A 57,430-nucleotide genomic window follows, 5' to 3' on the forward strand; every position below is an offset into this window, starting at 1 on the left:
TTGTGTCCACAACGCACAGACGATCACGCGGTGGCCGTGCTCTGTCCAGCCCCGTCAACCAGCAACATCCCGAACGGCGGCTGCCGTACTAGCCGAGCTGCAACAGTTGGGGCCGTGTCAGCCCTTGCGAGCACTGCAGTGCGGGGGCCTTGGCCGTACAGCCAGCCGTACAGCCAAGGCCACCGGTTGCCGCCTACGTCAGCCGACGTTCTCCGACACGCTGACCTGCGGCCGAGGCATCCGACCCGGCATCGGCGAGCTTCTTCTAATCCCAAGGTCGTAGGTTCGATCCCTACCGGGCGCACCACAGTTCATAGGCTTTGCGGGGGGCCGCAGGCGAATGCTCGAAGGCCGGTTTGTGCAGGTCAGAGGGCCGTCGCGGGTTTATCAGAAGCGGCCCAGGCGGGGGCGGACGAATGAGCCGCTCCGCTCGACGAAGGTCTGGATCGAGGCCTTGTGGTGCTCGTATCGCAGTTCGAGCTCGGCGGCGTCCGTGGTGCCGCGGCGCCAGTAGGCGCCCAGGCGCTTGCCGGCTTCGGTCATCTCGTGGAGGGCGGACAGGAGCGGCTGGTGGCGGCAGAGGATGGTCAGCCGGGCGGCGGCCAGGCGGTATGCGGCCAGGTCCCAGCCGTCGACCCGGCCGGTCTGGCCGAGTTCGCGCTCCTCCCAGAGGCGGTTGCGGAAGTCCTCGGACAGCGAGACCAGCTGCGAGCACTGCTCGAGGACCAGTTCGGAGCGGCGCACGCTGGTTTCGTTCCGGCTGGTCAGGTACTGCCCCATCAGGGCGATCGCGGCGCCGGCGGTTGCGGCGGTCAGGGTCATCCATGCGGCCACGGGAACAGTGTGCGGGTGTCGGGTCGGTGACGTCTGCACGGAATGCGACGTGGGGTGCGCGGGGGGCAACACGAGGGTGGGGCGGGTCGGGCACGGTGCGAGGTATGCGACTCAGGACCAGGTTCACGGAGGCGTTCGGCCTCACCACCCCGATCGCGCAGGCCGGCATGGCGTTCGTGGGGATGACGCCGGAGTTGCCGGTGGCTGTCAGCAACGCGGGGGCGCTCGGATCGCTCGGGGCGGCGCTCATGCCGGCGGCGGCGCTGACGGAGACGGTGAAGGCGATCCAGCACGGGACGGATCGGCCGTTCAACGTCAACTTCATCACGGTGTTCACGGAGCAGGCGCAGATCGACGCGGTGTGCGAGGCCGGCGTGGCGGTCGTGTCGTTTCACTGGGGGCATCCGAAGCGGGCCTGGATCGATCAGCTGCACGCCGCGGGGGTGCGGGTGTTCGAGCAGCTCAGTGACGTCGACGCGGCGAAGCGGGCGGTTGACGACGGGGTCGACGTGGTGGTTGCGCAGGGGCAGGAGGCGGGTGGGCACAACGCGGCGACGCTGCCGGTGTTCGCGCTGGTGCCGCTGGTGGTGGACGCGGTGGCGCCGGCGCTGGTGCTGGCCTCGGGCGGGATCGCGGACGGGCGTGGGGTGGCGGCGGCGCTGATGCTGGGCGCCGACGGGGCGTGGGTCGGCACGCGGTTCGTGGCCACCGGGGAGTCGGAGGCGCACGACGGGTACAAGAGCCGGCTGGTGAGCTTCGAGGCCACCGAGACCGTCAGCACGTCGATGTTCGGGCCCGGGACGCCGGACTTCAACCCGATGCGGGTGCTGCGCAACCGGGTGGTGCGCGAGTGGCTGGACGCGCCGGGGACGCCGGAGGAACTGCCGGTGATCGGGGAGACGGTGCTGGGCGGGGAGACGGTGACGATGCACCGGTTCTCCAACCTCGTGCCGATGCGCGGGGTGACCACCGGTGACCTGGAGGAGATGCCGCTGCTCGCGGGGCAGGGGGTCGGGCTCGTCACGTCGCTGCTGCCGGCGGCCGAGATCATCGAGACGATGACGGCGGACGCGTTGGCGATGCTCGGCCGGTACGGGGGCTAGCCGCAGCACGGATCCGGTGGTCAAGGGGAGTGCCGGGCGGGCGGGGACGGCGAACAGTGAAGGGTATGACTCTTCAGACCACCGGCCGGCCGCCCGTCGCGGTGCGGGCCTCGGCGGGGCTGTGGCTCGCCGCCGTCGCGCTCGGCGCGATCGAAACCGTCATCGTCGTCGGGTCCGGCCAGGCCGGCGACAACCCGCTGCCGGGGGTGCTGTTCCGGTGCGCCGTGTACGCCGCGGCGATCCTCACGACCGTCAGGATGCGGGCGGGGCGCAACTGGGCCCGCGTCGCGCTCGCCCTGGTGCTCGGCGTCGCCGGGACGCTGTCGCTGGTCATCGAGCCGGTCTCGTGGCTGGCGGACGGCAACTCGCTGACCGCCCTCGCCGACGACGCGGACCTGACCTGGTGGGCGACCGCCGTGTCCAGAGGGCTGCACATCGCCGCCGTCTGGGCCGCGGTACCGCTGATGTTCACCGGATCGGCGAACGGCTACTTCCGTACCCGCGGATGAACGTACCCGCGGATGAACGTACCCGCGGATGAACGTACCCGCGGATGAACGTACCCGCGGATGAAACGGTGTCGGAAGGACGTCGCAACCATGTCGGGCGGGCCCGGACCGGGCGTTGCATGACGGCGGGGAGCGGCATAGGAGACGCACGGTGGACAACCGCAGCTACTGGACGACGTCGGCGCTGGCACCGGGGCAGCAGTTCACGCACTGGCGCGAGCTGATCTGCGAGGCGTTCCTGGCGCTGACGCCGGAGTCGGACCTGCGCAACGGGTTCGCCGGGTCGGTGACGCAGTGGCGGCTGGGGGCGCTGAGCCTGGCGCGGATCGAGTCGCAGCGGCAGACCGTGCACCGCACCGAGGCCGGTGTCGCCCGCGACCCGATCGGCGGGTACTACGCGAACCTGCAGGTCAGCGGCACCAGCCTGATGGCGCAGCACGGCAGGGTGGCCACGTTGCGCCCCGGCGACCTGGCCGTCGTCGACGCGGACGAGCCGTTCCGCTTCGAGTTCGGCGGCGACTTCCGTCAGCTGTCGCTGTTCGTTCCGGCGGCGAGCATGACCATGAGTGAGCCCGTGCGCACGGCGACGGCGATCGACACCGTCGCCGGCGTGGGCGCGGCCGTGCGGCACTCGATGGAGAGCCTGGCGCGGGACCCCCTGCGGGAGGCGACCGCGGCACGGCTGGCCCTGCACGCGGCCGGCATGCTGTCGATCGCGCTCGAGCCGTCGATCCTGGCACCGGTGCGCTCGCCCAGGTCGTACCACACCTGCATCCAGGACATCGAGGAACATCTCACCGACGAGGACCTGTCGCCCGCTGCGACCGCGCGGCGGCTCGGCATCTCGGTCCGGACGGTGCACGGGCTCTTCGCGGGGCACGAGGCGTCCTACGCGGCCACGGTGCGGCGGCTGCGGCTGGAGCGCGCGGCGCGGCACCTGGCGGACCCGGCGATGCGGCACCTGCGCGTCATCGACGTGGCCACGGAGGCGGGGTTCGGGAACGTGGCGAGCTTCCACCGCGCGTTCCGCAAGCAGTTCGGCCGTACACCGAATGCAGCCCGCGGCTAGCTTACGGACACCATCCGTTCATCGACTCTGATAAAAGTGTCGAGCATGAATAGGCTCAGCCGCCGCACGTTCGTCCTCAGTGGACTGGCCACCGCCGGGGCCGTCGCACTGCCGCTCGCCAGCGCTCAGGCCGCCGTACCGTTCCCGTTCAAGCTCGGCGTCGCCTCCGGCGAACCGGCCGCGGACAGCGTCGTGCTGTGGACCCGGCTCGCCCCGTCGCCGCTGAACGCCGACGGGCAGGGCGGCATGGCGAACGCCGACGTCACCGTCGACTGGCAGGTGTCCACGACCGACACGTTCAGCTCGCTCGTCGCGTCCGGGTCGGTCACCGCCCGCTACGCCGACGCGCACTCCGTCCACGTGGTCGCGGGCGGGCTCGCACCGGACGCCGAGTACTACTACCGCTTCCGCGCGCAGGGCCACCTCTCCCCCGTCGGGCGGACCCGCACCGCCCCGGCGCTCGGCACCGCCGGCCGCGACCTGGTGATGGCGTTCGCGTCCTGCTCGCACTACGAGTCGGGCTACTACACGGCCTACCGCCGCATGGCCGAGGACCGCCCGGACCTGATCCTGCACCTGGGCGACTACATCTACGAGGGCGGCGCCGGCACCGGCGGCGTCCGCCAGCACGCCGGTGCCGAGATCGTCTCGCTCGCCGACTACCGCCGCCGGTACGCGCAGTACAAGTCGGACCCGGACCTGCAGGCGGCGCACGCGATCGCGCCGTGGCTGGTCGTGCCGGACGACCACGAGGTCGAGAACAACTACGCCAACATGGTGCGCAACGACAGCAGCCCGGTGCTCACCGCGGCGCAGTGGACGGCCCGCCGTACCGCCGCCTACCGCGCCTACTACGAGAACATGCCGCTGCGGCCGAGCCAGGCGCCGACGGGCAACAGCATCCCGCTGTACCGGCGGGTCCGCTGGGGCACGCTCGCCACCTTCCACATGCTCGACACCCGGCAGTTCCGCGACGACCAGGCCTGCGGCGACGGCTGGAAGGTGTGCGCCGCCGCGGACACGGCGAGCCGCTCGCTGACCGGCGCGGCGCAGGAGGCGTGGCTGCTCGACGGGCTCGCCCAGCACTACGGCACCTGGGACATCCTCGGCCAGCAGGTGTTCTTCGCGCGGCAGTTCGACAGCAGCGGCGCGGCGAGCATGGACGCCTGGGACGGCTACCGCGCGTCCCGGTCCCGCATCCAGCAGGGCTGGCTCGACCGGTCCGTGCGCAACCCGCTGGTGCTGACGGGTGACGTACACGCGGCGTGGGCCAACGACCTGAAGGCCGACTACGCCAACAGCAGCTCCGCGACCATCGGCACCGAGCTCGTCTGCACGTCGATCACGTCCGGCGGCAACGGCTCCGCGGCGACCGCGATCCCCAACGTCGGCACGAACCCGCACCTCAAGTTCCACTCCGGGCTGCGCGGCTACGTGCGGACCACGATCAGCCGCGCGCAGGTCCGGGCGGACTTCCGCGCGGTCAGCTCGGTCACCGAGCACGGCGCCGCGGCCACCACCCTCAAGTCGTTCGCGATCCTCGACGGCCAGCCCGGCCTTCGGGCCCTCTAGGAGACCTCAGCAAAATGGCAGCCATCACCTCGGTCGCGCTCGCCGCGACTCTCGCCGCCGCGTCGATGACGTGGACGACGGCCAACAGCGTCGCCACCGGCGACCAGGACACCCCCGCCATCGCCGCCAACCGCAACGGGCAGGTCGCGGTGGTCTGGGAGGACGACCGGGACAGCACCACGCCGGAGAACAACAGCCACTCCGACATCTGGCTGCGGCTGTTCACCGACGGCGTCGCGAAGTATGAGCTCAAGCTGTCGGCGGGCGGCACGTCCGGCACCAACTGGAAGCACATCAGCCCCGACGTGGGCCTCGACGACAAGGGCAACGCCGTCGTGGTCTGGGCCGAGGACCCGGACGGCAACGGCGCGTTCAACATCGTCTACCGGGTCGTCTCCCCCACCGGCAGCGTCACCGCCTCCGGCCGCGCCAACGCCGACGCCGCCGGCGACCAGATCGTGCCGAAGGTGGCCGTCGACCCGGACGGCGCCCCCGGTACGGCGGCGGTCGCGTTCAGCGTCGTGTGGGAGGACGTGCAGGGCAGTACGTACCGGGTGAAGGCCGCCGGGTACACGGGGCCGACGACGAAGGCCTACGAGGTGTTCGCCTCGCAGACCACGGGCGCGCACCACCGGCCCGACGTCGCGGTCTCGGCGTCCGGCGACGCCCTGGTCGTCTGGGACGAGGACGGCGACGGCAACGGTTTCGACAACATCGGCCTGGTGCGGCTGGCGAAGTCCAACGGTGCCGTGAACCTCTCCCGCCGCACCGCCAACAGCCTCGGCGACGGGCAGCAGCGACGGGCGTCGATCGCGGCGACGTACTCGGGGGCGTTCACGGTCGCGTGGGAGTCGGACCACACCGGCACCGCCGGCGTGTGGACCCGGTCGTTCCTCGCCGACGGCACGCCTCGGCACGTGGAGGTGCTCGCCGCCAACGGTGGCGCGGCGCCGTCGGCCGGCGTCGACGACCAGGCGAACTCGGTCGTCGCCTGGACCGTGGGCGGTCTCGACGTGTCGGTCCGCGGGTTCAACCCCGACGGCACCTCGACGGGCCGGCTGGCCCCGCAGGTCCTGAGCCAGACGGCGACGGGCCGGCAGGAGCAGCTGGTGGTCGCGGTGTCACCGTGGGGTGAGGTCAGCGTCGCCTACACCGACGACAACGACGGCAACACGTTCGACCAGGTCATCCTCGGTACCGGAGGCTCGAACTCCGACTGGTGACCGCTGTCGTGCGCGCTATTGTTGAACCGTCAACGAGTAGGGAGCGCGCATGATCCAGGTCGACGTCTGGTCCGACATCGTCTGTCCGTGGTGCTACATCGGGAAGCGCCGCTTGGAGACCGCCCTGGCGGAGTTCGACGGGGCGGTCTCTGTGACGTGGCGCAGCTTCCAGCTCGACCCGACGACGCCGACCGGCGACTCCCGCCCGGTCGGCGAGTCGCTGGCGGCGAAGCTCGGCCTGTCCAAGGACCGGGTGCAGGGCATGTTCGAGCACGTCACGGCGCTCGCGGCCGCCGAGGGTCTGGCGTACGACTTCGATCGCGCCCGCACGGCGAACACCCTGGACGCGCACCGGCTGCTGCACTTCGCCAAGGCGTACGACCTGCAGGGCGCGCTGAAGGAGCGGCTGATGCAGGCGTACTTCACCGAGGGCGCCGACGTGGGCGACCGGGAGGTGCTCGCCGGGCTCGCCGCTTCCGTGGGGCTGGACGAGGTGGCGGCCAAGTCGGCCCTCGCCGACGGCTCCTACGAGGCCGAGGTCCGGGCCGACATCGCGACCGCCCGTGCGTACGGCATCAGCGGCGTGCCCTTCTTCGTGTTCAACGAGCAGATCGGCGTCTCCGGCGCCCAGGCCGCCTCGGTGTTCGCGCAGGCGCTGAAGCAGGCGCTGCCGGCCGCTCCGGCGGCCGCGGATGCCTGCGCCGACGACTCGTGCGCGATCTAGGTGCACGTGCACTTGCGGATGCGGATGGTAGAGGCCTCACGCGGAGAGTCAAGTGGCGGTTTTCCGATGCACGTGCATCGCGGACGTGAATGACTGCGTTCAGACCGACACAAACGGCGCCGCCGGTTCTACGCTGCATTCATGAGCGCTGACGTGCTGCACGCCTACCGGATGCAGGTCGCCCGCGGTGTCCGCCGGTTGTCCACCGACGATACCGAGCAGGTGACGACGCTGCTGGAGCAGCTTGGCTATCCCCAGGAGGGGACCGACACCGCCGGGCGCATGCGCTCCTGGGTCGACCATCCGGACGGGGGCGCGTTCGTCTGGGACGAGCGCGGGCGGCTGCTCGGGGTGATCGCGGCGCACATCATCCCGTCGTTCGAGAAGGACGGGTCGTGGCTGCGGATCGTGGCGCTCGCCGTGGCCGACTCCGCCCGCGGGCGCGGGATCGGCACCAGCCTGGTCGCGGCGGCCGAGACGTTCGGCCTGATGCGCGGCTGCCACAGCGTCGAGGTGACCAGCCTGCGGACCCGCGAGGGCGCGCACGCGTTCTACAAGGCCCTCGGCTACCAGGACCGCTCGGACGCGGCGGGTCGCTTCCAGCGTCAACTGCCCTGATGTCCCATTCGCACCTTTTGTGATTTTGTGCAGGGCGGGCGAGTTTAGCCCCTGCCGTCCGCCTGCTCGTGTCCGTCGTTCCGTCCCGGCCGGGCCGCCTTGACCCGGTCGGGCCGCTCTTACGAGCGTTCCCGCTCGGCGCTTTTCCCGGCCGGGCCGGTCAGCGGTTGAGGTTGGTGGCCAGGGACTTGGCGACGCCGACCAGGCCCGCGTCCGCCGCGGCGGGGAGCTCGCCGCCGCTCAGGTTGGCCACCGACAGCACGATGATCAGGTTGCTGACCCGCATCGTGATGATCTGCGGCTGGCCGATCGCCCGGACCCGCTGACGGATCGCCTGGTCGCCGACGCCGTCGAGGCGTTCGGTGTCGGTGCCGCCGACCACGTCGAGGTAGCGGGACGCGAGCTCCGGGCCGCCGACGGTGCCCTTCTTCTGCACGACCGTGAAGCCGACGTTGAGCTGTGTCTGCCCGTCGCCGGCCGTGCAGTTGGCGCCGTCGGATTCGACCTTCGCCGCCGGCACCACAGCGGCGACCGACGACGCGTCGAGCACCGCGCAGTCAGGGGCGGCCTGGAAGCGGCCCGCTTCGGTGAAGACGCCGAGCGAGTAGGCCACACCGAGCCCTGTCGCGCCGATCGCGGCCACCACCGCGAGGACGATCAGGACGATTCGCCAGAACCGCTGCATCGCGCCATTCTAGGTGCGCGCATTCCAGGCGCACGGCCGCCACATGCACGTGCGAGCATCTTGTGCGCAGGTTGAAGTCCGGCTTAAGCCCATGGCCGTCGGCCGGCGGCCTCTGATACGACCAATGACAGTGGAACCACATGAGACAAGATCAACCATGACCGCCCCCCGGCAACAACGTCAGACAGGCAGTCTGGCGGCCCCCGCGGCACGCCCCGTCGAGCACAACAGTGCCGGACGGTTCCTGCTGCGCACCCTGTTCTGGGGCGGTCTCGTCCTCGCGCTGCTGCCGTGGTGGCTCGGGACGAAGCCGGGCTCGATCGACACCACCGCCGAGGTCTTCCAGTCGGCGGGCCGGGTCACCGGCCTGATCGCCGGCTACCTGCTGCTGGTGCAGGTGATCCTGATGAGCCGGCTGGTGACGCTCGAGCGCTGGATCGGCGCCCGGCACCTCGGCCTGTGGCACCGCGAGCTCGGCGGCTCGGTGCTGGTCATGATCCTCGCGCACGCGTCGCTGATCACCGTCGGCTATGCCTACGCGGACCGGGTCGGCTTCGTCAGCGAGCTCGGCACGATCCTGACCGAATACGAGGACATGGTCACCGCCTTCCTCGCGGCCGGCATGCTGGTGTGCATCGGCCTGCTGAGCATCCGCGGGCTGCGGCGGGCCCTGCCCTACGAGCTGTGGTACTTCCTGCACCTGACCGCCTACCTGGCGCTGCTGCTCGGCTTCGCCCACCAGTTCTCCAACGGGCAGGAGCTCTTCAAGCCGGGTCTCGGGCGGACGCTGTGGATGGTCTTCTACGGGGTCATGATCGTCGCGGTGGTCTGGGGCCGGATCGTGGCGCCGCTGACGCTGAACCTGCGGCACCGGCTCGAGGTGGCGGACGTCGTCGCCGAAGGCCCCGACATGGTGTCGATCTACATCACCGGCAACCGGCTGCACGACCTGGACGCGCAGGCCGGGCAGTTCTTCAGGTGGCGCTTCCTGGCGCGGGGGCTGTGGTGGCAGGCGCACCCCTTCTCGCTGTCCGCCGCGCCGAACGGGCGCTGGCTGCGGCTCACCGTGAAGACCGTCGGCAGCCACACGATGGCGATGCGCGACCTGCGCCCGGGTGTGCGGATCTTCGTCGAGGGCCCATGGGGCGACTTCACGGCGAGCCGGCGGGTCAAGTCGCGGACGGTGCTCATCGCGGCCGGCAGCGGCATCGGTCCGATCCGCGCACTGCTGGAGGAGCTGCCGCCGGGCGCCATCGTGATCTACCGGGCGTCGGCCGTGCACGACCTGCACCTGCGCGACGAGCTGGAGCACCTCGCCGACCTGCGGCACGCCACGCTGTGGTTCGTCGTCGGCGACCGGCGCGACCCCGGCCCGCGGCGCCTCTTCACCCCGCCGGGGATGCGCGAGCTGGTGCCCGACATCACCGAACGCGACATCTACCTGTGCGGCCCGGACGGTCTCGTCACGCAGTCGCTGCAGGTGCTGCGGCGGCTCAGGGTGCCGCGGCGGCAGATCCACCTCGACCCCTTCGAGTTCTGACAGCCGTGCTCCCCCCGTTCATGAGAGTTGGTCCTTCGTGAGACGCGCGATGATCGCCCTGATGGGCACCGCGGCGGGCACCGTCCTGCTGGTGGGTGCCAAGGCCGGCTTCAGCAGCCCCACCGACCGCCCCCTGAACCCGCAGGCAGCCGGCGCGACCGGGCCCGTGCCGAGCGGCTCGGTGCCGCCGCCGTCAGGCGGTGCCGCTCCCCCGGCGTCGATGCCGCCCGGCAACGGCGGGGCGACCACCATGACCACCACCGCGGCCGCGCCACCCGCCGGTGGCGGCACGAAGACGACGACCGCGCCGAAGCCGACCACGGCGGCGCCGAAGCCGCCGCGCACGACCATGAAGGACGGCACCTTCAACGGCAACGCCATCTACGTCGAATACGGCTCGGTCGAGCTGTCGATCGTCGTCTCCGGCGGCAAGATCACCGACATCAAGGTGCTGGACTCGCCGACCGACCACTCCCGGTCGGTGCAGATCAACAACAACGCCCTGCCGAAGCTCAGGTCGCAGGCGCTGTCGTCGCAGAGCGCGAACATCGACACGGTCTCCGGCGCCACCTACACCAGCTCGGGCTACAAGCTGTCGCTGCAGTCGGCGATCGACCGCGCGTTTCAGGCCTGACCCGTGCTGGTGCGGGTCGAGCACGTGATGGGCATGGCCGTGAGCCTCGACCTCGCCGACCCGCTGCCGGTGCCGGAGCTCGAACGCCTCGCCGACGAGGTCTTCGCCTGGCTGCGGCAGGTCGACACGATCTTCAGCACCTACAGGACCGACAGTGAGATCAGCCGGCTCGGCCGTGGCGAGCTGCGGCGGGAGGACTGCTCGCCGCTCGTCGGCGAGGTCCTCGACCGGTGCGCGCAGCTGTGGGACGAGACGCGGGGCTACTTCGACGTCATGGCCGGCGGGCGGCTCGACCCGTCGGGCTACGTCAAGGGGTGGGCGGTGCAGCGCGCCTGCGACCGGCTGCGGCTGCTCGGCTCCTCCCACCACTGCCTGAACGCCGGCGGTGACGTCTTCGTCCGCGGCGCGGCGCCCGAGCGCTCGGCGTGGCGGGTCGGCGTGCGCCATCCGTGGGAGGCGCTGTCGCTGGCGTGGGTCCTGGAGGTGACCGACATGGCGGTGGCGACGTCCGGCACCTATGAGCGTGGCCTGCACGTCTTCGATCCCTTCACCGGTGAGCCCGCGTCCGCCCTGCGCTCGGTGACCGTCGTCGGGCCGGACCTCGGCACGGCGGACGCCTACGCGACGGCGGCCCTGGCGATGGGTGAGGCCGGCATCGACTGGCTGGCCCAGCTGCCCGGCCATGAGTGCGCGGTCGTCACCGAGGACGGCCGTGCGATGCGGTCCGACGGTCTGCCCGTGGCGCCCGGCTAGGGGATCGCCAGGCCCAGATACTCGACCAGGTGCTCGCGGGTCGGCGCGGACACGCCCGGCACGCGGTCGTCACCGAGGACGGCCGTGCGACGCGGTCCGACGGTCTGCCCGTGGCGCCCGGCTAGGGGATCGCCAGGCCCAGATACTCGACCAGGTGCTCGCGGGTCGGCGCGGACACACCGGGCACGAAGTGCAGGTAGCGCAGCCGCTTGCCGGTGCCGTGCAGCAGGCCGTGCGGGTCGGGCAGGTCGGCGCCGTGCTCGAAGCCGACCGACACCGAGTCGGCGCCGGGGAAGATCGCGGCGACATGGCCGCGCTCGGGATGGTGGAAGCTCAGCCCGTGCCAGCCCTTGTAGAGACGCTCGGTCAACTCGGGCCGGGCGCCGACGATGACATCCCGCAGATGGCGGGCGAGTGCGGCGATGTCCGGCCGGTGATCGGTGAGAAGTTGGTCGAGGCCCGGCGGCTCGGTGGCTATCATGCCGACACCCCACCACATGGGTACGACAATTCCAGCGGCTTTTCCTACCAGTCGAACTCGATCCCGCTGACCTCTCCCCCGGGCAGGATCGCCCGGCTCGTGTAGACCCATTTCTGCACCACGACGTAGCGGTGGCCGCGCGGCGGGGTGACCTCGAACGGGCCGCACTCGTGCTCCGGGGCGAAGTCGGTGAACATCAGCTCCTTGCACGTGTGCGGGCCGTCGACGACCCGCTTGGTGTCGGCGTCCTGGAGCGAGATCGAGACGTCGGCCTGGATCGCCGGGAGCGCCTGCGTGTGCCCGGTCATGCGGACGGCGACGGAGCTGGTCTGATGGCACGGCTGCGCCAGGACCGGATGGCCGAGGTCCCAGGTGTACGCGTCGGCGCACTGCCAGGCACCCCACACGATCGCCTCGACCGGACCGGCCGAGACCGTCGGCGCCCCCGCTCCGATTCTCGAGCCGCCAGGTGTACGACTACCGCCCGGCCCCGTCGACACGGCGCCCGGTTGCGGCTTCGCGGCCTGCCCGCCGGCGCTCGCCGGTGGCGTGACCGGCCGCTGGACCGCGGTGCCGGTGGCCGGCCGCTGCGCGATCCTCCACGCGGGGACCGCGGCGATCCCCAGCAACGCGAGCACGACGGCGAGAACTGTCATACGTGAGCGCGATGATGTCGGCGGTCGGGGATTCGGCACCGGCGGTTCGAAGGAGGGCAGCTCATGGAATACGGGTTGGGGCGGCAGCGGCGGTTCGTCCTCGGTGCGCTTCGCCACCACGCGCAGCGTGTGGGCCACCTCCTTCGCCGTCGGGCGGCGGCCCGGCCGCTTCTCCATGCAGGCGAGCACGACCCGCCAGATGGCCTCGGGCATTCCCTCCACCGGCTGCGGCGACTCGTCGACGTGCCGGCGCAGGATCGCCCACGCCGGGCCGCCCGCGTAGGGCGGCCGCCCGGTGACGAGCTCGAAGAGCACCACGCCGAGGGCGTAGACGTCGGCGGAGGGTGCCGGCCGCCCGCCGTAGACGGCCTCCGGCGCGATGTAGTTGGCGGTGCCGACGAGCGCGCCCGGCGTCGTCATGCTCGGCGTGTCCAGCACCCGCGCGATCCCGAAGTCGGTGAGCCGGGTGTGCGGCTCGTCGCCCTCACGGTCGAGCAGGATGTTGTCGGGCTTCAGGTCGCGGTGCACGATGCCGCGCCGGTGCGCCGCCGACAGGGCGTCGGCGACCTGGGCGAGCAGCGTCGCGGCCGCGGCGGGCGCCAGGGTGCCCTGCTCGTGCAGGTGGTCGCGGAGGCTGCCGCCGTCGACGAGGTCCATGACGAGGCCGAGCGACGTGCCGACGGTGACCAGGTCACGGACCCGCACGATGTGCGGGTGGCGCAGCATGAGCAGGATCGCGCGTTCCTGCACGAAGCGGTTGACCGCCTTCGGCTCCGCCATGAGGTCTTCGCGCATCAGCTTGACGGCGACCTCTTCGTCGCCCTGCAGCGCACGGGCACGCCACACGGTGCCGGTGCCACCGCCGCCGATCGGTTCGATCAGCTGATAGGCGTCACCGATGCGGTAGCCGGTGAGGTCCTCGCTGAGCGATCGGAGGCCGTCGTCGGTGTCGTCGCGCGCTTCGGGGGGAGTACGCATCGGGGTATTCGTACAGAATGCAAGATGAAGGTCACAACCATTACCAGGCATTACTCCCCATGTGGGGGACCTTTTCGGCGTCGTAGACCGTTACAGCCGCCGATACATGATATGGAAGTCGACCAACCCGTGCTTCGTGCTGCGGAAGCCGTCCGGGATCGTGCCGACGATGATGAAGCCGAGCGAGCGCCACAGCCGCAGGGCGACGGTGTTGGTCGAGACGACCGCGTTGAACTGCATCGCGGTGTAGCCGAGCGCACGGGCTCGGTCCAGGCAGTGCTCGCCCAGGGTGCGGCCCAGTCCGCGGCCGCGCGCACGGGACGACACCATGAAGCTGGCGTTCGCCACGTGGTCGCCGAGCCGCCCCTTGTTGGGGCCGACCTTGTAGGTGCCGAGCACGTCGCCGTCCTCGACCGCCACCCAGACCTCGAAGGGCGGCGGGAGCAGCCAGTGCGACCGGGCGTCCTGCTCGGTGGAGGCCGGGTCGTTGTCATAGCTCTCCCCGGCGGAGACGACCTCGTGCCAGGTGTCCCACAGCCCTGCCCGCTCGCCGTGCCAGTCGGTGTCGACAAAGCGCCTGATCTCCACGCTGTTCATTCAACACGTCAGGTGGCAGGCTCTGCATTCGTGTTCGATGTGTTGAGCGACGCATTCAGCCGGTTGCCCGCGCCCCCGCGCGAGGTCGTCATCGCCACCGCCGTCGTGGCGCTGCTGGCCGTCCTGTTGCGGCCCGCCTGGCGGGTCATGCGCAACTTCGTCACCATCGCGCACGAGGGCGGGCACGCCCTGGCCGCGGTCCTGAGCGGGCGGCGGCTCTCGGGCATCCGCCTGCACTCGGACACGTCGGGGCTGACGCTGTCGAAGGGCCGGCCCAATGGCCTCGGCATGGTGGTGACCGGTCTCGCCGGATACATCACGCCGTCGCTGCTCGGGCTCGGCGCCGCGGCGATCCTCGGCGCCGGCCGCATCACGGTCCTGCTCTGGCTGCTGCTGATCCTGCTCGCCGCCATGCTCATCATGATCCGCAACGTCTACGGCGTGGTCTCCGTCGTCGTCGCCGGCGCCATCATCTTCGGCGTCTCATGGTTCGGCTCGCCCCAGGTGCAGGGCGCGTTCGCCTACGCGTTCTCGTGGTTCATGCTGCTCGGCGGGGTCAGGGCCGTGTTCGAGCTGCAGCAGTCCCGCTTCCGCCGCCAGGCCCCCAACTCCGACGCCGACCAGATCGGCCGGCTGACGCGCGTGCCGGCGATCGTCTTCGTCGCGTTCTTCGTCATCGTCTCGCTGGCGTCCCTCGCCTTCGGCACGCGGCTCATGCTGGGCCCGGTCTCGGACCTGATCGGCTGACTCCCCCGCCGTGGGCTCGTCCGGCGGGTGGATCAGGTCAGGGCCGGGGTCAGATCGGAGCGCTTGCCGAGGAGGGCGGCGCCGACGCGGTGGGCCTCCTCCAGATGGGGCCAGCCGGAGAGGATGAACTCGTCGACGCCCTCGTATTCGGCGAGGCGTCGCCGGATCTCCTCCGGGCTGCCGACCAGCGCGGTGCCGGCGCCCTCGCGGACCAGGCCGACGCCCGCCCAGAGGTTGGGGGCGATGACCAGGCCGTCGGGCGTGCCGGCGTTGAGGGCGGTCATCCTCGCCTGGCCGACGGAGTCCATCCGGGCGAACCGGGCCTGCGCCGCCGCGATCCTGGCCGGGTCCATGCCGCGCAGCAGCCGGTCGGCCTCCGCCCAGGCCTGGTCGGCGTCGTCGCGGACGATGACGTGGACGCGCAGCCCGAAGCGGAGCGTCCGGCCGTGCTCCGCGGCCTTGGCGCGCATCCGCGCGACCCGCTCGGCGATCGCGGCCGGCGGCTCGCCCCACATGAGGTAGACGTCGGCGTGCCGGGCGGCCACCGCCTCGGCCGCAGGTGACGCACCGCCGAAGTAGATCGGTGGGACGTCGGCCAGCGGCGTACCGAGGCCGCCGCATTCGACGTGGTAGTAGTCGCCGTGGAAGTCGAACCGCTCACCCTTCCACGTGTTGCGGAGCACCTGGAGATATTCCGCGGTGCGGGCGTAGCGGCCGTCGTGGTCGGCGAAGTCACCGTAGGCGCGCTGCTCCTGCTGGTCACCGCCCGTGACGACGTTGAGCGCGAGGCGGCCGCCGGAGATCCACTGGAAGGCCTCCGCCTGCTGGGCGAGGAGCGTCGGCAGCGTAAACCCGGCCCGGAACGCGACGAGCATCCGCAGCGTCGTCGTGTGCTGGGCGATCGCCGTGCACATCACGAGCGGGTCGAGGCATCCGGCGCCGACCGGTGTCAGCACCGACGCGAACCCCGCCTCCTCGGCGGCGCGGGCGACCTCCGACAGGTAGGCGACGGTGGGCGTCCGGACGTGTGCGGCCGCTCCGGCGGCGACGGTGGCCGCGCCGACCTGATCGCCGTCGCCGGTCGTCGGGAGGAACCAGTGGTACGTCGTCATGCGGCCCACCCTACCTACTTAACCGGTGTGTTTCACAGACAGTCTCCCGAGACTGGGAAATGTGGCGCCGATCGATTAGAATGTGTGTACGAAAGCTGCTCTTGAGCTGGGGTTCTTGGGCCACTTTCGTTGGCTGGGAGGAGAGCGCAAGTGACCGTGTCCACCGTCACCCCGGGATCCGTTCCGTACGCGACACTGTTGAGTTTCACGCGCTATGTCGGCCGCACCGGCCCGCGCAAGGCGAGCTTCGTGGGCGGCCTGCGCCGCCAGCGCGAGTCGGGCTCCGGCTTCAACCCGCACGGGCAGCTCGTCAAGGCACTGAAGGCCGACATCCGCTTCCGGACCGGCGGCACCTATCTCAACGCGGTCGTCGATCAGGTCAACACGCGGTGGCGCCCGCTGTATGAGTCGGTGGTCCCCGGCGCGCTGCGGTATGTCGAGTCGCTCGGCGACCTGTCGCAGGTGGAGGTCACCCCGACCCGCGACGCCCTCGGCATGCTCGGCAACCTTCCGGTGAAGATCAACCCGCACTTCGGCCTGCGGTATGCGGACGGCCACGGCGAGGCGGTCCGGCTGCACTTCGACGAGGACCCGCCGCAGGACGAGGCGGCGGTCGCCACCCTGCACCTCATGACCCGCCACATGGACCTCGTCCTGCCCAACGCCACACCGGTCCTCGTCGACCTCCGCCGCGGCGACGTCCTGCGCCCCGACCCGGCCGTCAAGCCGGGCGAGGTCGAGCGCTGGCTGGCCGGCGAGGCTGCCGCGTTCGCCGCGATGTGGGGCACGACCGCCTGACGCAAACGCAACCTGGCCAGCGGCAGCGGACTGGAGCGTGCCTTCCCCTCAGGCGCCCCGGCCCGCTGCCGCGCGGTCGTTGTGCGCCCGGGGCGACCCGGTCCCGCCGGACACCGCCGACAGGCACCGGCGACCTGGGCAAGCAGCCGTCACGGCCCGGGCGGAGGCCGGGTCGCCGCAGTGTGGCGCGGCGCGCTCGCGGAGCGGTCCACACCGAATGGGCGCGAGAGGCCGCGCGAGAGGCCGCGCGAGAGGCCGGCCACGGAAGAATCGCGGTGCGGTGCGCTCGCGGAAGCGATACCGCGCGGTCGTGGCCAGGTGCGGAAGCGACGCGGTCCAATGACCACCGATGAGACCTGCGCGAAGCTCGTTTATGAAGGCGAGGCGGTCCGGCGCGGTCGCGGAGACGTGCGGAACCGACGCGGCCACGCGCACGGCACGGAACACCATGATCGCGCGGGCAGCACAGTGCGGCACAGTTGCGAAGACCTGCGGAAACGACGCGCCATGCGATCGGCACGGAACGTCATGATCGCGCGGGCAGCACAGTGCGGCACAGTTGCGAAGACCTGCGGAAACGACGCGCCATGCGATCGGCACGGAACGCCATGGTCGCGGAGGCGTGCGGAGCGGCATGGTCGCGGAGGCGTGCGGAGCGGCATGGTCGCGGAGGCGTGCGGAGCGGCATGGTCGCGGAGGCGTGCGGAGCGGCACGGCCATGCAAGCTGCGTGGTCACGGAGGCGGCACGGTTGCGGAGATGGCCCGGTGCGGCGCGGCCACGGAGGCGGCACGGAACGGCACAGTCGCGGAGACGGCCCGATGCGACACCGCCACAGGAACACACGGAAGCACCGCGGCCCTGCAAGCGGCGCGGGCACGGAAGCAGCGCGGGCACGGAGGCGGCGCGGACACGGAAGCAGCGCGGACACGGAAGCAGCGCGGACACGGAAGCAGCGCGGACACGGAAGCAGCGCGGACGGCATGGTCTCGGAGACGACGCGGTGCGGCAAGGTCGCGGAGACGTGCGGAAACGACGCGGCCATGCAAGCGGCGCGGTGCAGGCACTGACACGACGTGGAGCGGCTTGGCCACGGAACGCGCGGAAGCACCACGGCCGTGCAAGCGGCGCGGAGCGGCGCGGAGCGGCGCGGAGCGGCGCGGTCACGGAATGCGCGAAGAGACACGCCATGCAAGCGGGCCAGCACGGCGCGGTGAGGTTACAGAGGCGGCGCGGTCACGGGGTGTGCGGAAACGACGCGGTCACGGAGGCCGTACGGACACGGTGCGAGCACCTTTCCCCACCCCGCCCGCGTCTTGCTTGAGGTCAGCGTCCGCGATGTGCGCAGCCAGGTCGTGCGCAGGCGGCGTGGACGGCCGCAGGTGCGTCGCTGCCGGTGACTGCCCGACGGACTGAGAGGTGGCCGGTCCCGACGGGCGCTGCGGAGGCGGTCTCGCCTGCCGGTCCAATGTCACGACGACTCAGGACCGCGATGCCCCGCGTCAATGGGTGGGGACGGCGGTGCGGGTGCAGAGGGGGGCGATCTCGGCCGCGGGGAGTGGGCGGGCGAAGTGGAAGCCCTGGGCCAGGTGGTAGCCGAGTTCGAGCAGCCGCGCCGCCTGGGCGGCGGTCTCGACGCCCTCGGCGACCGCTTCGAGGCGCAGCGCCTGGGCGATCTCGCTGATCGAGGTGGCGATGGCCTCCTGTTCGACGGTGCCGGTGACGCCGTCGACGAAGGACTTGTCGACCTTGAGGACGTCGACGGGGCAGGTGCGTAGCAGGCCGAGGGAGGAGTGGCCGGTGCCGAAGTCGTCGAGGGCGATCTTCACGCCGAGGGCGTGCAGGGCGCGGACGGTGTCCAGGGCGCGGCCGCCGCCGAAGACGGCGGTTTCGGTGATCTCGATGGTGAGGCGGGCGGGGTCGAGGCCGGTGTCGGCGAGGGTGGCGGCGACGGTGGCGACGAAGGCGGGTTCGAGCAGCTGGCGGGCGGAGGCGTTGACGCTGATCTTCCAGGGGGCGTGTTCGCCGAGCGTGGCGGCCCAGAGGGCGCCCTGGGCGCAGGCCTGGCGCAGGACCCAGGCGCCGATGGGGACGATGAGGCCGGTGCGTTCGGCGACGGGGATGAAGGTGACGGGTGAGACGAGGCCGCGGGTCGGGTGGCGCCAGCGGACGAGGGCCTCGACGCCGCGGACGTCGCCGTCGGGGAGGCCGACGATGGGCTGGTAGAGGACGTACAGCTCGTCGCGGTCGAGGGCCTGGCTGAGGTCGGCGGCAATCTGGGCGTGTTCGACGGCGTGGGCGTCCAGTTCCGGGCGGTATTCGACCCAGCGGCTCTTTCCCAGCTCTTTCGCGGCGTACATGGCCATGTCGGCGCGGCGCAGGAGGTCGGACGCGTCGCAGTCGGCGGTGTGCCGGGCGACGCCGATGCTGGCCTGGATGAGCAGTTCGTAGCCGGCGGCGCGGACGGGGGCGGCGAGCGCGTCGATGAAGGTCTCCGCGATGCGGGCGCTCTCGGCGGCCGTGCTGGCGGGCAGGAGGACGGCGAACTCGTCGCCGCCGAGGCGGGCCACGGTGTCGCCGGGGCGGACGCTGGCGCGGAGGCGCTCGCTGACCTCGACGAGGAGCGCGTCGCCGACGGCGTGGCCGAGGCGGTCGTTGATGGCCTTGAAGTCGTCGAGGTCGACCAGTGCGAGGGCGAGGCCGGCGTCGTGACCGACCAGGGCGGCGCGGACGGCCTCGACGGTGCTGGTGTGGAAGAGGGCGCGGTTGGCGAGGCCGGTGAGCGCGTCGTGGGACGCCTGGTAGGTGAGCTGGTCCTGGTACCGGCGGCTCTCGGTGATGTCCCGGGCGTTGCTGACGATGCCGCGGACGCTCGGGTCGTGCAGGAGGTTGGTGGTGACGACCTCGAACCAGCGCCAGCTGCCGTCGGCGTGCCGCATGCGCAGCTGGACGGTGCGGGCGGCGCCGGGGAGGGCGGGATTCTGGCGCAGGGCGTCGAGGTCGTCCGGGTGGACCCGGTCGCTGACGGTGCTGCCGATGAACTGGTCGGCGGGCACGCCGTAGAAGCGGGTGAGGCTCGGGCTGGCGTAGGTGACGCGGCCGCCGGCGTCGGTGATGGCGAAGACGTCGCTGGAGTTCTGCACGAGGGAGCGGAAGCGGCGCTCGTGCCGGCGCAGTTCCAGCATGCTGGCGTCGACGCGGGCGAGCAGGGTCGAGTTCTCGTAGAAGGAGACGAGCTGCCGGGCGACGACGAGGAGGGTGAGCAGGACGGAGCCGCCGACGAGGACGCGGGTGCTGGTCCGGTCGGGGCCGATCCCGGCGAGGACGAACCCGTCGGCGACGATGACCGCGAGGTACGGCAGCAGGCTGAACGGCCTGGGCGGTTTGCGTGGGGCGGCCAGCGACGCCTGGGTGGTGTAGCGCTGGGCGAGGGCGGCGAGGACGATGCCCGCGGAGCAGACCGGGATGGACAGCTGGCAGTCGTTGAGGTACTGCCGGGACTCCAGCAGCGGCGCGATCGCGCCGAGGCCGGCGCCGGCGAGGACGGTGCCGCCGAGGACCCACAGTGCGGTGCGGTCGATGCCGCCGGTGCCGGCGAGGGCGACCTTCGCGACGGCGAGGAGGCCGGCGAACAGCAGCGTGAGGATGCCGAAGATGGTCCACACGGTGCCGGTGACCCGGGTCAGCTCCAGCGACCGTTGCATGGCGAGGAACCAGCCCATGAGGGCGGCGGCGCAGACCACGACGGCGAGGTCGAGGCCGAAGGTGATCAGGCGGCGGCGGATCGGCAGGCGGATCAGGGCCCAGACGAGGACCAGGACGGCGCCGAGGTACAGCGTCATGGAGAAGCCGCTGGTCCGCTGGGTGGGCGCGCCGGGGCCGGCGAGGCTGTCCACGGCGCTGCTGACGACGCCCGCCAGCAGGATCACCATGGTGATGCCGAGGTGGCGCCAGAAGCGGCCGGCGGGGCCGATGAGGCGCGCGGTGCGGAAGCACACGGCCGCGGCGACCCCCGCGCTGAGCGGCACGGGGATCCAGCCGATCGCGGGGTGCACGAGCACGTGCGGCCACTGCGCCACGAGCCAGCCGGTGCTGAGCACCGCGAGGAGCACGGCACCGCGCAGCGCGGGATGTGACCGCACCAGCCGCACATCGACCGACATCGACAGGAGCCCCCACGAGACGAAAGCACGGACAGCCGTCCGAGAACGTGCTGGACATTCGGCGAGGCAATGCCAGATCTGAGAGATTCCAGAAAATTGTCGGAATTGCGTGGTCCTCAGATGATGCGAAGCACCCTTGATCAATGGGTAGCCGCCCGGTCACACATCGACGGTTTCCAGTGCTAGGTTGACCGCAGCGTGCATCCTCATCCTTGCGCTGCGTAGCGGCCTCGCCGACGAGAAGGGAGCTCGATGACCGAGGGCCGGCACCACAGACGTCGAGTCGACGATCACACGGAGGACGGGATCTACTTCCCACCGCCGCGTGAGGTGCCACGCTCCCGGGCGACGCCGACGGTCACGCCGGTCGCCCCCTCCCCCTGGGCGCCGACCGCACCGGACCGACCGGCGCCGGAGATCCCGCCGGCCCCTCCGCCGGCGGTGCCACCGCCCGCCCGCCAGCCACCATCCCGGCCGCCGGGCGGCGACGCGCACCCCGCCGAGGCACCGGCCTACTACGCCCGCGCGTCCAACTGGACCGTCCGCCCCTCCCCCTGGGCGACCGCCGAGGACGACGAGCTCACGGACGAGGACACGTTCGCACCGGCGGAGGCCGAGCCCCCACCTCCGCCGGTGCGCAAAGCCCAGGAGCGGCAGAAGCCTCCGAAAGCGGAAACGACCCAGGTCGGGCCGGCCCAGCAGCCCCAGCAGGCGCCGCCGCGGGCCGCCCCGGACCGCCCGCCCGCGACGAGCAATGCGACGAGCAGCGCGACGGCGTGGTGGATCGCCGCGGGCGTCATCGTCGTCGCGCTCGCGGTCGCCGCCGGCATCCTGGTCGGCCTCAACCTGGCCCGCCGCGGCAGCGTCACCGGCGCCGCGCCGGCCCCGTTTGCCGGGCCCACCGGGCCGATCGCCACCGCGCCCGCGCACGTCCCGGGCTGACGTCACCGGGCTGAAATCACCAGGTGCATTTGCCGCAAAGAGGGTAGAGACGCCGCGTTGCCATCTGGACGCGATTTGGGGGAAGAGTCCATGAGTGGACCGATCGTGGGCAAGCGTCGCCTTCGAGCCGAGTTGCGACGGCTCCGGCGGGAGCGTGAACTGACCCAGGACCTGGTGGCCGCCGAAATGGAGTGGTCACTGTCGAAGCTGATCCGGATCGAGAACGGCACCGTCGCCATCTCGGTCAGCGACCTGCGCAGCCTCCTGGCCTACTACCGGCTGCACGACACCCAGCTGGTCGACGACCTGCTGGAGCTGGCCAGGGCGGCGAAACGGCGGATGTGGTGGGACGAGTACCGCGCGACCCTGCCCGGCCCCCTGCTCACCTACGTGGGCTTCGAGGCCGAGGCCGTGTTCGTCGGCACGTTCGAGCCGATGCAGTTCCCGGAGCTGATGCAGACCCGGCGGTACGCGAGCGCGACGACCGACGAGCAGAAGACCGGCGATCACGAGCAGCGCGTCGAGTTCCGGCTGCGCCGGCAGAGCGAGCTGTTCGAGCGCGAGGAGCCGTCGAAGTTCCAGGCGCTGATCGACGAGTCGGTGCTGCGCCGGCTGCCGCTGCACGACGACGAGGCGGTCCTCGTCGACCAGATCGAGCACGCCGTCGAGTTCGCGCAGCGGCCGTACACCGACGTCCGCATCGTGCCGTTCAACGCCGGTCACCACATCGGGTGGGAGGGCGCCTTCACGGTGCTCGAGTTCGGCGCGGACGACGGGATGCTGCACAAGGGCGGCCAGCTGCTCGAGGAGCCGGAGCTGATCGCCCACCACGCGGAGGGGCTGCGCAGGCTGGCGGCGAAGGCCCTGCCGCACGAGGCCTCGGTGGACCTCATGCGGCAGGTGGCCGCCGAGCTGAAACGCGGGTAGGCCGGCCGCTACGCCGGCGGGTGGAACAGGACCCCGTTGCCGCTGACCAGCACCGGCTGGTTGTTGGCGTACTGGTAGGCAACGGTCCCGGCGGCGTTCTCGATCCCGACGGTGGCGTTGCTGCCCTGCTCGAACGCGTTGTCGAGATCCTTGTACGCGAACGCGATGTCGCCGTTCTCGTAGAAGACCGCCTCGAAGGTGAGGCGCCGCGACGTGTTGCCGTAGAGGAACACGTTGCGCCACTCGATGACGTACGCCCGGTTCGGCGCCGCACCGGTCGTAGCGGTGCGGACGCTGGACTGGCCGTCCACGACGAGGTCGGACCAGAACGGGTAGACCGTGGCGTTCGGCGCCACGGTCGTGGGCAGGGTGGTGTGGTCGGCGTTGGCCGCGCCGGGGTTCACGAAGCTCGCCTTGCCGTTCGTGTCGACCCAGACCGAGGTGTACGAGGTGCCGTACAGCTTGACCGGGAACGGCGTGGTCAGCTGCACGATCGCGTCGTCACCGGTGAGCGCCAGCGGCGTGTCGCCGTCGATGAACGTCCGGGGCCCGTCGGCGCAGGTGTAGCCGAACGCGTCGGCGCCCTGCGTCAGCGCCAGGTTGACCGTGGAGGTGCCGGCGCCGACGGTCACCGGGGCCGAGGCCCCGCCGCCGCCACAGGCGCCGCCGCCACCGACCGAGGCGTTCACCGTGTACGACCCGGCGGCGACACCGGTGAAGGTGTAGGTGCCGTTCGCGGCGGTGGTCTTGCTCGCCCCGCCGGGGGTGAGCGTCACCGTCGCGCCGGCCACCGGCGTGCCGGTGCCCTGGTTGGTCACGGTGCCGGTGACGGTCCCGGTGACCGGCGGCGGGTCGGCGGGGCCGCCCGGCGACTTGAACAGCACACCCATGCCGTTCTGCAGCGCCGAGGTGTTGTTGGAGAACTGGATGCCGACGGTGCCGCTCGCGTTCTCGATGCCGACCGTGGAGGACGCGCCGGCCTCGGCGGTGTTGTCGATGCCGGAGTAGTTGGTGACGACGTCGCCGTTCTCGAACAGGATCGCCTCGGCGTTGATCCGCCGGGACGTGAAGCCGTACTGGTAGGCGTTGCGCCACTCGACCACGAACTGCCGGTTGGGCGCGGTGCCGATCAGCGCGGTCCTGACGCTGGCCGAGCCGTCCACGACGAGGTCGGTCCAGTAGGCGTAGATGGACGAGTTCGGCGTCGCGGTCGACGGGATCGCGCCGTGCGCCGTGGTCGAGGCGCCCTGGTTGGCGAAGCTCATCCGGCCGTTGGTGTCGATCCACGCCGAGTTGTAGGTCGTGCCGTAGAACTTGAAGCCGAACGGCAACGAGATCTGGCTCATGTTGTCGTCACCGGTCAGCGGCAGCACCGTGCCGTCGGCCGGGACGAACGCCCGCGGCGAGGCCGAGCAGACGTAGCCGAAGGTGTCCTTGCACGAGGACACGTAGCCGGCGGTGTACGTGCCGGCGGTCGCCGGGGCGGTGACGACGTGGGTCTGCGCCCCGCCGTCGGACCACGAGCCGAACGCGTGCGGCACGTTGTCGTACAGCTGCGGCGTCGGCGCGCTGACCGTGTTGGTCGAGCCCTGGATGACGGTGCGGGTGAACGGCGCCTGCTGGCTCGTCGCGCCGACCGTCAGGTTGAGCCCGGGCGGGTTGCTGACGAACGTCAGGTCGACCGTCTTCGGCTGCACGTTGACGGTGGTGGTGCTGGTGAGCCCGCCCGCGTCGGTCGCCGTCATCCGGAACTCCAGATACGACGGGTACTCGTGGTCGGGCGCGCTGAGCGTCCCGCCGGCGACGCCGTTGAGCGTCTGCAGCGGATGCTCGTGGCACACGCCGGGCGAGGAGCAGTGGTGCAGCACGATCGCCCAGTTGAGCGCCGACGCGGGCAGGGTGCCCTGCTGCGGGTCGGTCGCGTGGCCGGTGAAGCTGATCTGGTTGCCGACCGCCCAGGTGAGCGAGGGCAGCGGCGTGTCGATGATCGCGGTCGGCGCGTCGTTGCCCGCGGTGATCGTGACCGTCTTGTCGTTGGTGGCGCCGAGGGTGTCCGTCACCCGTAGCTTCGCCGTGTACGTCCCCGCCGTGGTGTACGTGTAGGAGGCGGTGACGCTGGCCGCGACGTTCGGCGTGTCGAAGGTGCCGTCGTTGGTGAAGTCCCACTGGTACTTCAGCAGGCCCTGGTCGGCGGGGTCGGCGTCGGAGGACGTCGAGCCGTCGAAGGTGACGGCGAGCGGCGTGCCGCCGGAGGTCCGGTTCGTGGTGATCGACGCGACGGGCGGCTGGTTGCCGCTGTAGTGCCGGATGCGGCGCACCGTGCCGCCGTTGAGGTCGACGTAGTACAGCTCGTTGCCGGGGCCGATCGCGAGGTCGACGGGGTTCGCGGCGCCGGCGGCGAACGTGATGATGTTCGACGTCGACGGCAGCCCACCGGCGGTGGCGGGCATCATGGCCCAGATGCAGTCACGGCTGTAGTCGGAGAAGAACAGCGCGCCACGGTACGCGGCCGGGTAGGGGCCGCTGTCCGGGTAGAACGCCACGCCGGAGGACGACGAGCCGCCGCTGGGGCAGGTCTCCCCGGCGACGACCTTCGAGCTGTGGTTCCACGCGTAGTACGGCTGGACGTTCGGCACGGCCGGGGTCGCGCCGTACATCGGCTCGCACAGGTTGAGGTTGGCGCCGTCGTAGCCGCCCTGCGGGTTCGGGCCCTCGATGCACGGCCAGCCGTAGTTGCCGATCGTGCTGGCGACCGGGTTCGCGACCCGGTTGATCTCCTCGAACGTGTTCCAGCCGACCTCGCCGCTCCACACCTCGTTGGTGCCGGGCTTCATGGTGAAGCGGAACGGGTTGCGCATGCCGTAGGCGACGATCCGCCGGGCGTTGGCGTCGGCGGAGCCCGCGTTGGGGTTGGTCGGCAGCGCCGCGCCGGTCGCCGGGTCGATGCGGATGACGGTGCCGTTGAGGCCGGTCGGGTCGGCGGTGGTGCGGATGTCCTGGGAGCGCAGCGCGCCGCCCTCGGCGGTGGGCGTGCTCAGCGCCGTGCCGGCCGCCGACGGCGGGTCGCCGCACGGGTTGGCGGGGTTGCCGAACTGGCCGTAGTCGGTGGCGCTGAAGCTGGCGCCGTCGCCGGAGGAGGCGTACAGCGCGCCGTCGGCGCCGAAGTGCAGGTCGCCGATGGAGTGGCTGGGGTACTGCTGGCACCAGTCGGTGATCAGCACCTGCTCGGCGCCGGTCATCTGGTTGCCGTTGGCTTGCAGCCGCGACAGCCGGCCGGTGACGACGCAGTTGCCGTCGTTGGCGTTCGGGCAGACGTCGTTCCACTTCGGCGCGGTGCCGCCGGGCAACGCGTCGTAGGTGTACAGCACGTACACCCACGGGTTCGTCGGGAAGCCGGGCGCGAGCGCGAGGCCGAGCAGGCCGCGGTCCCACTGGTCGTGCACGTTGGTGCGCAGGTCGGCGAAGACGTCCGCGGTCGGGTCCGACAGGCTGTCGTAGACCTTGATCAGGCCGCTCTTCTCGGCGACGAACACCCGGCCGTCAGGGGCGAACTCGATGTTCGTCGGGTTGGTCAGGCCGCTGAAGACGACCTGCTCCTGGAATTCGGGCGGGAGGGTCGCTGCGGTCGCCGGCGCCGAGCCGGTGACGGGCACGAGAACGCCGGCCGTGAGCATGGCGGCGAGCAGAGCGCGCACGGTACGTCGACGCATCGACATGAACCGTCCTCTCCTGATGGGGGTCGTGCAGAGAGGCGGGAGTCCCGCTGAAATTGCGCCAGCCTACCCAGCGCGCACCGACGTGAGGAAGTGTCGCGTTGCCGACGCGGGCGGTCACGACTCGCCGCGAAACGGGCGACTCCGGGCGCGGTAATACGGAAAACGACCCGTTCGGCCGAGCCCGGCCGAACGGGTCGTCGCACCTCATGACGTCGTTACAGCTGCTCGTAGCAGGGCTTGGTGAGCTTGAAGTCCTTGGCGACGGAGCCGGTGAAGTAGTCCTTCTCCAGCTTGACGTCGTTGGGGCCGCCCGCGCCGACGGTCGGGTTGTAGATGAGCGACTGGCGGAAGATGCCGTCCGCGCCGCCGGCGTAGTTGCCGGCGCCGTCGGGCAGCATGCCCTCGTAGTCGACCTTGGTGAGCGACTTGGCGGCCTTGAGCAGGCCGGCCCGCGTCAGGTCACCGTCGGCCTGGGCCTTCTTCAGCGCGGCGAGCATCGGGTACGACCAGACCCAGCCGGACGTGTAGCCGTCGTTCGGCGTGACGCCGGGCAGCGCCTCGCGCATCGCCTTGTGCCCGGGGGTGTCCGACGCCCACGACTTCCACGGCGAGGACTGCACGTAGAGCGCCTTCAGCGCGGGTGCCGCGGCGGTGGCGAGCAGGCCCTGGTTCCAGGACGGGCTGGTGCCGATGAACTTGCCGGTGAAGCCGCGCTGGGCGGCGCCGCCGACGATCGCGGCCGCGTCCGCCGGGCCGGTGGTCAGGATGACCAGGTCGGGCTTCTGCGTGACGATCGCGGTGACCGCGCCGGCCTGCTTGTCGGTGCCGGTGTCGGTCTTCACGTTGATGAACGTCATGCCGAGCTTCTCCGCGGCGATCTTCGCCCCGGCGGCGGCGTCGTCGCCGTAGTCGCCGGCGAGGTGCACCGCCATGACGGTCTTCGGGGAGAACTTCTCCTTGGCGTAGTCGACGGCGTTCATCGACTCGATGCAGTAGTTGGCGCCGGACTCGAGGATGTTGTCCTCGAAGGCGTAGGCCGACGTCCACGCCGCGGGGGCGGCGATGATGTTGTTGGCCTTCATGTCGGGCAGGATCGCCGCCGTGGTCGGCGAGCCGAGGCTCTGCGCCAGGGCCAGGACCTTGCCCTTCATCTCCTGGTAGGCCTCGTTGTGCGTCTGCGGGTTGTACTTGTTGTCCCGCACGTAGGTCTCGGCGTCGATGTCGTACCCGCCGATGCCGCCCTGCGCGTTGACCCGCTTCCAGAACGCCTTCTGCGCGTCGGTGATCGGCACGGCGAGGACGTGGAACGGCCCGACGGTCAGGTCGGAGATGATGCCGAGGTAGATGCAGCCCCGGTCCTTGTGCTCGGACTTCGGACAGGGTTCCTTGGTGATCCCGACGTCCGACTTCGGGCCCGACGAGCCCTTGCTTTCCGTGCTGTCCCCGCCGCGACATCCGGCGAGTGAGCCGACGGTGAGCACCGCGGCGAGGGCAAACATGCCCAACCTCTTCATTGAGGAGCTCCTTACGACGAGGTCAGTACGAGAACGGCCAGGCTTTCCAGTAGTTGCGGAGCCGGATCCAGATGCCGAACAGCCCGCGCGGCTCGAAGATCAGGAACACGATGATCAACACGCCGTACAGGACGGTCTCGAGCTGGTAGGCGTTGGGTGACTCCGCGGGCGAGTTGCTGATGAACGGCAGGTACGACGGGACCTCACGGATCAGCCGTGGCAGCAGCGTGATGAGGAAGGCGCCCAGGATCGCGCCGCTGACCGTGCCGGCACCGCCGATGAGGACCATGGCGATGTACTGCACCGACAGCAGCAGGTTGAAGGTCGTCGGGTCGAAGTAGCCGACACCGACGTAGAGCAGCGCACCGGCGCAGCCGGCGTAGAACGACGACACCCCGAAGGCGATCGTCTTGTATCTGGCCAGGTTCACGCCCATCACGCCGGCCGCGATGTCGCGGTCCCGGATGGCGGTGAAGGCCCGGCCCACCCGCGAGCGCGCCAGGTTGCGCGCCGCGAGAGCCGCGAGGACGAGCAGCACGAGCATCAGCAGGTACAGCTTCTGATCTCTCGTGAGGAAGGCGTCGCCGGTGTTGAGGTCGTAGCCGAACAGGGTCGGCGCCGGGGGCTGGCGGCCGATGCCGGGCCCGCCGGTCAGCGACGACCACTCGTTGATGACGTGGCCGCCGATGAAGACCAGCCCGAGGGTCACGATCGCCAGGTACAGGCCGCGCAGGCGGGTCGCGAGCGGGGCCACCAGTACACCGGCGACCGCTGCGACGAGACCGGCGGCCGGCAGCCAGATCAGGATCTCCCGGACCCCGAAGCCGATGGTCCGGGCGTCGGGGTCGCCGGCGATGGCCGCCGCCGTGTAGGCGCCGATCGCCAGGAAGAACGCGTGCCCGAGCGACACCTGACCGGCGTAGCCGGTGACGATGTTGAGCCCGATCGCGCCGATCGCGGTGACGCACGCGAGGCCGATGAGCTGCAGCAGCTGGTCCTCGACCAGCCACGGCAGCGCCGCGCCGACCGCGAGGAGGATCCCGACGGCCACCTTCTTCGAGGTGGTGTCGAGCAGCGCCAGCTCCTGGTTGTAGGAGGTGCGCAGCAGTGGACGGTTTCTCATACCCTTTCGACCTCCCGGGTGCCGAACAGGCCGTAGGGGCGCACGAGCAGGACCAGGAACATCACCACGTAGGGCGTGACGACGGAGATGTTGCCGCCGAGCCACGGCACCGAGCCCTGGTAGGTGGCGGTGAGCTCCTGGACGGTGCCGACGGCGAGGCCGCCGATGACGGCGCCGGGCAGCGAGTCGAGGCCGCCGAGGATGATCACCGGCAGGGCGGTCAGCGCGATCAGCCACAACGACTCGCTGACGCTGCCGCCGACCGCCGCGAACGTGCCGGCGACCGCGGCGAGGGCACCCGCGAGGGCCCACGACAGCGCGAAGACCGACCCGACGCTGACGCCCTGGGCGAGCGCGGCCTCCTGGTCGTAGGAGGCGGCCCGCATGGCCAGGCCGGTCCGGGTGTACCGGAAGAACAGGAACAGCAGGGCGATGAGGACGGCGGTGGTCAGGACCATCGCGACGTGCCGCTGCTCGACCTGGACGCCGCCGGGCAGCTTCCACACCTTCAGGCCCCACGGGTCGCCGACCTGCCGCACGTCCAGGCCGATGGCGCCGTTGACGACGACCCGGACGGCGATGTCGATGCCGAGCGTGATGATCGCGACGGTGAAGACCGGCCGGCCGATCATCGGCCGGACCGCGAGCCGCTCGACGCCCAGGGCGATGCCGCCGGTGAGCACGGCGGCCGCGGCCAGGGCGAGGAAGAAGCCGAGCGGCCCCACCAGGTAGGTCACCAGGACGGCCCCTGCCAGCATGAACGCCGGCTGGGCGAAGGAGATGACCCGGGTGGCCTTGTAGATGATCACGAACCCGAGGCCGAGCAGCGCGTAGACGCTGCCCGTGCCGATGCCGCGCAGGACGCTCTCGACGAAATCCTTCACACTCGGCTCCCGTACATGTCGTCGACGAGCGCGGCGAAGGTCGTGGCGACGGCGCCGCGGCGGACCTTCTGCGTCGCGGTGAGCTCGCCGTCTTCGTGGTCGAGCTCCTTGGGCAGCATCCGGAACGTCTTGACCTGCTCGACCGGGTTGTGCACGGCGTTGACCGCGTCGAGCACGCCCTGGATGAGGGCGAGGACCTCGGGCTTGGCGGACAGGTCGCGGTAGGTGGTGTAGCCGATGCCGCGGCGCTGCGCCCATTCCCCGACGGTGTCGAGCTCGATGCCGATGAGCGCGGTCAGGAACGCCCGGCGGTCGCCGATGACGACGGCCTCCTTGACGAACGGCGACGCCTTCAGCTTGTTCTCGATCTCGCTCGGCGCGACGTTCTTGCCACCGGCGGTGATGATGATGTCCTTCGACCGGTCGGTGATCCTCAGGTGCGTGCCGTCGACCAGCTCGCCGACGTCGCCGGTGCGCAGCCAGCCGTCCGCGGTCATCGCCTCGTCCGTCGCCGCCTGGTTGCGGAAGTAGCCGGCGAACGTGCCCGGGTGCCGGGTCTGGATCTCGCCGTCGTCGGCGATGCGGATCTCGACACCGGGGTGCGCCTCGCCGACGGTGCCGAGCCTGACCCGGCCGGGACGGTTGGCGGTGCTGATCGCGGTGTTCTCGGTCATGCCGTACACCTCGAACATCGGCACCCCGATGCCCATGAAGAACCGCAGCACGTCGGGGGCGATGGGGGCGGCGCCGCTGGCGGCGTAGCGGACCCGGCGGACCCCGATGCGCTCCTTCAGCGCCCGGTAGCACAGCAGCCAGCCGATCGCGTACCGCAGGCGGCTGCCCGCGGTGTGCCGGCCGCCGTTGGCCTCCAGGGTGGCGCCGATCCGGTCGGCGACCCGCAGCCAGAGCCGCGCGTTGGCCCGCTTGACCGGCGACGCGCCGGCCAGCCGGACCGTGACGCCGGCCATCATCTTCTCCCAGATGCGCGGCACCCCGAACAGGATCGTCGGCTGCACCTCGCGCAGGTCGGCCTGCACGGTCGCGATCGACTCACCGAAGTGCACGGTGACGCCGGCGGCGGCGTTGAACCAGACCGTGAAGACCCGCTCCGCGACGTGGCACAGCGGCAGGTACGACAGGGTCAGGTCACCCGGCCCGGGCGGCGGGTCGGAGAAGCCGCCGCCCTCGATGAGGACCCGGATGGCGAAGTCGACGTTGGCGACGGTGAGCATCGCGCCCTTGGGCCGCCCGGTGGTGCCGGACGTGTAGATCAGCGTCGCGACGTCGCCGGGCTGCGACGCGAGCTCGACCGGGCCGTCGTCCGCGTGCGACGCGAGGAGGTCGCTCCACGCGATGAGCTTCGGGTTCTTGTACCGGCCGCGGATGCCCCGGGGTTCGAGGTAGACGATCCATTCGAGGTCCGGGCAGTCGGGAAGGACGGCGAGGGCCTTGTCGACCTGTTCCTGGTCCTCGGCGAAGAGCACCCGGGCGCCGGAGTCGGCGAGCATGTGCCGCACCTCGTCGGGCGGGTTCGTCGGGTAGAGCCCGACGGTCGCGGCCCGCACGGCGACGGCGGCGACGTCGACGAAGAGCCACTCGGAGCGGTTCTCCGACTGGATCGCGACCCGGTCGCCGGGCTGCACGCCGAGTGACCTGAGCGCCCGGGCCACGGTCTCCGCGGTGCTCCAGTAGTCACGCCAGGTGATCTCGCGCCAGATGCCGCGGTGCTTCTCCCGCAGCGCGACGGCGTCCGGGGTACGTTCCGCGTGCTGCTTCACCAGATCAGCGATCGTCATGCGTCCTCACTTCGTTCCGGGCGCCTGACCGCAGGCTGACCTCCTGATGACCGGCCCGAGCCGCTCCGCTGGCCGGTCATGCGTCCTCACTTCGTTCCGGGCGCCTGACCGCAGACTGATCTCCTGATGACCGGCCCGAGCCGCTCCGCTGGCCGGTCATGCGTCCTCACTTCGTTCCGGGCGCCTGACCGCAGACTGATCTCCTGATGACCGGCCCGAGCCGCTCCGCTGGCCGGTCATGCCGCCTCCACCTCGCCCAGGTAGGCGCGCAGGACGTCGGGGTTGTTCTGCACCTCGGCGGGGGTGCCGGTGGCGACGGGCACCCCGAAGTCGACGACCATGACCCGGTCGGCGAGGTCCATGACGAGGCCCATGTCGTGCTCGACGAGGATCATCGGGATGCCGAGCTCCTCGCGGACGTCGAGGATGAAGCGGGCCATGTCCTCGGTCTCCTCCAGGTTCATCCCGGCGACCGGCTCGTCCAGCAGCAGCAGCTTCGGCTCCATCGCCAGGGCCCGGCCGAGCTCGACGCGCTTCTGCACGCCGTACGGCAGCAGCCCCACCGGCAGGCGGCGCCACTGGGCGAGCTCGAGGAAGTCGACGATGTCCTCGACCACGGCCCGGTTGGCGATCTCCTCGCGCCGGGCGCGGCCGAGCCACGCGATGGCGGCGAGGGTGCCGTAGCGAATGTGGTGGTGCCGGCCGAGCATGAGGTTCTCCAGCACGGTCAGGTGCTGGAACAGCTCGACGTTCTGGAAGGTGCGGGCCACGCCGAGCTTGGCGACCTTGTCGGGGCGCAGGCCGGTGAGCTCGACGTCGCCGAGCTGCACCCTGCCCTGCTGCGGGCGGTACACACCCGAGATCACATTGAAGATCGACGTCTTCCCGGCCCCGTTGGGCCCGATGACGGCGAAGAGTTCGTTGTCCGCGACGGTGAACGAAACACCGTCGATGGCTTTGACGCCGGCGAAACTGAGCCGGACGTCTTCGAAACGCAGCACGGCGACTCCTGATTTCCTATGACAGCCAGCGTTTGCGGCGCTTGTAGTGCTTCACGTCGCGGAAGGACCGCTCGGCCCGTCCCAGGTAGAACTCGCGGATGTCGTCGTCGGCGAGCAGTTCGGCGGCGGGCTTGTCGAGCACGACCTTGCCGGTCTCCAGCACGTATCCGTGCTCGGCGATGGACAGCGCCATGGTCGCGTTCTGCTCGACCAGCAGCACGCCGGTGCCGGCCCGGTTGATCTGCACGATCAGGTCGCGGACCTGCTCCACCAGGCGCGGCGCGAGGCCGAGGCTGGGCTCGTCGAGCAGCAGGTACGCCGGGTCCGACATGAGCGCCCGCCCCATCGCCAGCATCTGCTGCTCGCCGCCGGAGAGGTAGCCGGCGACGCTGCCGCGGCGCTGCGCGAGGACGGGGAAGAGGCTGTACATGCGGTCCATGGCCTCGGCCCGGCCCTTGGGGCGGGTGTGGGCGCCGAGCCGCAGGTTCTCCTCGACGGTGAGCTCCGCGAATGTCCTGCGCCCCTCCATCACCTGCGAGACGCCCCGCCGCACGATCGCGGCCGGTCGCAGCCGGTGGATGGGTCTGTCATCGAGGGTGATCGCGCCTTTGGTGACGGCGCCGTCGTGCACGCCGAGCAGGCCCGACAGGGCCCGCAGCAGCGTGGTCTTGCCCGCACCGTTCGCGCCGAGCAGCGCGACGATGCGTCCTGGTGGGACCTGCAGGCTGACGCCCCGCAGGACCAGCATCACGTCGTCGTAGACGACCTCGAGGTTCTGGACACGCAACATCCGGTGACGCTCCTCCGGGGGTGTTCGGAGTGGGCGAACTATGTGCATCGACGGTGAATAAAGTTACGTGTATTTAACCGGGTTCCAGAGCAGAATCAAGCCCCAAATATGTGTCCGTCAACACTCGGTTCCGTGTTGTGTCACCGTCCGATGTGGAGCGACAACCCGTGGTGATACGGACTTTTGGGGTAATAGATATTGAACAACTCGCGCGGGTTTCGCTTCGCTGGTGATCACGTTAAGTTAGGTCCGGCCTGCCCGGCAGTCCGTCGCCCAGCCCGGGCGGCGCCGGCAAGCGCCGCCGAATCGAGCGCCGTCACGGCGCTGTGCGAGCCGGGGACCCAGGTTCCTTGGGGTGAATCCGCGAAGCCGCGGTAGGGCGCACTCTTCCCGCCCGAACCCGTCAGCTAACCCGGTAGGCGGTCGGTGAAGAAGGGTCATCCCTTGTCCGTCGGACACCGCGCCAGACGATCCCTGCTGCGCACCCTGATCATCGGGGCCGTGTCGCTGGTCATCGTGGCGCCCGCGAGTGTCGCCAAGGCCGACCCCACGCTCGCCGAGATCGAAGCCCAGCTCGACAAGGTGGGCGACGAGTTCGAGGCGACGGTCGAGGCCTACAACAAGGTCAACGAAGAGCTCGCCAACGCCCAGGCGGCCAACGCCGAGCTGCAGAAGAAGCTCCAGCCGTTCGCGGACAGCGCGGCCGCCGCCACCGCCAACGTCGACGTGCTCGCGGTCGCCGCGTTCAAGACCTCGGGCAACTTCGCCACGCTGTCGGTCATCCTCGGGTCGCAGTCCTCCGACTCGCTGATCGACCAGCTCTCCACCCTGCAGCAGATCAACAAGCACCAGCAGGCGGAGATCGGGGCGCTCAAGGTGGCCCAGGCGGAGCTCGCCGACGAGCAGAAGAAGATCGACGACACGATCGCCGCGGAGAACGCGAAGAAGGCCGAGCTCGAGGTCAAGAAGAAGAAGATCGAGGGCGACGTCAAGAAGCTCGAGGACCTCAAGCGCCGGGCCACCGCGGCCGGCAGCACCAAGACCACGGCCGCGACGAAGCCCGCCGGTCCCCCGCCCGCCGTGTCCGGCGTGGCGGGCAAGGCCGTCACCTTCGCGTGGAACCAGATCGGCAAGCCCTACAAGTGGGGTGCGGCCGGGCCGAGCAGCTACGACTGCTCCGGTCTCACGTCGGCCTCGTGGAAGGCCGCCGGCAAGAGCATCCCCCGGGTCGCCCAGGATCAGTACCGCGGCACCGCACGCGTCTCACAGGCCGATGCGGCAGCCGGTGACCTGGTCTTCTTCGGCTCCTCCACGAGCAACATCACGCACGTCGGGCTCTACATCGGCAACGGGCAGATGATCCACGCGCCGACCACCGGCAAGACCGTGCAGGTGTCCTCGACCAACCGGAGCAACCTGCGGGGCTTCGGCCGCGTCAGGTAGTCCCGTCCTCTCTCCAGAGGCCATGCCCGGCAAGATTGGGGCATGGCCTCTTGGGATCCCGAGCAGTACCGCCGCTTCGCCGAAGAGCGGGCGCGGCCCTTCCACGAGCTCGTCGCGCGCATCCGGACCACCGCGCCGGTCGCGGTCGTCGACCTCGGCTGCGGGCCCGGCGCGCTGACCGCGACGCTCGCCGAGCGGTATCCGGACGCGGCGGTGCTAGGCATCGACTCCTCCCCCGAGATGCTCGCCGACGCCGCCCCGCTCGCCACGCCGCAGCTGTCGTTCCAGCTCGGCGACATCGCCGGGTGGCGGCCGCAGCGCGGCTCCGTGGACGTCATCGTCGCCAACGCCTCGCTGCAGTGGGTCGGCGACCACGCCGCGCTCATGCCGGTGCTCGCCGCGGCCCTCGACGACGGGGGCACCCTGGCCTTCCAGGTCCCGACCGGCGGGCCCATCCTCCCCGAGGACGTCCTGGGACCCGCGCGGCTCGGGCCGCGCGGCGCGACGCCGGTGCGGGAGCCGTCCTGGTACGTGCGGACGCTCGCCGGGCTCGGCCTGACCGTCGACGCGTGGGAGACGACCTACTTCCACGTGCTGCCGGGCGAGGACCCGGTCCTCGAATGGTTCAGCGGGACCGGCCTGCGCCCGTATTTCGACGCGCTGTCCGGTGCGGAGCTCGACGAGTTCCGTGCCCGGGTCGCGGCCGCGCTGCGCGAGCGGTACCCCCGCGAACCCTTCGGGACGATCCTGCCGTTTCCGCGACTGTTCGTGGTGGCACGGCGAACCTAAGATCTCGGCCGTGGAGCAACCGCGCAGCCGCCGCAGCTCGGCGAAGATCGTGCTGGCCGTCGTCGCCGTCCTGGCAGCCCTGTGCTGCTGCGGCGGCGGCGCGGGCGCGTTCTTCTTCTTCAACGGCGCCACGAAGGCCGCCGGCGAGGCGACCTCGGCGTTCCTGACCGACCTGCAGGCCGGGGACCTGACGGCGGCCTACGACCGGCTGTGCGACGCGACGCGGTCCCGCTACGAGCAGCCGTCCTTCGCCGAGGTGGTCAACCGGCGCAAACCGGTCTCGCACGACGTGCACTGGGGCGGCGGGTACAGCAACAGCAACGGGCGGGAGACGGCCACGATCACGGCGGACATCTCCTACGCCGGCGGCGGGCGGGACGCGCACACCTTCCAGCTGACGAAGGACGCCGGCACCTGGAAGGTCTGCGGCGACCCGTACTGACGCAGCGTCACCGGCACGGAGGAACCGCGGGGTGGGCGGGGAGCGTCCGGGGCGCCGGGAGCGTGCCCACCGCGCCGGACACCGAGCGTGACGATCAGTGACCTAAACGAGACCTAAGCGTCCCACGATGTGGAAGCAGCCCCCGACCGGTCCGGTCAGGGGCTGCAGGGTTTCGGTAGCGGCGTCGTTGTCGGCTAGGCGGCCTGGAGGCCTTCCGCACGGGCCAGCTCGCGGAGCCGGCCGAGGGCCTGGATCTCCAGCTGGCGGATGCGCTCGCGGGACAGTGAGAACCGGCTCGCGACCTCGGTCAGCGAGTGCTCGCGACCGTCCTCCAGACCGTAGCGGGCGCGCATGATGCCCGCGGACCGGTCGTCGAGGTGGTTGAGCAGGCCCTCGATGCGCTGGCGCTCCAGGGCGGCGAGGACCACGTCCTCCGGCGACGGCGCGTCGGAGTCGGAGACCAGGTCGCCGAGGCTGGTGTCGCCGTCGTCGCCGACCGGTGTGTCGAGCGAGACGGTGTCCTGGGACCAGCGCTTCAGCTCGTGCACGCGCTCGACGGGGACGCCGAGTGCGGTCGCGAGCTGCTCGGGCTCGGGATCGTTGCCGAGCTCACGGGTGAGCTGACGCGCGACGTTGCGCATCCGGTTGACGTCCTCGACGAGGTGGACGGGCAGCCGGACCGTGCGCTCCTGCTGCGCGATCGCCCGGCTGATCGCCTGGCGGATCCACCACGTCGCATATGTCGAGAACTTGTAGCCGCGCACGTAGTCGAACTTCTCCACGGCGCGGACCAGGCCGGTGTTGCCCTCCTGGATGAGGTCGAGCATCGGCATGCCCGACCGCACGTATCGCCGCGCGATCGACACCACGAGGCGCAGGTTGGCCCGGATGAACCGGTCCTTCGCCCGCTCGCCCTCGTCGACGAGGCGCTGCAGCTCGGCGGCGCTCACGCCGTCGGGCAGCTCGTCCTCGTCCAGCAGGTGCTCCGCATAGAGACCAGCCTCGACCGCCTTGGAAAGCTCGACCTCAGAAGCGGCGTCGAGCAGCGGCGTGCGGGAGATCTCATGCAGGTAGACACCAACCAGGTCACGCTCTTCGGCACCTGTATCGGGTCGCATCTCCACTTTCACGTTCTCCACCTTCGGGCCCCTCCCCGTCCATCCTTCGCCTTCCCCGTTTCACCCTGCTAAAACGGGTGCCCCCCGGGTATGCCCCCTACACAACAGTCACCTGGCCTGCCGAATTCCACCCTCGCGGGCGATTCCGGTGACGACCCGTGAGAGTTGCACCACTTACCTAGACGACGCGGGAGCAGCTCCGGTTCGCTTCGGTTGCAACAAGTGATACGTGGTATTCCTGCCCGTCAGACGCCTAAACTCGCTGTGAGTTCCCTGGGAACGACGCTCGATGGGACCGGGGTCACCGCTGTTCATCGGCAAGAGTCGGCCGCATGACAGGCAAATGCGCATGTATCCGTAGGAATCGACGCGGGCCGCCGTCTGTCGAAATGCTGACGAGCGCGTCACACTCCCGCCTACTGAGCGTGCCATTCCCGCAACAGCTCGACTTCTTCCTCTTCCGTGAGACCAGTAATGTGGCGAGTGTCACTGAATGCCGCGAGTGTGTCCGCGGCCGTTTCGGGAAGCGGGCGGGTCCGCAGCCCCGCGGTGAGCGAGCGGGTGACGTCCCGGGTGAGAAACCCGCCGAATTCCGGCAGCGGCAGCCACAGCGGCAGCGACCTGGGCCCGGACCAGGGCTCGACCGCGTGAGCGGCGAGGAAGTCCTGCGTCACCCAGGTGAGTGACCCGGTCCCGCCGAAGCCCGCGTGGAACTCCCGGCGGGTCATCGGGGCGCCCATGCCGTCGTACGTGCCGGTGAGGCCCTCCTGGGCGGCGCGCAGGATCCAGTCGGCCAGGTCGCGGACGTCCACGAACTGCACCCGCTCGTCCGGGTCGCCGGGGGCGAGGATCTCGCCGCCGCGGGCGTGCCGGGCCACCCAGTAGTCGAAGCGGCCGGTGGGGTCCTCCGGGCCGACGATCAGCCCGGCCCGGTTGACCAGCACGTCGGCGAAACCCTCGCGGACGATCTGCTCGCAGGTGACCTTGCACCGGCCGTAGGACTCGGCGCTCGCGGCCGGGTCCTCGTCACCCGGGTCCGCCGGCGGCAGCGTCGGGGCGGTGTCGGCGGTCTGGTCCGGGGTCGCGGCGTCGGCGTAGGCGGAGCAGCTGGACACGAAGGTGCAGTGCCCGACCCTGCCGGCGAGCGCGGCGACCATGTGCCGGACGTGGCTGGGCTTGCGTGCGACGTCAACCACCGCGTCGAAGGTGCCCTCGACGGCGCGCAGGCCGTCGGGGTCGTCGCGGTCGACGGTGACGAACGTGGCGCCGTCGACGGGGTCGCCGGACCTGCCGCGGGCCGCGCAGGTGACGTCGTGGCCGGCGGCCAGGGCCTGCCGGGCGACCGCCCGGCCGAGGAACACGGTGCCACCGAGGACAAGGATTCTCATCGGACGATCCTTCGCCGCGGGACCGCGATTGGGCAGGCCTGTTCGCCGTGAGCGTGCCGCGTTCGCTGTGAGCGTGACGCTTCCGTCAGGCTCGATGCGACGGTGGCGGGCGGTGCGGGCGGGTCTTGTGCACGACGAAGGCGAACAGGGCCACCGCCGCCATCACCGTCGCCGCGACCGCCAGCCACAGCGACCACCGGTGCCCGCCCGGCGAGCCGGCCAGCGCGTTGGGCACCGCCGAGGGCTGCGCGGCCACCGCCGGCGGCGGGGACGCCGGCGCGAACGCGTACACCCGCAGGAAGTCGACCTGGAACTCGGCGGGCAGCGGCGCCGACGTGGCGGGCCCGCTCGTCGTCACCGCGAACCCGAACCAGCGCTGCGCCGCCGACGCCCCCGGGTCGGCGGAGCGCTCCTGGCCGTCCACGAAGACCTTGAACCCCGCCGGCGACCACTCGATGGCGTAGGAGTGCCAGTCGCTGAACGGGCCGGGCAGGGTCCGCACGGAGGTGCCGGCGCCCGAGCCGTTGCGCACCAGGGCCGTCTCGGCACCGGGCCCGGCCGTGATCTCCAGCTGCGACGCGTGCCCGGTGGCCTGCTGGTCGACGGGGCGCAGCAGCGCGATCGAGGAGATCCCCGCGCCGGCCGGCACCCTCGCCCGGAACTCGTAGCGCCCGTACTGCTGGGCCACGCCGAGGCAGCGCAGCTCACCGGTGACGAACTGGCGTCCCCCGTACGAGCGGCGGTGCAGCGCGAGGTGCAGCTTCCCGCCGGAGACGGTGACCGCCTCGGGCCGGAACCAGCCGGCCTGGGCCCCGTCGGTGGTGCCCTCCGGCGCGCCGTCATACGCGGCGCAGCCCGGGGGCAGCGTGCCCGGGTCGTCGAAGGAGTCGGAGAAGACCGGCGTCCACCCGGCGGGGTCGACGGCGAGGACCGGCGCGGGGGCGACCCAGATCGCGGACGCGACGACGAGCGCCATGGTCGCGGCCCGCCTCAGCATCGTGTCAGCCCCCTCTTTCGCGAAAACCTACCGGATACCTTGCGTTCGCACAGCACTGCGGAGCGTCGACGATCGCGCGCATCGGGCGCCGCGGCCGGATCCGGACCCTCGCATTCACCCGCATGCAATCCACCTGTATCCCGGCGACGCTCGTGCCGTATCGACCCCTACGGAAGGATGTCCGTCGACGCATGTCTTCCAAAAGGAGAGATCATGGCCCAGCCCCGCGCCCGCGCGTGGCGGATCGCCCAGCACCTCACGGTGCCGGCGCTCGCCGTCGCGGTTGTCGCCTTGCTGCCCTTAGCCAAGTCCGGCACCCCCGAGCAGGCCGACAGCTGGTCGCCGCTCACGCCGGCCAACGTGTCGTTCGCCCAGAAGACCGGGCCGACGACCTCCGCGCAGCTGCTCGGGTTCAACGACTTCCACGGCAACATCGACCCCCCGCTCGGCAGTGGCGGGCTCATCAACGGCACCCCGGCAGGCGGCGCCGAGTACCTCAGCACCTGGCTGACCAAGCTGCGCGACGCGGCGAAGGCCGACGGCGTGCGCAACAGCGAGACCGTCGTCGCCGGTGACAGCATCGGGGCCACCCCGCTGGTCAGCGCCGCGTTCCACGACGAGCCGGCGATCGAGGTCCTCAACAAGATGGGCGTCGACATCTCCTCCGTCGGCAACCACGAGTTCGACGAGGGCGTCGACGAGCTCAAGCGCATCCAGTTCGGCGGCTGCCACCCCGTCGACGGCTGCCAGGACGGCGACGGCTTCTCCGGCGCGAAGTTCCCCTACCTCGCGGCGAACGTGACCAACAAGTCCAACAAGCTGCCGGTCCTGCTGCCGTTCACGATCAAGTTCTACGACGGCGTCCCGGTCGCCTACGTCGGCATGACCCTCGAGGCCACGCCCGGCATCGTCAACCCGGCCGGCATCAAGACCGTCGACTTCCGCGACGAGGTGCAGACCGCCAACCAGTACGCGACGCTGCTGGGCTGGCTCGGCATCAAGTCGATGGTGCTGCTGATCCACGAGGGCGGCATGCAGAGCAGCCCGCCCGCGCCGCTGGACCCGTCCGGCTGCGCCAACTTCGCCGGCCCGATCACCGACATCGTCAAGGGCCTCAACCCGGCCTACGGCGTCGTCGTGTCCGGCCACACGCACCGCTTCTACACCTGCGAGCTGCCGAACTCCTCCGGCGCCAACTCGCTGGTCACCAGCGCCGGCACGGCGGGCACCCTGGTCACCGACATCCGGGTGACGCTGGACAAGAAGTCGCGCAAGTTCGTCGACGCGTCGGGCACCAACGTCATCGTCGAGAACGGCGTGAAGAACCCCGACGGGACCTGGCAGAAGGACGCGGCCGGCAACTTCGTCCGCAACCCCGCGCTGGTGGACCCGAAGATCAAGGTCATCGCCGACAAGTACCGCACGGCCGTCGCGCCGCTGGCGAACAAGGTCCTCGGCAGCATCACCGCCGACATCACCAACACCGCACTGGCCAACGGCGAGTCACCGCTCGGTGACGTGATCGCCGACGCGCAGCTCAAGTACACCGCTTCTGCGGGCGCGCAGATCGCGCTGATGAACCCGGGCGGCATCCGGGCGTCGCTGATCTACGCCAACTCTCCCGGCGGCGAGGCGCCCGGCCAGGTCACCTACGGCGAGGCCTTCACGGTCCAGCCGTTCAACAACCTGGTCGTCACGCAGTCGTTCACCGGCGCGCAGATCAAGGACGTGCTGGAGCAGCAGTTCGTCGGCTTCGGCGGGCAGACCGTCCAGCGGATCCTGCAGCCGTCGGCGAGCCTGACCTACACGTACAGCGCGTCGGCCGCGGCCGGCTCGAAGGTCAGCAACATCGCGGTCAACGGCACGCCGATCGACCCGGCGGCGAGCTACCTGGTGACCACGAACGACTTCCTGGCCAACGGCGGCGACGGGTTCTCCAACCTGGCGCTCGGCACCGGCCGGGTCTACGCGCCGGGCTTCGACGTCGACGCCCTCACCGCGTACCTCACGCCCGGTCCGATCGCCCCCGGCCCGGCCACCCGGATCACGAAGATCGCCTGATCGCACCTGATCGATGCCGTGTGGGCGGGCGGCAGGTTTTGCTCCCGCCCGCCCACACGTATGCTCGCAGGCGCCTGACACAACCCGCACCGAGGTCGAAAGGTGTTGATCGGTGGAGCGACCGAGCTGGGCACCCGCGGATGTGGACCTCGACAAGCCGAGCGTCGCCCGCGTCTATGACTACTACCTCGGCGGCTCGCACAACTTCGCCGCCGACCGGGCCTTCGCCGAGCAGATCCTCAAGGTCATGCCCGCCGTCGCGGCCTTGACCCGCAGCAACCGCGCCTTCCTGCGCCGCGCCGTGAGCGTCCTGGCCGCGCAGGGCGTGTGCCAGTTCATCGACCTCGGCTCGGGCATCCCGACGGTGGGCAACGTGCACGAGCTCGTGCCCGGCGGCAAGGTCGTCTACGTCGACCACGACCCGGTCGCGGTCGCGCACAGCCGTGCCATCCTCGCCGACGTGCCGGGCACCGCCGTCGTCGCCGCCGACCTGCGCGCCCCCGCCGACGTGCTGGCCACCCCGCAGGTGCAGGGGCTGTTGGACTTCTCGCAGCCCATCGCGTTCATCCTCGCGGCAGTGCTGCACTTCGTGCCCGACGAGGAGCGCCCGGCCGACATCGTCAGCGGCTATGCCGCGGCCGGCGTGCCCGGCAGCCACATCGTGCTCTCCCACGCCGGTCTCGACCGGCCGCTGACCCCCGCCGAGGACGAGGCCTGGGAGATCTACCGCAAGTCCCCGACGCCGCTGATCCTGCGCAGCAGCGAGGAGGTCGCGCGGCTGCTCGGCGACCTCACCGTGCTCGAGCCCGGCGTGGTCTCGCCGCACGACTGGCGGCCGGACCCCGGCGACACGACCCCGGCCGACGACCACGACGCGATCGGCTGCGCCGCCGTCGCCCGCAAGGACTAGTGCGCCCACTGATCATGACCGCCCTCAGCCCCACACCGACGTCGTGGGACCGCCCGCGTGACCGTGCCGCCGAGCGGCTCGCCCGTGCCTGGTCGCTGGCCATCGCCGGCACCAGCTACGTGTCGATGTCCGGCCTGGAGGTGCAGGACTTCCTCACCGCCCTGTCCTCGCGGCTCATCCACGCGCTCACCGCCGAGACCTACGACCTCGACGACGTCCGCGAGGTCGGCTCCACGCTCGTCGCCGCGCACTTCACCGAGCCGACGACGCTGGAGCGCACCGTCGCGGTGCTCAGCGAGCAGTTCGCGAAGGCGCCGACCAGGCGGGTCGCGGAGATCCAGGGCGCGCTCGCCGCCGGCTACGCGCAGGCGCTGCGCGACCGGGTCCTGGACGAGCAGGAGGAGATCCGCACCGCGGCGCTGTGGGCCCGGGCCCGCGCGGAGGAGAGCCGCCGGGTCAGCGAGGCCCGCTTCCGGGCGATCTTCGCCGGCGCCGCGATCGGGATGAGCGTCAGCACCGTCGACGGCGTCGTCATCGAGGTCAACCAGGCGCTGTGCGACATGCTCGGCTACACCGCCGAAGAGCTGCGGGCGATGACGTTCGAGGACTTCGTGCACCCGCAGGACCCGCCGGTCGCCGCCGGGATGTTCGAGGAGCTCCTGTCCGGCGGCCGGGACCAGTTCCGCATCGAGAAGCCGTACATCCACAGGGACGGCCACCAGGTGTGGACCGATCTCGTCGCCTCGATCATCCGCGACGAGGACGGCCAGCCGAAGTGGCTGGTCGCGATGTTCGAGGACATCACCGAGCGCTACCTGCTCCAGCTGCGGCTGCGCCACCAGGCGCTGCACGACCCGCTGACCCAGCTGCCCAACCGGACGATGTTCTTCGACCGGCTCGCCGAGCTGCTGGCCGGCGCCGACGACGCGCCCGACGCCGACGAGCGGGTCGGCGTGTGCTACCTCGACGTCGACGGCTTCAAGGTCATCAACGACACCCTCGGCCACGACGTCGGCGACAAGCTGCTGCAGACCGTCGCCCGGCGGCTGGCCCGCTCGATCTCCGGCGACGGCCAGCTGGTCGCCCGCATGGGCGGCGACGAGTTCGTGGTCCTCATCGAGCGGGTGGCCGGCACCGACGACGTCGTCACGGTCGCCGAGCGGGCCCTGGACACGGTCCGCGCGCCGGTCCACGTCGGCGGGCACGAGATCAGCATCTCGGCCAGCATCGGCGTGGTCGAGCAGCCGCTGCGCGGCACCAGCACCGGCGAGCTGATGAAGGCCGCCGACACGACCCTCTACTGGGCGAAGGCCGACGGGCGCAACCGGCTCGCGCTCTTCGACGCCGAGCGGCACGCCCGCGAGGTGACCCGCTACGAGCTGTCGGCCAGCATGCCCGCCGCGCTGGAGCGGCGCGAGTTCTTCGTCGAGTACCAGCCCCTCGTCCGGCTCGGCGACGCCGCCACGATCGGCGTCGAGGCGCTCGTACGGTGGCGGCATCCGCGGTTCGGGGTGCTCGGCCCGGACGCGTTCATCGGCATGGCCGAGGAGACGGGCCTGATCGTGCCGCTCGGCCGGTGGGTGCTGCACGAGGCGTGCAAGCAGGCCGCGCGCTGGCACCGCGAGCACGGCGACAAGGCGCCGGTGATGAGCGTCAACCTGGCGGTCCGGCAGATGCGCGACCGCACCATCGTCCGGGACGTGCAGGCGATCCTGGAGCAGACCGGGCTCGCCCCCGACCGCCTGCAGCTGGAGCTGACCGAGAGCGCGGTCATGGGCAGCGGCGGCGAGCCGACGGAGGCGCTCAACGCGCTCGCCGCGCTCGGGCCGCGGATCGCGATCGACGACTTCGGCACCGGCTACAGCAACTTCGCCTACCTGCGGCACCTGCCCGTGCACAGCCTGAAGCTGGCCGGCTCGTTCGTCGCCGGGCTGCGGCCGCCCGAAGGTGCCGACCCGGTCGACCAGAAGATCATCGCGGCGGTGATCGGGCTCGCCCACGCGCTGAACCTGAGCGTCACGGCCGAGGGCGTCGAGACGGCCGAGCAGGCCGAACGCCTCCTGGCCCTCGGCTGTGACACCGCACAAGGGTGGTACTACGCGAGCGCCGGACCGGCGTCCGCGATCAAGCTCTAGCCCAGCGCGTAAGGGTTCACGTCCTCGTTGATGTCGACCATCAGCTGCGACCACAGGTCGGCCTCGTGCCGGTCGGCGCCGATGAGGTCGTAGGACCCGTCGGTGAAGCCCGGGTCGAACTGGAACTCGGGCAGGTCGGGCAGGTCGGTCTCGTCGACGTACTGCGGGTCGTCGCTCACGTCGCCGAAGCTCGGCTGCTCGTCGTGCAGGTCGCCGAGCGCGTCGGTGTCGGCGGCGGGCGAGCCGTCGTGGCCCTCCGCGTCGAACGCGTCGTGGTGCTCGGCGAACTGGTGGTCGGAGGAGAGCAGGTCAGCGCCACCGTCTGTGTCGACGTGGAGGCCGTCCTCCATCTCCCAGTCGATGTCATAGTCGCTCATGGCCCGCTCCCGGCTCGTCTGGTTACCTCAGGAACGGTAGGCCGGTCCGCCGTCGCGCTGATCCCCGAAACGTGCCATGACGCCGTTCTGAACGCCCGGGGCTGCGTTTTCACGACGACCAGGGGTGCTTCAGGGCTGCAGCCACCAGGGGCTGGTGTACGCGAGGCCGAAGTCGTTGCACGGGTGACCGTTGGGGCCGGGGCTCGGGTTGGGCAGGGTGGGGTCGGAGACGCGCAGGACGACCCAGTTGCCCATCGCGGCGTCCATCGGCACGGTGAAGCGCACGACCTGGTTGGCGACGGTGTCGATCACGTCGGCGACGGTCGGCGCGGTCACGCCGGGCCGCAGCACCTGGACGCGGATCGGCTTGCCGTTCCACTCGGGGCCGCGGTCGAGGTCCAGGGCGAAGCGCACGTCGCCGCGGGCCATGGGCAGCACGCCGCCCATCCGGACGTCGTTGGCGGTGGCGTCGACGCGCAGGCCGGAGACGCGGGTGGCGAAGAACCGGCGGGCCTTCATCGCCTCCAGGACCCCGGCGCGGGTGTTCTGGGTCACCCACAGGCCGGTGCGGCCCTTGCCCTCGGGGAAGCCCCAGTCGGTGCCGTGCTCGTCGGAGACGCCGCTGATGCCGGTCCGCCAGCCGGCGTTGAGGCACGCGTTGAGCGCGGACGTGCGGCCCTCGGACCAGCCGTCGAAGAGGTAGTCGTCGCCACGGTTGAACATCTCCAGGCTCACCATGGCCTCGCGGGCGGCGGCGGAGTAGGAGAAGTTGCCGAATCGCGCGATCTCCCGGCCGGGGTGGTTGAAGCTGGCCACGCCGCCGCTGCTGGTGATCCAGTTGTACAGGCCGCCCATGTTGCTGGAGCCGCCGAGGTCGGTGAACCCGTTGGTGAACCAGACGTTGACGTGCCCGAGCAGCGGGTGCGACCACTCGAAGCCGCGGATCGCGGTGTAGTTGCCCGGGTCGTCGGCGGCGTTGGCGAGGGCGCCGGTGCGGTCCCATTCCGACTTCGACAGGCCGCTGATGCCGAACAGCGTGGCGTGGTCGGTGAGCGCGGCGACGTCGAGGCCGGCCGAGCGCATCGAGGCGAAGGCGAGGTTGGGGTCGCCGTCGCCGTCGGACATGACGGTGTGGTTGTGCAGGTCGGCGTGGACCAGGGCGGTGCCGGCGGTGATCGAGGACGCGCGGGCGGCGCCGGTCAGCGCGGCCGGGCCGGCGCCGACCGTCGCGGCGGTGCCCGTCTCGGCGCGGGTGGTGGTGCTCCCCGCGTGCGCGATGCCAGGGGTGGCGAGGACGAGGAGACCGCCGGCGCCCGCGGCGAGCAGGCCCCGGCGGTCGATGCCGGCATGACTGTGGGAGTGGTCACTCATGCCCACAGCGAACGGCACCCGGCGCAACATGTAGATACCTGTTGATGTCCGCCAGGCGAAATCCGTTCACATTTCAGCGGGTACGGCGGTCCAGCCAGCCGTCGCCGTTGACGTCCTCGTACCGCTGATCCATCACACCGTCGTGGTTGGTGTCGATCTCGGAGGAGTTGATCAGGCCGTCGCGGTCGGTGTCGTGCCCGACGAACTCGGCCCGGCCGTCGCCGTCGGTGTCCACCACGATGTCGACGCCGCCGTCGGCGCGGTTGACGTAGGTGTGCTGGTCCCAGCGGCCGTCGCCGTCCCAGTCGACCCGGGTGTGGTAGCCGTCGGTGGGTGCCTGGCCGGCGCCGTTGGGGAAGCCGTCGCGCAGCGCGCCGCCGATGCCGGCCCGGTGGCCGCCCTCGTGGCCGGTGTCCGGGGCGCTGTCGTGGCCCGTGATCCCGGCCAGGCCGCCGGCGATGCCGTGCCGCCCCTGGCCACCGCCGCCGTCGGCCTCCCCGAGGCCGGCCTGCCCGGACGGCGCGTCGCCGAGGCCGGCGCTCGCGGAACTGGAGGCGTACACGGTGCTGGAGCGGTAGACGGTGCTCTCGCTGCTGGAGTGCACCTCGGTGACGCCGTACGGGGTCGGTGCCTCGGCGAGGCCCGCGCCGCCCTGCGGGTCGGGCGCCTCGGCGAGCCCGGCGCTGCCCTGACCGCCGGAGTGGCCGGCCGACGCGTAGACCCGGGGCTCACCCGCCTCGGCCAGACCGCCGTGGCCCTGCGGGTCGTCCGGCGCCTCGGCCAGGCCCCCGTAGCCGCCGCCCTGGGCGTCCGACGCCTCCGCGATGCCGTAACCGGCCTGGGCGGTGACTCCCCCGGCGGACGCGAACGCGCCACCGGGACCGGCGTGCGCCTCGGCACCCCCGGCCGACGCGTGCGCGCCGTGGTCGACGGCGTCCTGCAGGTGCGCGGCGAGACCGCCCTGGTGACCCGGCTCGGCGGCGGCGTGCCGGCCGCCGGACTGCTCCAGCGCGCCGAGACCGCGGGCCGCGCTCTGCCCGGCGCCGGAACCCTGGGCGGTGTCGCCCAGCCCGTGCCCTCCGCCGTGACCGTGGACGACGTCGCCGATGCCCGATCCGATCGAGGAGAACAGGCCGAACATGCTGGCCTTGCTCGTGCGCTGCTCGACCCGGGACTGCCCCGCGTCGGCGCCGCCGACCTGAGCCTGGAGCAGCTCCAGTTCGTCGGCGGTCAGCCGGTACCCGGCGAGCGCGCCGGACGGGTCGGCGGCCAGGCGGTCCTGGAAGCCGGGGTCGGTCAGCAGCCGCTCGAGTACGTCGTCGAAGTCGCTCATCGGAACAGTCCCCCAGGTGTCTTACGGTCAGTCGAGCTCTGGCATCGGTACCGGCTGCGGACGCGGCCGGCAGGTGCCGCACTGCACGGCGTCCTCGACGACGAGGCCCTCAGCGCGTCCGCGGCTCTGCGAACGGTGCACCTCCAGCAGGTACGGCCCGAACTTCGCGTGGTCCTCGCACAGCCCACGCGCGCAGAACCGGCACGACCCGCGCGCCGCCTTGGCGCAGAACCAACAAAGCACGTTCGAGCTCCCTTAACCGACGATGCAGTTCGAGTAGTAGTGGACGGTGATGGTCGCGGTCCTGGCGTTGCCGGCCGGGTCGACCACCCGCGCGGAGACCACGATGTCGGCGTCGGCGGTGCCCGTCACCCCACCGAAGGTGGCCGTGAAGGTCTTGCCGTCGCCGGAGTACTTCGCCGAGCCGCTGCCGACCCTGGCGCTGATCGTCACCTTCAGCGTCGAGGTGGGGTCGACCGAGTCCACGGCGTAGACGGTGAGCGGCACGTTGGAGGGGCCACCATAGCGGCACCCCGGCGGGTAGACGTAGTTCTGCTGGGTCGTGAACGTCAGCCGGACCGTCGGCACGGTGGTGTCGCGCGGCGGCGGCGGAGACGTGGTCGGCGGCGGAGGGCCGGCGGTCGTGCGGGTGGGCGCCGGGGTCTTCGTCTTCGTCGGGGTGGTGCCGGGCGTCGCCGACGCCGACGGCGAGGCGCTGTCCGAGACCGACGGCGACGGTGACGGGGACTCCGACGGGGTGTCCGACGGGGTCGGTGCCACGGTCGGGGTGCCGCCGGGCTTCGGCAGGGCGACGCCGTCGCCGCAGGTCAGCTCGGCGGACGGGTCGGCGGTGACGGCCGAGCCGCCCTGGGTGACGACGCCCGAGGCGACGACCGGCGAGGAGTCGCCGGCGGTCAGGGCGAACCTGGCCCGCCCGTCGTTGCCGACCGGGTCGCCGGCGCCGGTGACGGTGAGCTTCAACGGGTCGAAGGCCGTCGTGGTGCTCGTCGTGTCGACGAGGGTACGGCCGGAGCGCAGCGTGAACGCGCCGGTCGGCTGGATCGGGCGGCGGTCGACGGTGCTGATCAGCTCGCCGACGTCGAGCCGCGACCCGGCGCACAGGACCGTGACGCTGCCGCCGCGGAAGGTCATCGTGGCCGTCGACCGGCCGGCGACGGCCACCGAGTCGCCGCGTTCGACGTACACCTTGGCGTCGCGGCGCAGGACGCGGTCCTCGCCGTTGATGGTGACCGTCGCCTGCCCCCGCGTGACGGTGACGAGGGCCCGGTCGGTCGGCATCTCGGCCCACACGGGCGCTGCGAAGAGGTTGCTGCCGGTCAGGAAGAGCGCGAACAGCAGCAGCAGGACCAGCAGCCACCACAGCTTCTTCTCGAAGCGCTTGTCAACCGAGTCGTCGGACGTGCCGTAGACGCCGGGCGGGGCGGCGAGCGGCGGGTACACCGACGGCGGGTGGGCGCCCGACGACGGCGCGCGACCGCCGGCCGCGGAGCCGCCGGGTGTGGGGCCGCCGATGAGCAGCGGCAGGCCCGCGATGGCGGGCAGCACCCAGACCCGGGCGGCGGAGCGGGCGGTGGCGACCTCGCCCGGGGTGTCGCCGAACGGGCCGATCATCGCGCCCCGGCCGACCTGCACCCCGCCGGGCAGGGCGAGGGTGCCGGAGGCGACCACGATCGCGTCGGTGCCGCTGTGCAGCAGCACCGGCTGGCCGGGCATCAGCTGCGCGGGCTGGGCGCGGGTCATGAGGCCGAGCCGGTCCTCCGGCCCGAGCCCGGCGAGCGCCGGCGCCTCGGCGAGGAGCCCCTCCAGCTCGGCCCACTCGACCGGCGGCGGGCCGGGCAGCGGGCCGACGGCGGCGGCGACCGTCGACGGCGGGATCGCGAGCAGGGTCGTGCCGGCGGTCAGCCAGCCGAGCGCCGCGGGCGCGCCGGTGATCGCGTTGGCGAGGCCGACGACGCCGCCCCTGCCGATCCGTTCCCGGACGGTGCCGGTCGGGTCGCCGGGGCGGCGCGCCTCCAGGGCGCCGTCGACGACGACGTACACCGACTGCTGCGCGGCACCGGCGAAGACGAGCTGCTCGCCGGTCCGCGGATGCACCCACCGGGCCTGCTCGGCGAGCTTGGCGAGGGCGGCCGGCGGCAGGTCGGCGAGCTTCGAGCCGCGCAGGGCGGCGAGCCGGCGCGGCTCGTCACGGGACAGCTTGCGCTCGCCGAACCGGTCCCGGACCCGGCGGGCCCGCCGGCGCAGCCAGGAGAACAGCAGGTACACCAGCGGCGCCAGGAGCCCGGCGACGATGACGGCGAGCAGCGCGCGGGCCGCCCAGCCGGCGTTCCAGAGGCCGGTGACGACGCCCGCGACCCGGTCGGTGTAGATGCGGTAGATGAGGTTGACGGCGATCGCGAGCCAGACGACGGCGAGCATGCCGTACAGGGCGACGAGGCGCCCCTCGCGGTCGAGCTCGCCGAAGCGGGGCGGGCGGCGGCGCAGGCGGGCGATGACCCAGGCCAGGCCGCGGGCCCGCAGGTTGGGCACCTCCAGCCAGTCCATGAGCAGGTAGTAGCCGTCCAGGGCCATGAACGGGTTCAGGTTGAACAGCGCGTTGAGGTACCACGCGAACGCCAGCTTGAACGTCCACGGCTGCAGGTCCGGGTACAGCAGGCCGACGATCTGGCAGGCGCCGGCGAGGACCAGGCCGGTCGCCGGTCCCGCGATCGTGGTGACGATCCTGGCGCGCCGGCCGGCCATCCACACGTCGGTGGTGTCGACGAAGACGGACGGGATGCCGAAGTACACCAGGAAACCCGCGACGGGAACCTTCCGGCCGGCGTGTTTCGCCCCGAGCGCGTGCCCGAGCTCGTGACAGGCGAGCGCCACCACGTTGAGCCCGAGCAGCACGAGCGCGCCGGTGAAGTACGAGTCCTGGGTGAGGAACACCGACTGGTCGGCGCGGAACCAGTTGAAGACGAAGACGCCGAGCCCGGCGAGGGCGATCAGGCCAGCGAGCACGGCGACGACCCGGGTGAAGAACAGCCGGCCGCCGGCCTTGTAGAGGAACGTGACGACCGGGTCGACGCGGGCGATGACGACCCGGCGGCCCTGCGCGGTCGCGAGGATCGCCTTGCCGAGCCGGATCGGCCACGGGCGGCGGTGGACGCGCTGCAGCCGGTGGAACGCGTCCACGGGCAGCTCGTCGAGCATGCGGTTGCCGGCGAGGTCGGCGACGATCCTGGTGACCTGGTCGGGGGCGAGCCGGCCGGAGACGCGGGCGAAGTCGGCGACGAGCCGGGCGACGGTCCGGGTGCCGTCCATGAGCTGCGCGAGGGCCCACTCGTCGGGCGTGAGCCGCAGGTAGCAGGCCTCGCCGCGGTCCGGCGAGCGCACCATCACGTAGTCGACGCCGCGGGCTGACGTGAGCGTGACCGCTTCGACCGACTTGCGCAGCACCGGCCGGGCCCGTGCAGGGTTGAGCCGGTCCGTGACCGCCTGCCACAGACCCTGGTCGGTGGGGCCCACGGGGACCCCGGGGGCGCGCCCGGCGAGGGCCTCCCAGACACTGATGCGCGTCTCGATGACGGCCACGATCGCTCCTGATAGGGCCACTGTTCCGGCGTGCAGCGTAAGTCCCGGGTGCCGCCACGGGAAGGTTCCGTCCCGAACGTGACAACTCTTCGGCGAAGATGGCAGCGTGTACATCCTCGCCATCGACCAGGGCACGACCTCCACCCGTGCGATCGTGTTCGACGCCGACGGCGCCATCGTGGCGCTTGACCAGCGCGAACACCGCCAGAGCTACCCCCGCCCAGGCTGGGTCGAGCACGACCCGGTCGAGATCTGGCACCAGGTCCAGGCCGTGTCGACCCGCGCCCTGGACCAGGCGGGCCTCTCCCGCGCCGACGTCGCCGCGATCGGCATCACCAACCAGCGCGAGACCACGATCCTGTGGGACGCCGCCACCGGTGAGCCGGTCCACCCGGCCATCGTCTGGCAGGACACCCGCACCGACGCCCTCATCCGCTCGCTCGCCGGCGACGCGGGCCCCGACCGCTTCCGCGAGCGCTGCGGGCTGCCCCTGGCCACCTACTTCGCCGCGCCGAAGGTGGTCTGGCTGCTGGACAACGTCCCCGGCCTGCGGGCCCGTGCCGAGGCGGGCGAGATCCACTTCGGCACCGTCGACACCTGGCTCATCGAGAAGCTCACCGGGCAGCACGTCACGGACGTCACCAACGCCAGCCGGACGATGCTGATGAACCTCACCACGCTCGACTGGGACGACGAGCTGCTGTCCGCGTTCGGCATCCCCCGGGTCATGCTGCCGAAGATCGGGCCGTCCTCGCACGTCTACGGCGAGGCGAAGACGATGCTGCACGGCGTCCCGGTGGCCAGCGCCCTCGGCGACCAGCAGGCCGCGCTGTTCGGCCAGGCCTGCTTCGCGCCCGGCGAGGCGAAGTGCACCTACGGCACCGGCTCGTTCCTGCTGCTCAACACCGGCGACCAGCCCGTGCCGAGCACCCGGGGGCTGCTGACGACCGTCGGGTACCGCATCGGCGACGCCCCCGCCGTGTACGCCCTCGAAGGCTCCATCGCGATCACCGGCTCGCTCGTGCAGTGGCTCCGCGACAACCTGGGCCTGATCGGCTCGGCACCCGAGATCAACGACCTGGCCGCCACCGTCACCGACAACGGCGGCTGTTACATCGTGCCCGCGTTCTCCGGCCTGTTCGCCCCGCACTGGCGCCCCGACGCGCGCGGCGTCATCACCGGGCTCACCGGGTACGTCACCAAGGGCCACATCGCGCGGGCCGCCCTGGAAGCCACCGCCTGGCAGGTCAAGGACGTCGTCGACGCGATGATGGCCGAGTCCGCCGTGCCGCTGGAGACGCTGAAGGTCGACGGCGGGATGACCGCGAGCGACCTGCTGATGGCGTTCCAGGCCGATGTACTGGACGTGCCCGTGGTCCGCCCGACGGTGTCGGAGACGACGGCGCTGGGAGCGGCGTACGCGGCCGGCCTGGCCGTCGGCTTCTGGCCCGACACCGAGACGCTGCGGTCGAAGTGGCAGGCGGACCGGCAGTGGTCACCCGCCATGTCCGCCGAGGCCCGCGACCGCGGGCACGCCTCGTGGTTGAAGGCGGTCGAGCGGTCCTTCGGCTGGGCCTGACCCTCATGCAGCGATCCGGTGGGGCGCCCCGCCAGGCGCACCACCGGATCCCTGTTTTTCTTCCGGAGAGAGTTCAGCTCAGGAGTCGCTGGGCGACGGTCTTCGCGGTGTTGCTGCTGATCGCGAAGCCGACGCCGATGTTGCCGGCGGTGTCGCCCGAGGTCGCGATCGCGGTGTTGATGCCGACCAGCTGACCCGCGGTGTTGACCAGGGCGCCGCCGGAGTTGCCGGGGTTGATCGCGGCGTCGGTCTGGATCGCGCCGGTGATCTTCGCGGCGGCCGACTGGCCGTCCGCGCCCTCGTCGATCGTACGGTTGACGGCGCTCACGATGCCCGCGGTGACGGACCCGTCGAGGCCGAGCGGGCTGCCCACGGCGAGGACCGTGTCACCGACCTTCACGGTCGAGCTGTCCCCGAACGCGAGCGGCGTGTACGTGCCACCACCCACGATCTTGACCACGGCGAGGTCGCTGCCCGGCTCGGTGCCGACGATCTTCGCCTGCGCGGTCTGCCCGCTGGAGAACGTCACCTGCACCGTCGTGCCACGGGCGGTCGCCACCACGTGGTTGTTGGTGAGGATCGCCCCGTCGTCGGTGATGACGACGCCCGAGCCGACCGCGTTGCCGGTGCTGATCGACACGACGCTGGGCAGCACCTGCGCCGCGACGTCGGACAGGGTCGGGTTCGCGGCCGTGCCGGAGCCCGAGGAGTTGGTCGCGCCGACCACCGTGTTGGAGGTGTGGGGGCGCAGCTCGAGGGCCGCGAGCCCACCACCGAACGCCGACACCGCCGACAGCCCGACCGCCGCGACGATCCCCGCCACGGCCAGCCCGACCCGGCTCCGCCTGCGTACGGGCGGCGCCACGAACACCGACCCCGGCTGCGGCTGCTGCGCCCACTGCGGGGGCCGCTGCATGTGCGGCACGTGCGGCGGCAGCTGCGCCGTCGGCAGGTGCGGATGCTCCTGCCCCGCACCCACCCCGCCACCGCTCATCCCAGCGGCGGTCATCCCGGCCGGGTGCGTTCCGGCGGCGTTCGTCGCGGGGGTCCAGTTGCGCGGGTCGTGCCCGGCGCCGGGCCGCTGCCCCACGGCGTGCAGGTCGGCGCCGTGCAGGTTGCCGGGCTGCTGCGCCGCGGGCCAGGTCTGAATGGGTCCTCCGGCGGCGGGCCGGCCACCCGGCACGGCGCCCCGGAAGTCCTGCGCCGGCTGCGAGCCCTGCGCCTGCTGCCCGTGCTGGGCCGGCGGCTGGGCGTACTGGGTCGGCTGGGCGTACGGGGTCGGCTGGGCGTGCGGGGTCGGCTGGGCGTGCGGGGACAGCTGGGCGGGCCGGGTCGGCCGGAGGTCGTGGTCGGCCGGCATCGCGGGCGTCGTGGGCGCGGCGACGGGCCAGGTGCGGGTGGTGTCCTGGACGTTGCCGGCGGCGATGACGGGGGCGGCCGGGCTGATCGGGTCGGCCGGGTTCGTCGGCCAGGCGTGCGCACCGCCGGCGTGCGCGGGGTGGTCCTGCGCCACGGCCGCGGGCGGGACGACCGGCATGCCCGGCAGGTCCCCCTGGGTGGGCCGCGGGGAGGCCTGCCCGGAGCCGGGCGATGCGGCGAACGGCGCGCCAGTCACCGGCGCGGACCCGGCGGCGATCTCAGCCGGCGAGCCCGGCCGGGCGGCCTGCCCGGCAACCGGCGCGGAGCCCAGCGGCGCGGTGCCCGGAACCGGCAGGTCAGCCGGCGTCCCGGCGGCGAACGGCGGGCCACTCACCGACGCGGGCCCGGCGGCGGCCGGAGTGGCGGCCCGCCCGGAAAACGGCGTGGAGCCGTGCGGCGCGGTGCCCGCGATCGGCAGGTCGGCGGACGTCCCGGCGGCGACCGGCGCCGACCCGGCAACCGGCGCGGACCCAGCAGCCGGCGCGGACCCGGCAGTCGGCGCGGTCCCAGCAGCCGGCGCGGACCCAGCAGCCGGCGCGGACCCGGCAGTCGGCGCGGACCCGGCAGTCGGCGCGGAGTCAGCAGCTGGCTCGTCCGGCGTGGAGCCCTGCGGCGCGGTGCCCGCGGCCGGCGGGTCGGCGGGGGTCCCAGCGGCGGACCGCGCGGACCCGGCGGACGGCGTGCCCGGAGCGGCGGAGGAGGCCCACACGTCGGAGAGGGTGGTGGCCGGCTGGGTGCTCGCCGACGGGGTGCTGGTTGGCTGGGCGGCCGGGCTCGACGCCCGACCCTGCTGGTCGGCTGGGTCCGGCGCCCATCCCTGCTGCTGTTCGCTCATGATTTGAGCTTGGCTACGGCAGCTTGCAAACCACTGACCGCGGCCTGGGAACCGCCTGTGAGCGGGAGGCGGACCTGGAAGGTGGCGCCGCCGCCGGGGGTGACGAAGACGGAGACGGTGCCGGAGTGCACGGCGACGAGGGCGGCGACGATCGCCAGGCCCAGGCCGCTGCCGCTGTGCGTGCCGCCGGCCTTGCTGCGGGTGCGGGCCTTGTCGACCCGGTAGAAGCGCTCGAAGACCCGGGCGGCCTGCTCGTCGGTGAGGCCGGGACCGTGGTCGGCGACCTCGATGAGGGCGTCGGTGCCGTCGCGGCGCAGGCGCAGCGAGACGGGGGTGCCGGCGGGGGTGTGGGTGAGCGCGTTGGTCATGAGGTTGCCGACGACCTGGCGCAGGCGGGACTCGTCGCCGTTGACCTCGATGGGCTCGTCGCGCTCGATCTCCAGCTGGACGTCGCGGTCGGGGGCGACGGCGCGGGCGGCGGCGACCGCGTCGCTGGCGATGACGCGCAGGTCCATGTCCGCGAGGGACAGCGGGCGCTCCTGGTCGAGGCGGGCCAGCATGAGCAGGTCCTCGACGAGCAGGCCCATGCGGGACGCCTCGTCCTCGATGCGCCGCAGCAGCGCCCCGGTCTCCTCCGGCTGGCGGGCGGCGCCCTGGCGGTACAGCTCGGCGAACCCCCGGATCGTGGTCAGCGGGGTCCGCAGCTCGTGGGAGGCGTCGGCGATGAACTGCCGCATGCGGTCCTCGGACGCCTCGCGCAGCCTGAAGGCGCCCTCGATCTGGGCGAGCATGGCGTTCAGCGCGGCGGCGAGGTGCCCCATCTCCGTCTCCGGCGGGCTCTCCGGCACGCGCCGGGTGAGGTCGCCGGCGGCGATGGCGGCGGCGGTGCGCTCGATCTCGCGCAGCGGCTGGAGGCTGGCCCGGACGATGGCGACGCCGACGGCGGCGAGCACGACGAGGACGCCGGCGCCGACGAACAGCTCCGCGGCGACGAGCTCGTCGACGGCGCTGTCGACCATCGACAGGCTCTCCGCGACGAGCAGCAGGGTCTCCCCGCGATCGATGATCAGGATCCGCCAGCGCTCATGGGTCTTCTCGGTCGTCGCCGTGTAGGGCACGCCGAGCCGCGACTCGAGCACCTCGACGGTGTCCGGGATCGGGGGCGCGTCGGCCTGCTTCCGGGTGCCGACGACGCCGGTCTCGAGCTTGCCGGAGCGCAGCTGGGTGACCCAGGCGATGTAGTAGTTGCTCTGCAGGATCGAGTCGGTGCTGCTGGTGGTGGTGGCGAGCCGGCTGAGGTCGACGGTCTCGGCCATGGTGCGCAGCTGCTGATCGACCTTGTCGAACATGCTGCTCTTCATGACCAGGGCGCTGGCGACGCCGATGACCAGCAGCGCCATGGTGACGAGGGTGAGGACGGCCGCGATCAGCTTGACCCGCAGCGGCACGTCGGCGATGAACCGCACCATCGGCGGGCCTCAGACGGGCAGGCGTAGGACGTAGCCCACGCCGCGCAGGGTGTGGATCAGGCGCGGCTCGGCGATGTCCACCTTGCGGCGCAGATAGGAGATGTACGACTCCACGATGCTGTCGTCGCCGCGGAAGTCGTAGTTCCACACGAAGTCGAGGATCTGCGCCTTGGACAGCACGCGGCCGGCGTTGAGCATCAGATACCGCAGCAGCTTGAACTCGGTCGGCGACAGCGCGATCGTCTGCCCGGCGCGGGACACCTCGTGGGTCTCCTCGTCGAGCTCCAGGTCGTGGAAGACCAGCCGGTTGGGGCCCGGGTCGCCGGCGGTGCGGCGCAGCACGGCGCGGATGCGCGCGGTGAGCTCCTCCAGGCTGAACGGCTTGGTGACATAGTCGTCGCCGCCGAGGGTGAGCCCGCGGACCTTGTCCTCGGTGCCGTCACGGGCGGTGAGGAACACGACGGGGAGCCGGACGCCACCCTCGCGGAGCCGCCGGATGACCTCGAAACCGTCGAGGTCGGGCAGCATCACGTCGAGGACGACCAGGTCGGGCTTGGCTTCGCGGGCAGCGGTGACCGCCTCGGCACCGGTGGTCACCGCGTCAACCGCAAAGCCGGCGAAACGCAGGCTGGCCGAGAGGAGCTCGCGGATATTTGGATCGTCCTCCACCACGAGCAGT

At 71.6% G+C, this 57,430-nt stretch carries 45 protein-coding genes and 1 riboswitch (1 of these 46 cut by a window edge); of the genes, 21 read left to right on the forward strand and 24 right to left on the reverse strand.

Annotated features, from left to right (window positions below):
• Positions 1-387 precede the first annotated feature (387 nt).
• Positions 388-834: a hypothetical protein gene (locus ACZ6TV_RS14790; RefSeq protein WP_465297691.1), complete on the reverse strand. Its 447-nt coding sequence runs from the start codon at positions 832-834 to the stop codon at positions 388-390.
• Positions 835-938: 104 nt separating this feature from the next.
• Here ACZ6TV_RS14790 and ACZ6TV_RS14795 point away from each other — a divergent pair, with 104 nt between their 5' ends.
• From ACZ6TV_RS14795 to ACZ6TV_RS14825, 7 genes are all read left to right on the forward strand, one after another.
• Positions 939-1,937, forward strand: coding sequence for an NAD(P)H-dependent flavin oxidoreductase (locus ACZ6TV_RS14795; RefSeq protein WP_465297692.1), 999 nt, complete (start codon positions 939-941; stop codon positions 1,935-1,937).
• A gap of 65 nt (positions 1,938-2,002) precedes the next feature.
• On the forward strand, positions 2,003-2,446 hold the full coding sequence (locus ACZ6TV_RS14800) for a hypothetical protein (RefSeq protein ID WP_465297693.1): 444 nt from the start codon (positions 2,003-2,005) through the stop codon (positions 2,444-2,446).
• Between the two features lie 151 nt (positions 2,447-2,597).
• Positions 2,598-3,515 (forward strand): AraC-like ligand-binding domain-containing protein, encoded by a 918-nt coding sequence (locus ACZ6TV_RS14805; RefSeq protein ID WP_465297694.1) that lies wholly within the window; start codon positions 2,598-2,600, stop codon positions 3,513-3,515.
• Between the two features lie 45 nt (positions 3,516-3,560).
• Complete coding sequence (locus tag ACZ6TV_RS14810) at positions 3,561-5,087, forward strand: alkaline phosphatase D family protein (RefSeq protein WP_465297695.1); 1,527 nt, start codon at positions 3,561-3,563, stop codon at positions 5,085-5,087.
• 14 nt (positions 5,088-5,101) lie between these two features.
• Positions 5,102-6,310: a hypothetical protein gene (locus ACZ6TV_RS14815; RefSeq protein WP_465297696.1), complete on the forward strand. Its 1,209-nt coding sequence runs from the start codon at positions 5,102-5,104 to the stop codon at positions 6,308-6,310.
• A gap of 49 nt (positions 6,311-6,359) precedes the next feature.
• Positions 6,360-7,034 (forward strand): DsbA family oxidoreductase, encoded by a 675-nt coding sequence (locus ACZ6TV_RS14820; RefSeq protein ID WP_465297697.1) that lies wholly within the window; start codon positions 6,360-6,362, stop codon positions 7,032-7,034.
• Positions 7,035-7,175: 141 nt separating this feature from the next.
• Positions 7,176-7,652: a GNAT family N-acetyltransferase gene (locus ACZ6TV_RS14825; RefSeq protein ID WP_465297698.1), complete on the forward strand. Its 477-nt coding sequence runs from the start codon at positions 7,176-7,178 to the stop codon at positions 7,650-7,652.
• A 160-nt stretch (positions 7,653-7,812) separates the two neighbouring features.
• On the opposite strand, the gene ACZ6TV_RS14830 is transcribed toward ACZ6TV_RS14825, so the two are convergent.
• Positions 7,813-8,337, reverse strand: a complete 525-nt coding sequence (locus tag ACZ6TV_RS14830) for a hypothetical protein (protein WP_465297699.1) — start codon at positions 8,335-8,337, stop codon at positions 7,813-7,815.
• A gap of 157 nt (positions 8,338-8,494) precedes the next feature.
• Here ACZ6TV_RS14830 and ACZ6TV_RS14835 point away from each other — a divergent pair, with 157 nt between their 5' ends.
• The 3 genes from ACZ6TV_RS14835 to ACZ6TV_RS14845 are packed head-to-tail and all read left to right on the forward strand — an operon-like array spanning position 8,495 to position 11,264.
• Positions 8,495-9,877 carry a ferredoxin reductase family protein gene (locus tag ACZ6TV_RS14835; RefSeq protein ID WP_465297700.1) on the forward strand — a complete coding sequence of 461 codons (1,383 nt, stop codon included), beginning with the start codon at positions 8,495-8,497 and terminating at the stop codon, positions 9,875-9,877.
• 37 nt (positions 9,878-9,914) lie between these two features.
• Positions 9,915-10,511: an FMN-binding protein gene (locus ACZ6TV_RS14840; protein WP_465297701.1), complete on the forward strand. Its 597-nt coding sequence runs from the start codon at positions 9,915-9,917 to the stop codon at positions 10,509-10,511.
• Positions 10,512-10,538: 27 nt separating this feature from the next.
• The gene (locus ACZ6TV_RS14845; protein WP_465297987.1) at positions 10,539-11,264 is read left to right on the forward strand and encodes an FAD:protein FMN transferase; all 726 of its coding nucleotides are present in this window, start codon (positions 10,539-10,541) and stop codon (positions 11,262-11,264) included.
• Between the two features lie 121 nt (positions 11,265-11,385).
• Here the strand turns inward: ACZ6TV_RS14845 and ACZ6TV_RS14850 are convergent, their stop codons facing one another.
• The 3 genes from ACZ6TV_RS14850 to ACZ6TV_RS14860 all read right to left on the reverse strand — a co-directional run bounded on the left by ACZ6TV_RS14850 (position 11,386) and on the right by ACZ6TV_RS14860 (position 13,976).
• Positions 11,386-11,745 carry a DUF1801 domain-containing protein gene (locus ACZ6TV_RS14850; RefSeq protein WP_465297702.1) on the reverse strand — a complete coding sequence of 120 codons (360 nt, stop codon included), beginning with the start codon at positions 11,743-11,745 and terminating at the stop codon, positions 11,386-11,388.
• A 44-nt stretch (positions 11,746-11,789) separates the two neighbouring features.
• A complete protein-coding gene (locus ACZ6TV_RS14855) occupies positions 11,790-13,379 on the reverse strand; it encodes a serine/threonine-protein kinase (protein WP_465297703.1) in 1,590 nt (529 codons plus the stop codon).
• Positions 13,380-13,469: 90 nt separating this feature from the next.
• The gene (locus ACZ6TV_RS14860) at positions 13,470-13,976 is read right to left on the reverse strand and encodes a GNAT family N-acetyltransferase (RefSeq protein WP_465297704.1); all 507 of its coding nucleotides are present in this window, start codon (positions 13,974-13,976) and stop codon (positions 13,470-13,472) included.
• A 30-nt stretch (positions 13,977-14,006) separates the two neighbouring features.
• On the opposite strand from ACZ6TV_RS14860, the gene ACZ6TV_RS14865 reads away from it, so the two are divergent.
• Entirely contained in the window at positions 14,007-14,723 is a 717-nt protein-coding gene (locus ACZ6TV_RS14865; RefSeq protein WP_465297705.1) for a M50 family metallopeptidase, read from the forward strand.
• Between the two features lie 32 nt (positions 14,724-14,755).
• On the opposite strand, the gene ACZ6TV_RS14870 is transcribed toward ACZ6TV_RS14865, so the two are convergent.
• Positions 14,756-15,835, reverse strand: a complete 1,080-nt coding sequence (locus ACZ6TV_RS14870) for an LLM class flavin-dependent oxidoreductase (RefSeq protein ID WP_465297706.1) — start codon at positions 15,833-15,835, stop codon at positions 14,756-14,758.
• A gap of 150 nt (positions 15,836-15,985) precedes the next feature.
• Here ACZ6TV_RS14870 and ACZ6TV_RS14875 point away from each other — a divergent pair, with 150 nt between their 5' ends.
• Positions 15,986-16,633, forward strand: coding sequence for a hypothetical protein (locus tag ACZ6TV_RS14875; protein WP_465297707.1), 648 nt, complete (start codon positions 15,986-15,988; stop codon positions 16,631-16,633).
• Positions 16,634-18,134: 1,501 nt separating this feature from the next.
• Here ACZ6TV_RS14875 and ACZ6TV_RS14880 read toward each other — a convergent pair.
• Positions 18,135-20,795: a putative bifunctional diguanylate cyclase/phosphodiesterase gene (locus ACZ6TV_RS14880; RefSeq protein WP_465297708.1), complete on the reverse strand. Its 2,661-nt coding sequence runs from the start codon at positions 20,793-20,795 to the stop codon at positions 18,135-18,137.
• A gap of 252 nt (positions 20,796-21,047) precedes the next feature.
• Between ACZ6TV_RS14880 and ACZ6TV_RS14885 the strand changes: the two genes are divergently transcribed.
• Both ACZ6TV_RS14885 and ACZ6TV_RS14890 read left to right on the forward strand, forming a co-directional pair.
• Positions 21,048-21,737: a hypothetical protein gene (locus ACZ6TV_RS14885; protein ID WP_465297709.1), complete on the forward strand. Its 690-nt coding sequence runs from the start codon at positions 21,048-21,050 to the stop codon at positions 21,735-21,737.
• Positions 21,738-21,827: 90 nt separating this feature from the next.
• Entirely contained in the window at positions 21,828-22,664 is an 837-nt protein-coding gene (locus ACZ6TV_RS14890) for a DUF5753 domain-containing protein (RefSeq protein ID WP_465297710.1), read from the forward strand.
• 8 nt (positions 22,665-22,672) lie between these two features.
• Here ACZ6TV_RS14890 and ACZ6TV_RS14895 read toward each other — a convergent pair whose 3' ends face one another.
• The 7 genes from ACZ6TV_RS14895 to ACZ6TV_RS14925 all read right to left on the reverse strand — a co-directional run bounded on the left by ACZ6TV_RS14895 (position 22,673) and on the right by ACZ6TV_RS14925 (position 33,488).
• A complete protein-coding gene (locus tag ACZ6TV_RS14895) occupies positions 22,673-26,380 on the reverse strand; it encodes a PQQ-dependent sugar dehydrogenase (RefSeq protein ID WP_465297711.1) in 3,708 nt (1,235 codons plus the stop codon).
• 215 nt (positions 26,381-26,595) lie between these two features.
• Complete coding sequence (locus ACZ6TV_RS14900; protein ID WP_465297712.1) at positions 26,596-27,894, reverse strand: ABC transporter substrate-binding protein; 1,299 nt, start codon at positions 27,892-27,894, stop codon at positions 26,596-26,598.
• A gap of 22 nt (positions 27,895-27,916) precedes the next feature.
• Positions 27,917-29,017 carry a branched-chain amino acid ABC transporter permease gene (locus tag ACZ6TV_RS14905; protein ID WP_465297713.1) on the reverse strand — a complete coding sequence of 367 codons (1,101 nt, stop codon included), beginning with the start codon at positions 29,015-29,017 and terminating at the stop codon, positions 27,917-27,919.
• Positions 29,014-29,901: a branched-chain amino acid ABC transporter permease gene (locus tag ACZ6TV_RS14910; protein WP_465297714.1), complete on the reverse strand. Its 888-nt coding sequence runs from the start codon at positions 29,899-29,901 to the stop codon at positions 29,014-29,016. The genes ACZ6TV_RS14905 and ACZ6TV_RS14910 overlap by 4 nt, the downstream gene beginning before the upstream one ends.
• Positions 29,898-31,697, reverse strand: coding sequence for an AMP-dependent synthetase/ligase (locus ACZ6TV_RS14915; RefSeq protein ID WP_465297715.1), 1,800 nt, complete (start codon positions 31,695-31,697; stop codon positions 29,898-29,900). Before ACZ6TV_RS14915 ends, ACZ6TV_RS14910 begins: the two co-directional genes overlap by 4 nt.
• 236 nt (positions 31,698-31,933) lie before the next feature.
• Positions 31,934-32,698: an ABC transporter ATP-binding protein gene (locus ACZ6TV_RS14920; protein WP_465297716.1), complete on the reverse strand. Its 765-nt coding sequence runs from the start codon at positions 32,696-32,698 to the stop codon at positions 31,934-31,936.
• Positions 32,699-32,714: 16 nt separating this feature from the next.
• Complete coding sequence (locus ACZ6TV_RS14925; protein WP_465297717.1) at positions 32,715-33,488, reverse strand: ABC transporter ATP-binding protein; 774 nt, start codon at positions 33,486-33,488, stop codon at positions 32,715-32,717.
• A 289-nt stretch (positions 33,489-33,777) separates the two neighbouring features.
• Positions 33,778-33,925: riboswitch (cyclic di-AMP (ydaO/yuaA leader) on the forward strand.
• A gap of 7 nt (positions 33,926-33,932) precedes the next feature.
• Between ACZ6TV_RS14925 and ACZ6TV_RS14930 the strand changes: the two genes are divergently transcribed.
• From ACZ6TV_RS14930 to ACZ6TV_RS14940, 3 genes are read left to right on the forward strand one after another with little or no spacing between them, the layout of a single operon-like run.
• Positions 33,933-34,931, forward strand: coding sequence for a C40 family peptidase (locus ACZ6TV_RS14930; protein ID WP_465297718.1), 999 nt, complete (start codon positions 33,933-33,935; stop codon positions 34,929-34,931).
• Positions 34,932-34,973: 42 nt separating this feature from the next.
• Positions 34,974-35,720, forward strand: coding sequence for a methyltransferase domain-containing protein (locus tag ACZ6TV_RS14935; protein WP_465297719.1), 747 nt, complete (start codon positions 34,974-34,976; stop codon positions 35,718-35,720).
• A 10-nt stretch (positions 35,721-35,730) separates the two neighbouring features.
• Complete coding sequence (locus tag ACZ6TV_RS14940; protein WP_465297720.1) at positions 35,731-36,162, forward strand: Rv0361 family membrane protein; 432 nt, start codon at positions 35,731-35,733, stop codon at positions 36,160-36,162.
• Between the two features lie 194 nt (positions 36,163-36,356).
• Here ACZ6TV_RS14940 and ACZ6TV_RS14945 read toward each other — a convergent pair whose 3' ends face one another.
• The 3 genes from ACZ6TV_RS14945 to ACZ6TV_RS14955 form a co-directional block, all read right to left on the reverse strand.
• Positions 36,357-37,280 (reverse strand): sigma-70 family RNA polymerase sigma factor, encoded by a 924-nt coding sequence (locus tag ACZ6TV_RS14945; protein ID WP_465297988.1) that lies wholly within the window; start codon positions 37,278-37,280, stop codon positions 36,357-36,359.
• A gap of 416 nt (positions 37,281-37,696) precedes the next feature.
• Positions 37,697-38,668 (reverse strand): NAD-dependent epimerase/dehydratase family protein, encoded by a 972-nt coding sequence (locus ACZ6TV_RS14950; protein WP_465297721.1) that lies wholly within the window; start codon positions 38,666-38,668, stop codon positions 37,697-37,699.
• A gap of 85 nt (positions 38,669-38,753) precedes the next feature.
• Entirely contained in the window at positions 38,754-39,665 is a 912-nt protein-coding gene (locus tag ACZ6TV_RS14955; RefSeq protein WP_465297722.1) for a glycoside hydrolase family 16 protein, read from the reverse strand.
• Between the two features lie 213 nt (positions 39,666-39,878).
• Here ACZ6TV_RS14955 and ACZ6TV_RS14960 point away from each other — a divergent pair, with 213 nt between their 5' ends.
• From ACZ6TV_RS14960 to ACZ6TV_RS14970, 3 genes are all read left to right on the forward strand, one after another.
• The gene (locus ACZ6TV_RS14960) at positions 39,879-41,726 is read left to right on the forward strand and encodes a bifunctional metallophosphatase/5'-nucleotidase (RefSeq protein ID WP_465297723.1); all 1,848 of its coding nucleotides are present in this window, start codon (positions 39,879-39,881) and stop codon (positions 41,724-41,726) included.
• 112 nt (positions 41,727-41,838) lie between these two features.
• Complete coding sequence (locus tag ACZ6TV_RS14965; RefSeq protein WP_465297724.1) at positions 41,839-42,636, forward strand: SAM-dependent methyltransferase; 798 nt, start codon at positions 41,839-41,841, stop codon at positions 42,634-42,636.
• A 14-nt stretch (positions 42,637-42,650) separates the two neighbouring features.
• Positions 42,651-44,771: a putative bifunctional diguanylate cyclase/phosphodiesterase gene (locus ACZ6TV_RS14970; protein ID WP_465297725.1), complete on the forward strand. Its 2,121-nt coding sequence runs from the start codon at positions 42,651-42,653 to the stop codon at positions 44,769-44,771.
• On the opposite strand, the gene ACZ6TV_RS14975 is transcribed toward ACZ6TV_RS14970, so the two are convergent.
• The 4 genes from ACZ6TV_RS14975 to ACZ6TV_RS14990 form a co-directional block, all read right to left on the reverse strand.
• Complete coding sequence (locus tag ACZ6TV_RS14975) at positions 44,768-45,148, reverse strand: hypothetical protein (protein ID WP_465297726.1); 381 nt, start codon at positions 45,146-45,148, stop codon at positions 44,768-44,770. The two genes, ACZ6TV_RS14970 and ACZ6TV_RS14975, sit on opposite strands and share 4 nt — an antisense overlap.
• A 129-nt stretch (positions 45,149-45,277) precedes the next feature.
• Positions 45,278-46,519, reverse strand: coding sequence for a CehA/McbA family metallohydrolase (locus ACZ6TV_RS14980; protein WP_465297727.1), 1,242 nt, complete (start codon positions 46,517-46,519; stop codon positions 45,278-45,280).
• Positions 46,520-46,592: 73 nt separating this feature from the next.
• A complete protein-coding gene (locus tag ACZ6TV_RS14985; RefSeq protein ID WP_465297728.1) occupies positions 46,593-47,852 on the reverse strand; it encodes a hypothetical protein in 1,260 nt (419 codons plus the stop codon).
• 255 nt (positions 47,853-48,107) lie between these two features.
• Positions 48,108-51,449: a cyclic nucleotide-binding protein gene (locus ACZ6TV_RS14990; RefSeq protein WP_465297729.1), complete on the reverse strand. Its 3,342-nt coding sequence runs from the start codon at positions 51,447-51,449 to the stop codon at positions 48,108-48,110.
• 106 nt (positions 51,450-51,555) lie between these two features.
• On the opposite strand from ACZ6TV_RS14990, the gene glpK reads away from it, so the two are divergent.
• Positions 51,556-53,028 (forward strand): glycerol kinase GlpK, encoded by a 1,473-nt coding sequence (glpK, locus tag ACZ6TV_RS14995; protein WP_465297730.1) that lies wholly within the window; start codon positions 51,556-51,558, stop codon positions 53,026-53,028.
• 73 nt (positions 53,029-53,101) lie between these two features.
• Here glpK and ACZ6TV_RS15000 read toward each other — a convergent pair whose 3' ends face one another.
• The 3 genes in view from ACZ6TV_RS15000 to ACZ6TV_RS15010 are tightly spaced (at most 9 nt apart) and all read right to left on the reverse strand, a layout consistent with a single transcriptional unit that may run on beyond the window.
• Positions 53,102-55,282: a S1C family serine protease gene (locus ACZ6TV_RS15000; protein ID WP_465297731.1), complete on the reverse strand. Its 2,181-nt coding sequence runs from the start codon at positions 55,280-55,282 to the stop codon at positions 53,102-53,104.
• Entirely contained in the window at positions 55,279-56,751 is a 1,473-nt protein-coding gene (locus tag ACZ6TV_RS15005) for a sensor histidine kinase (RefSeq protein WP_465297732.1), read from the reverse strand. Before ACZ6TV_RS15005 ends, ACZ6TV_RS15000 begins: the two co-directional genes overlap by 4 nt.
• Before the next feature lie 9 nt (positions 56,752-56,760).
• Positions 56,761-57,430 carry the 3' portion of a response regulator transcription factor gene (locus ACZ6TV_RS15010; RefSeq protein WP_465297733.1) on the reverse strand. 71 nt of this gene lie beyond the right edge of the window, so only the last 670 of its 741 coding nucleotides appear in the window; the start codon falls outside the window, past its right edge; it ends in the stop codon at positions 56,761-56,763.

It is taken from the genome of Dactylosporangium sp. NPDC051087 (genome assembly GCF_055586325.1).

Excerpts from the sequence above, each read along its gene's own strand:
- ACZ6TV_RS14795 (WP_465297692.1), top strand. The coding sequence starts at position 939 with ATGCGACTCAGGACCAGGTTCACGGAGGCGTTCGGCCTCACCACCCCG.
- ACZ6TV_RS14800 (WP_465297693.1), top strand. The coding sequence starts at position 2,003 with ATGACTCTTCAGACCACCGGCCGGCCGCCCGTCGCGGTGCGGGCCTCG.
- ACZ6TV_RS14810 (WP_465297695.1), top strand. The coding sequence starts at position 3,561 with ATGAATAGGCTCAGCCGCCGCACGTTCGTCCTCAGTGGACTGGCCACC.
- ACZ6TV_RS14815 (WP_465297696.1), top strand. The coding sequence starts at position 5,102 with ATGGCAGCCATCACCTCGGTCGCGCTCGCCGCGACTCTCGCCGCCGCG.
- ACZ6TV_RS14820 (WP_465297697.1), top strand. The coding sequence starts at position 6,360 with ATGATCCAGGTCGACGTCTGGTCCGACATCGTCTGTCCGTGGTGCTAC.
- ACZ6TV_RS14825 (WP_465297698.1), top strand. The coding sequence starts at position 7,176 with ATGAGCGCTGACGTGCTGCACGCCTACCGGATGCAGGTCGCCCGCGGT.
- ACZ6TV_RS14830 (WP_465297699.1), bottom strand. The coding sequence starts at position 8,337 with ATGCAGCGGTTCTGGCGAATCGTCCTGATCGTCCTCGCGGTGGTGGCC.
- ACZ6TV_RS14835 (WP_465297700.1), top strand. The coding sequence starts at position 8,495 with ATGACCGCCCCCCGGCAACAACGTCAGACAGGCAGTCTGGCGGCCCCC.
- ACZ6TV_RS14845 (WP_465297987.1), top strand. The coding sequence starts at position 10,539 with ATGGGCATGGCCGTGAGCCTCGACCTCGCCGACCCGCTGCCGGTGCCG.
- ACZ6TV_RS14850 (WP_465297702.1), bottom strand. The coding sequence starts at position 11,745 with ATGATAGCCACCGAGCCGCCGGGCCTCGACCAACTTCTCACCGATCAC.
- ACZ6TV_RS14855 (WP_465297703.1), bottom strand. The coding sequence starts at position 13,379 with ATGCGTACTCCCCCCGAAGCGCGCGACGACACCGACGACGGCCTCCGA.
- ACZ6TV_RS14860 (WP_465297704.1), bottom strand. The coding sequence starts at position 13,976 with ATGAACAGCGTGGAGATCAGGCGCTTTGTCGACACCGACTGGCACGGC.
- ACZ6TV_RS14870 (WP_465297706.1), bottom strand. The coding sequence starts at position 15,835 with ATGACGACGTACCACTGGTTCCTCCCGACGACCGGCGACGGCGATCAG.
- ACZ6TV_RS14880 (WP_465297708.1), bottom strand. The coding sequence starts at position 20,795 with ATGTCGGTCGATGTGCGGCTGGTGCGGTCACATCCCGCGCTGCGCGGT.
- ACZ6TV_RS14885 (WP_465297709.1), top strand. The coding sequence starts at position 21,048 with ATGACCGAGGGCCGGCACCACAGACGTCGAGTCGACGATCACACGGAG.
- ACZ6TV_RS14890 (WP_465297710.1), top strand. The coding sequence starts at position 21,828 with ATGAGTGGACCGATCGTGGGCAAGCGTCGCCTTCGAGCCGAGTTGCGA.
- ACZ6TV_RS14895 (WP_465297711.1), bottom strand. The coding sequence starts at position 26,380 with ATGTCGATGCGTCGACGTACCGTGCGCGCTCTGCTCGCCGCCATGCTC.
- ACZ6TV_RS14900 (WP_465297712.1), bottom strand. The coding sequence starts at position 27,894 with ATGAAGAGGTTGGGCATGTTTGCCCTCGCCGCGGTGCTCACCGTCGGC.
- ACZ6TV_RS14905 (WP_465297713.1), bottom strand. The coding sequence starts at position 29,017 with ATGAGAAACCGTCCACTGCTGCGCACCTCCTACAACCAGGAGCTGGCG.
- ACZ6TV_RS14915 (WP_465297715.1), bottom strand. The coding sequence starts at position 31,697 with ATGACGATCGCTGATCTGGTGAAGCAGCACGCGGAACGTACCCCGGAC.
- ACZ6TV_RS14925 (WP_465297717.1), bottom strand. The coding sequence starts at position 33,488 with ATGTTGCGTGTCCAGAACCTCGAGGTCGTCTACGACGACGTGATGCTG.
- ACZ6TV_RS14935 (WP_465297719.1), top strand. The coding sequence starts at position 34,974 with ATGGCCTCTTGGGATCCCGAGCAGTACCGCCGCTTCGCCGAAGAGCGG.
- ACZ6TV_RS14945 (WP_465297988.1), bottom strand. The coding sequence starts at position 37,280 with ATGCGACCCGATACAGGTGCCGAAGAGCGTGACCTGGTTGGTGTCTAC.
- ACZ6TV_RS14950 (WP_465297721.1), bottom strand. The coding sequence starts at position 38,668 with ATGAGAATCCTTGTCCTCGGTGGCACCGTGTTCCTCGGCCGGGCGGTC.
- ACZ6TV_RS14955 (WP_465297722.1), bottom strand. The coding sequence starts at position 39,665 with ATGCTGAGGCGGGCCGCGACCATGGCGCTCGTCGTCGCGTCCGCGATC.
- ACZ6TV_RS14960 (WP_465297723.1), top strand. The coding sequence starts at position 39,879 with ATGGCCCAGCCCCGCGCCCGCGCGTGGCGGATCGCCCAGCACCTCACG.
- ACZ6TV_RS14970 (WP_465297725.1), top strand. The coding sequence starts at position 42,651 with ATGACCGCCCTCAGCCCCACACCGACGTCGTGGGACCGCCCGCGTGAC.
- ACZ6TV_RS14975 (WP_465297726.1), bottom strand. The coding sequence starts at position 45,148 with ATGAGCGACTATGACATCGACTGGGAGATGGAGGACGGCCTCCACGTC.
- ACZ6TV_RS14980 (WP_465297727.1), bottom strand. The coding sequence starts at position 46,519 with ATGAGTGACCACTCCCACAGTCATGCCGGCATCGACCGCCGGGGCCTG.
- ACZ6TV_RS14985 (WP_465297728.1), bottom strand. The coding sequence starts at position 47,852 with ATGAGCGACTTCGACGACGTACTCGAGCGGCTGCTGACCGACCCCGGC.
- ACZ6TV_RS15000 (WP_465297731.1), bottom strand. The coding sequence starts at position 55,282 with ATGAGCGAACAGCAGCAGGGATGGGCGCCGGACCCAGCCGACCAGCAG.
- ACZ6TV_RS15005 (WP_465297732.1), bottom strand. The coding sequence starts at position 56,751 with ATGGTGCGGTTCATCGCCGACGTGCCGCTGCGGGTCAAGCTGATCGCG.